A 55,991-nucleotide genomic window follows, 5' to 3' on the forward strand; every position below is an offset into this window, starting at 1 on the left:
CTGGGCCTCGATGATCTGAAGCTACTCGCTGTCGAAACCTACATAACTCGTTGTTTACCAAGGAGTTTTCCGTTTCGACTGCGCCGGAAGTGGGGCGAATTATAGACTTCCAGAATCTGCCGTCAACACCTTTTTTCACAATACTGTCATATCGGTCAAAAAAGCCCTGAAAAGCAAAGGCCGGCCCCAAGGGGCCGGCCTTCTACTTACCGAACCTACAAGCTAGGAAAGGCAAACTGCGACGCCTCATGACTGGCCCGTTGCGGCCAGCGCTGGGTAATCGCCTTGCGACGCGTATAGAACCGCACCCCATCCGGCCCATAGGCATGCAAGTCGCCAAACAGCGAGCGCTTCCAGCCACCAAAGCTGTGATAAGCCACCGGCACCGGCAACGGCACGTTGACGCCAACCATACCCACTTCAATCTCGTCACAGAACAACCGCGCCGCCTCACCGTCACGGGTGAAGATACAGGTGCCGTTGCCGTACTCGTGATCGTTGATCAACTGCATGGCCGCTTCCAGGCTGTTCACCCGAACCACACACAGCACCGGCCCGAAGATCTCTTCCTTATAGATGCGCATCTGCGGGGTCACGCGGTCGAACAAACTGCCCCCCAGGAAGAAGCCATCTTCATTACCGGCAATACTCAGGCCACGACCATCGACGACCAACTCAGCACCCGAAGAAACGCCGTCCTCTATATAGCCACTGACTTTATCGCGCGCCTGGCCAGTGACCAGCGGCCCCATGTCCAATCCACACGTGGTGCCCGCACCAATCTTCAGCGCCTTGATCTGCGGCACCAGCTTGGCGACCAATGCGTCAGCCACCTGGTCGCCGACACACACGGCAACAGAGATCGCCATGCAACGCTCACCGCAAGAACCATACGCCGCGCCCATCAAGGCACTGACAGCGTTATCGAGATCCGCATCCGGCATCAGCACCGCATGGTTCTTCGCCCCGCCCAACGCCTGTACACGCTTGCCGCGCTTGGTGGCTTCGGAATAGATGTACTCGGCGATCGGCGTCGAGCCGACAAAGCTCAACGCCTTGACTTCCGGCGCTTCGATCAGCGCATCCACCGCGCCTTTATCGCCATGCACCACACTCAGCACGCCTTTAGGCAAGCCAGCTTCCTGCAACAACTGTGCAATCAGCAGCGTCGAGCTTGGATCACGCTCCGACGGCTTGAGGATGAAGCAGTTACCGCAGACGATCGCCAGCGGATACATCCACAAAGGCACCATCGCCGGGAAGTTGAATGGCGTAATACCGGCCACCACACCCAACGGCTGGAAGTCAGACCAGGCATCGATATTCGGGCCAACGTTACGGCTGTACTCGCCCTTGAGGATTTCCGGCGCCGAGCACGCGTACTCCACGTTCTCGATCCCGCGCTTGAGCTCACCGGCCGCATCTTCCAGGGTCTTGCCATGTTCTTCGCTGATCAGCTGGGAGATACGCGCTTCGTTCTGCTCAAGCAATTGCTTGAAACGAAACATCACCTGGGCACGCTTGGCCGGTGGCGTGTTACGCCAGGCCGGGAAAGCTGCCTTGGCCGAATCGATGGCGCTTTGAATGGTTTCACGGCTGGCCAACGGCACCTGGTGAATCACCTGGCCAGTCGACGGGTTGTACACGTCGGCAGTGCGACCGTTTTCGGTGACCAATTGGCCGTTGATCAAATGCTGGATGAGGCTCATGCAGGGCTCCTGAAAAGTTGCTCTATATAGAAGGAGAAATCAGTCGATCTTGTTCAGCACTTCGCCGACCGCATCGAACAAGCGATCCAGGTCCTGCGGCTTGCTGTTGAAGGTTGGGCCGAACTGCAGGGTGTCGCCGCCAAAGCGCACGTAGAAGCCGGCTTTCCACAAGGCCATGCCCGCTTCGAACGGACGCACGATGGCATCACCATCACGCGGGGCAATCTGGATCGCACCGGCCAGGCCATAGTTACGAATGTCGATCACGTTCTTGCTGCCCTTCAGGCCGTGCAGCGCATTCTCGAAATGCGGTGCGACTTCGGCCACGCTCTGCACCAGGTTTTCCTTCTGCAGCAGGTCGAGTGCCGCCAAGCCAGCCGCGCAGGCAACCGGGTGGGCCGAGTAGGTGTAGCCGTGCGGGAACTCCACCGCGTACTCAGGCGTCGCCTGATTCATGAACGTCTGATAAATCTCGGTGCTGGCAATCACCGCGCCCATCGGGATCGCGCCGTTGGTGACTTGCTTGGCAATGCACATCAGGTCCGGGGTCACACCGAAGCTGTCAGCACCAAACATCGAACCGGTACGACCGAAGCCGGTGATCACTTCGTCGAACACCAACAGGATGTTGTGCTGATCGCAGATCTCACGCAGACGCTTCAGGTAACCCTGCGGCGGAACCAGCACGCCGGCAGAGCCCGCCATCGGCTCAACAAACACCGCGGCGATGTTCGACGCATCGTGCAACTCGATCAGCTTGAGCAGCTCGTCCGCCAAGGCAATCCCGCCCAGCTCCGGCATGCCACGGGAGAACGCGTTGCTCGCCAGCAGGGTGTGAGGCAGATGGTCAACATCCATCAGCCCCTGACCAAAAATCTTACGGTTACCGTTCACGCCGCCCAGGCTGGTACCGGCGATGTTCACACCGTGATAACCACGGGCACGGCCGATCATCTTGGTCTTGGTCGCCTGGCCTTTCAGGCGCCAGTACGCACGCACCATCTTCACCGCGGTATCGGCGCACTCGGAGCCGGAGTCGGTGAAGAACACATGGTTCAGGTTGCCCGGCGTCAGGTCGGTAATCTTTTCTGCCAGCTGGAACGACAAAGGATGACCGTATTGGAAGCCCGGCGAGTAGTCCAACGTACCCAGTTGCTTGGAGACCGCTTCCTGGATTTCCTTGCGAGTGTGCCCGGCGCCGCAGGTCCATAGACCCGACAGCGAGTCATACACCTTGCGCCCCTTGTCATCGGTCAACCAGCTGCCTTCAGCTGCCACGATCAGGCGCGGGTCACGATGAAAGTTGCGGTTGGCGGTGTACGGCATCCAGTGCGCGTCCAGCTTCAATTGGCTGGCCAGGGTGGACGGAGCGTTTTCGGGCATGTTCATGAGCAAAACCTCGCAAGGCAAAAGGCAGCGTCGGGATTGAAAAGCGTTGTTGCAGCTAAATTGCCACGGGGATAAAGTCGGTGAAATCCAACTCTTCTAACCTTCAGTCAGGCCTTCACTAAACTATGAGCAGCCGTCGACCCGACCCTCTGGCCCAAGTCAGCGACTTCGATATCCGCCTGTTGCGCATCTTTCGCAGCGTGGTGGAGTGCGGTGGCTTCTCGGCGGCGGAAACCGTTCTGGGGATTGGCCGCTCGGCCATCAGCCAGCAAATGAGTGATCTTGAACAGCGCCTTGGCCTGCGCCTGTGCCAACGCGGGCGGGCGGGGTTTTCCCTGACCGAGGAGGGACGCGAGGTGTACCAGTCGGCGTTGCAGCTGCTCAGCGCCCTGGAAAGTTTTCGCACCGAGGTCAACGGCCTGCACCAACACTTGCGCGGCGAGCTGATCATCGGCCTGACCGACAATCTGGTCACCCTGCCCCACATGCGCATCACCCACGCCCTGGCACAGTTGAAGGAACGCGGCCCGGATGTACAGATCCAGATCCGCATGATCGCCCCCAATGAAGTCGAACAAGGGGTGCTCGACGGCCGCCTGCATGTCGGCGTAGTCCCCCAGGCCAGCGCCTTGTCGGGACTTGAATACCAGCCGCTGTACAGCGAACGCTCGCTGCTCTATTGCGCAGTGGGCCACCCGCTGTTTTACGCCGACGACAAGCAACTGGACGACGACCGCGTCAACAGCCAGGACGCCATCGCCCCGACCTTCCGCCTGCCCGCGGATATCCAGGCGCACTACCAGGCACTCAATTGCACCGCCAGTGCCTCGGACCGCGAGGGCATGGCCTTCCTGATCCTGACCGGCCGCTACATCGGCTACCTGCCCGACCACTACGCCAGCCTGTGGGTACAACAAGGCCGACTGCGCGCGCTGAAACCGGCTACACGTTTTTACGATTTGAGCCTCGCTTCGGTCACGCGCAAGGGCCGTCGCCCTCATTTGGTGCTGGAAAGCTTCCTCGAAAGTCTGGCCGCAACGCGCTAACACGGGCCTTACATAAAAACCTGAGCAACTGGACAGCTTTTTGCAAGACAAGGGGATCTCGAACCGTCAGCCATGAGTTCCCCGCCATGCCGCCAGAATCCAACACCCCCAGCGACCTGATCTACGGCCTCAACGATCGGCCCAAACCTTTGCCTGCATTGCTTGCCGCGTTGCAGCATGTGTTGGCTGCCTTCGTCGGCATCATCACCCCGCCGCTGATCATTGGCTCTACCCTGGGCCTGACCGCCCACCTGCCCTACCTGATCAGCATGGCATTGATGGTTTCCGGTGTGGGCACCTTCATCCAGGCGCGCAGGCCGTTTGGCATTGGCGCCGGGATGATCTGCCTGCAAGGCACCAGCTTCGCGTTTCTCGGCGCCGTATTGTCGGCCGGGTTTCTGGTCAAGCAACGCGGCGGCAGCCCGGAAGACATCCTGGCGATGATTTTCGGTATCTGCTTCTTCGGCGCCGCAGTGCAGGTCGTGTTGAGCCGTTTCATCGGTCAGCTCAAAAGGGTAATCACGCCGCTGGTGACCGGCATCGTCATCACACTGATCGGCATCAGCCTGATCAAGGTCGGCATCACTGACCTTGGAGGCGGCTTCAATGCCCCGGACTTCGGCGCGCCAACCAACCTGGCACTCGGCCTGTTCGTGGTACTGACCATCATCCTGCTGAACCGCTCGAACACGCCATGGGTACGGCTCTCCGCCATCATCATCGGCCTCGCACTGGGCAGCCTCGCCGCCTGGTTCAGCGGCAAGTTGGTGCCCCAAGCCTTGCCTGATTTGCCATTGATCAGCCTGCCTACACCGTTCCACTTCGGTTTCAACTTCGATTGGAGCGCTTTCCTGCCGGTAGCACTGATTTATCTGATCAGCACCATCGAAACCGTCGGCGACCTCACTGCCAATTGCATGATCGCCCGCCAGCCCATCAGCGGCCCTTCCTATATAAGCCGACTCAAGGGTGGCGTACTGGGAGATGGCATCAGTTGCATGATCGCAGCCACCTTCAGTGCCTTTCCCAACACCACATTCGCCCAGAACAACGGCGTGATCCAGCTGACCGGCGTGGCCAGCCGTTACGTCGGCTTGTACATCGGCGCGGTACTGTTTTGCCTCGGGCTGTTTCCGTTGATTGGTGCGGTGCTGCAGCAAATCCCCAAGCCGGTGCTGGGCGGCGCAACCCTGGTGATGTTCGGCAGCGTAGCGGCGGCCGGCGTGCGCATTCTCGCCCAGGCCCCGCTGGATCGGCGCAGCATGCTGATCATCGCCACCTCGTTCGGCGTCGGCCTGGGGATCGCGGCGCAACCGAACCTGCTGCACCTGATGCCAACCCTGGTGCAGAACCTGTTCGACTCGGCCATCACCAGCGGCGGCCTGACCGCCATCGTATTGTGCCTGCTGCTACCTGAAGCCAAGGCTCCCGTGGATGCCGCAAACCGGACCCTGGAAAGCGACACTCTGGAGCCGCTTTAAGGGTTTTATCGTATCGGGACTTGTCTGGGGCTTGAGGGTGGGTTATCTGTGCACACGTCGCCTTCATCGATCTGCACGGAAACCTCCATGAGCCTCGAAGTTCCTGCCCACAGCAACCACGCCGGAAAACCTGCAAGCCGCATTCGCCAAAAGAACGAACAAGCGATTTTGCAGGCCGCCGAAGACGAGTTCGCCCGTCATGGCTACAAAGGCACCAGCATGAACACCATCGCGGCGAGTGCCGGGTTGCCGAAAGCCAACTTGCACTACTACTTCACCAACAAGCTGGGCCTGTACATCGCGGTGCTCAGCAACATCCTCGAATTGTGGGACAGCACCTTCAACACCCTGACCGCCGAGGATGACCCGGCGGCCGCCCTGACCCGCTATATCCGCACCAAGATGGAATTCTCCCGGCGCCAGCCACAAGCCTCGCGGATCTTCGCGATGGAGATCATCAGCGGCGGTGAGTGCCTGACCGAATATTTCAGCCAGGACTACCGCGCCTGGTTCAGCGGCCGTGCGGCGGTATTCCAGGCCTGGATCGACGCCGGCAAGATGGACCCTATCGACCCGGTGCACCTGATCTTCCTGCTGTGGGGCAGCACCCAGCATTACGCCGACTTTGCCACCCAGATCTGCCGCGTGACCGGGCGCACCAAGCTGACCAAGCAGGACATGGAAGACGCCGGCACCAACCTTATCCACATCATTCTCAAAGGCTGTGGCATCAAGCCGGCCCTCTAAACGAAGTTACCCATGCCTTTCACGCTTACCGGCCTTTGCGAGTTTCGCGAAGAAATTCGCAAAAGCCGCTTCATTACCCTCGCCGCCCCGATCAGCAGCCCCCAGGACGCCCAGGCCTTCATCGACCAGCACAGCGACCTGAACGCCACGCACAACTGCTGGGCCTGGAAACTCGGCGATCAATACCGCAGCAACGACGACGGCGAACCCGGCGGCACGGCCGGGCGGCCGATCCTGGCCGCGATCGAAGCGCAGGATTGCGACCAGGTCGTGGTGCTGGTGATCCGCTGGTACGGCGGCATCCAACTGGGCACCGGCGGCCTGGCCCGCGCCTATGGCGGCGGCGCGAACAAATGCCTGCAAGCCGCCGAACGCGTCGAGCTGATCAAACGGGTGCCGCTGAGCTGCTCCTGTGGTTTTGCCGAGCTGCAGTTGGTGAAGCTGCGAGTGGCCGAACTGGGTGGGCTGGTGATGGAAGAAACCTTCACCGCCAATGGCGTCGACCTGCAGTTGGCCCTCGGCGAGGCACATATCGACACCCTGCAAGCGCAGCTCGCCGACCTGAGTCGCGGGCGCATTCTGCTGGAGCGCTGAAACTGCCCACATCTACTGTGCACCTGCCTGTGGATAACCTGAGCACACTCGCCTGTAACCCTTCTGTCACAAGGGTTTCAGACGGTTGTACAGTTTTTGTTCAAGGCACTGCACGAAAGTATTAATCCAGCTCAAAAACAGTCAGTTAGGCGGGTTATGTCCTTTAGAACAAAGGGCCACAGCGCTTATATCCACCGGTCACGCTTGCGCACAATTACTGTGGAGCAACCTGTGGATAACCCGTGCAAGAGTGACCCCGCAGCAGAGCCTGCAACGTTCCGGCACAACTGAGCATTTTTTGATCAACTTGCTGCTCGGCGCACCGGTATCAACTGAGCCACCGCCCACAGCACTTCAAACACCACGACAATCACCAATACAGTACTGGCATCATGGGCCAGCGCGTAGATCTGCCAGGTGGCAAACAGCACTCGGCCGGCGGCGTCGTAGCGGCCAAAGATCGCTTGTGGGTCGCGGATTCGCAGCACCGACCACACGCAGACAATCGAGCCCATCAGGTTCGCCATCAACATATGCACAGGCGCGAACGGCGGCAGCTCGCCGGGCAGGTTCAACGCCACCAGGGCGTTATGCAGCAGGACAAACGTCCAGGGTGTGACCAGTGCGGCGGTGACGATCAGGTCGTACCAACCGCTGGCCCGAACCAGTCGACGGTATTGGTGTGCGGTCCACATAGCCGTAAGCTCCTTAAATTCAAGAAGCCAGCAGGCTAAAGCCTGGAGTATGCTCCAGGGTCAAGCCCCCTTGAGCCCTCTACATGCGTATCGGCGAATTAGCCCAGGCCAGCCAGGTCAGTCGCGACACCCTGCGTTTCTACGAGCAACGCGGGCTGATTGCCGCGCAACGCAGTGCCAACGGTTACCGTGACTACCCCGCCGACATGGTGCAACTGGTGCTGTACATCAAGACCGCCCAGCGCCTGGGCTTCAGCCTGGGTGAAATCGGCAACAGCGTCGGCGCATTATGGCAAGCTCCAGACCCCGACAGCGCCGTGACCCAGCTCCTGCAAGACAAGCTCAACCTGATCGAAACCCGCATCGCCGAACTCGACCAACTGCGCCAAGAGTTGCAGCAAAGGCTCGGCCAGCGTTGTCCACTGAACCCGTGAACCTCCACCGTCAAAGGAAGCCATTCATGTCCACTTCAAAAACCGCACTGATTATCGGCGCCTCCCGGGGCCTGGGCCTTGGCCTGGCCAAGCAACTGCTGGCGGACGGCTGGGAGGTGACCGCCACCGTGCGCGACCCGCAAAAGGCCGATGCCTTGAAGGCCTTGGGCGAGGTGCAAATCGAAAAGCTCGACATGGATGACCAGCAGGCGGTAATCGCCCTCAGCCAGCGCCTCAAGGAAAAAACCTTCGACCTGCTGTTCGTCAACGCCGGTGTCAAAGGCCCGGCCAACCAGGAACCGGGCCACGCCACCCTGGCTGAAGTCGGCCAACTGTTTTTCACCAATGCCGTGGCGCCGATCAACCTGGCCCAGCGTTTTGTCGGGCAGATCCGCCCAGGCACCGGCGTGCTGGCCTTCATGAGTTCGATTCTGGGCAGTGTCACCATTCCCGACGGCTCGGATCTGGCGCTGTACAAGGCCAGCAAGGCCGCCCTCAACTCCATGACCAACAGCTTCGTCACCCAATTGGGCGATCAGAAACTGACCGTGCTGTCGTTGCACCCGGGCTGGGTGAAAACCGACATGGGTGGCGAAAACGCCCACATCGACGTGCCCACCAGCGTGCGCGGCCTGGTTGACCAGGTGAATGCCTACACCGGCAAGGGCGGCCATCACTTTGTGGACTACAAGGGCGACACCATCGCCTGGTAAAAAAACCGGGATCGTTATCGGCCGATTGCCGTCGATAACGATCCACACGTAAACTGCGCACCTCGCCCTCCCCGGCGACCCTGGATCAGCAGACAGGGCAACACTGAGCTGGCAAACCTGAACCCATCATTCAGAGGAGCCGGCCAATGCCTGCGACCCGTATCTGGTTAAAAAAACCCCTCGCGATTTTCACTGCCAATGGCCTCGACGCCCGTGGCGGCCTGGTGCTGCAAGACGGTGTGATCACCGAAGTGCTGGGCTGGGGCCGAGAACCCTCAATACCCTGTGGGCAAGTATTCGATGCCCGCGAGCATGTGGTGCTTCCGGGGCTGATCAACACCCACCATCACTTCTATCAAACCCTGACCCGCGCCTGGGCGCCGGTGGTCAACCAGCCGCTGTTTCCCTGGTTGAAAACCCTGTATCCAGTCTGGGCCCGACTCACCCCGGAAAAACTCGCCCTGGCGAGCAAAGTGGCCCTGGCCGAACTGCTGCTCTCGGGCTGCACCACGGCGGCAGACCACCACTACCTGTTCCCGGACGGCCTGGAACAGGCGATCGACGTGCAGGTCGACAGCGTGCGCGAACTGGGCATGCGCGCCATGCTCACCCGCGGCTCCATGAGCCTGGGCGAGGCCGACGGCGGGCTGCCACCGCAACAAACCGTGCAGCAAGGCGAAGTGATTCTGGAAGACAGCCGCCGCCTGATCCGCCAGTACCACGAGCGCGGCGACGGCGCACAAATCCAGATCGCCCTGGCGCCCTGCTCGCCATTTTCCGTCACCCCGGAAATCATGGAAGCCAGCGCCGAGCTGGCCAACAACCTCGACGTGCGCCTGCATACCCACCTGGCGGAAACCCTCGACGAAGAAGACTTCTGCCTGCAGCGTTTCGGCCTGCGCACCGTGGATTACCTCGACAGCGTCGGCTGGCTAGGCCCGCGCACGTGGCTGGCCCACGGGATTCACTTCAACCCTGAAGAAATCGCACGCCTCGGAGCTGCCGGTACCGGTATCTGCCATTGCCCGAGCTCGAACATGCGCCTGGCTTCCGGGATATGCCCAACGCTGGACCTGCTGGCCGCCGGTGCACCGATTGGCCTGGGGGTGGACGGTTCGGCGTCCAATGATGCGTCGAACATGATCCTCGAAACGCGCCAGGCCCTGTACATCCAGCGCCTGCGTTACGGGGCAGAGAAGATCACCCCGGAACGGGTGTTGGGTTGGGCGACAAAAGGTTCGGCGCAGTTACTCGGTCGCGCCGACATCGGCGAACTGGCCGTAGGCAAACAGGCCGACCTGGCGTTGTTCAAGCTCGATGAACTGCGCTTCTCCGGCAGCCATGACCCGATCTCGGCGCTGCTGCTGTGTGGCGCCGACCGAGCGGACCGGGTGATGGTCGGCGGCAAATGGCGGGTGATCGACGGGCAGGTCGAGGGCCTGGACCTGAAAGGCTTGATTGCCGATCACAGCCAGGCGGCGCGGGAACTGATCAACCGGACTTAACTGAAGAAACACTTTTCAAATGTGGGAGCGGGCTTGCTCGCGAATGCGTTGGGTCAGTCAACATATCTGGCGACTGACACTCCGTATTCGCGAGCAAGCCCGCTCCCACACAAGCCCGGTTTCCACAATTATTTCTGCGGTGTTTTCAGGATTGGTTACAGTCCAAGCAGCGACAGCATGATAAACGTCGCAAACAACACAAAATGGGTCATCCCTTCGATGGCGTTGGTTTCGCCATCGTTGAGGTTGATCGCACTGACAATCAGCGTGATAAACACCATCACGGTCTGCACCGGCGTCATCGCCATCTGAAACGGCTGGCCGGTGTACAAGGCCATGGCTTCCATCACCGGCACGGTCAAAATCACCGTCGACAGTGAAGCCCCCAGCGCGATGTTCACCACCGACTGCATGCGGTTGGCCAGCGCTGCGCGCAACGCGGTCAAAATCTCCGGGGCGGCGGAAATCGCAGCCACGATGATCGCCGTGATTACCGGTGGAGCGCCCGTGCCTTCCAGGCCCAGGTCGAGGGTCTTGGACATCACCTCGGCCAACGCACCAATCACGATCACGCCAAACACCAACGTCCCGATGGAAAACGCCAGGTTGATCGGCGGCGACTCTTCTTCCGGCTGTTTCTTGCGGCGTTTTTCCGGGTAGCTGTAGCTGAAGAAATAACTGTGGGGCCCCACCTGCATCCGCAGGAACAACGTGTAGAGCACTACCATCGCGCCGATGGTGAAGGCCGAGTAAATTTTCCAGTCGGCCTCGGGGATAAATTCCGGCACCACCATCGACACACCCATGGCGGTAAGGATCATCACGCTGTAGGTGCGCGCCGAATCGTCGTTGTAGGACTGTTCACCATGCTTGATGCCGCCCATCAGCGCGGCCAGGCCGAGGATGCCGTTGATGTCGAGCATCACCGCCGAATAAATGGTGTCGCGCACCAGGGTCGGCGAGGGCTCGTTGCTCATCATGATCGCCAGGATCACCACTTCCACCAGCACGGCGGCGAGGGTCAGGATCATGGTGCCGTAGGGGTCGCCGACCTTTTCCGCCAGTTGCTCGGCGTGATGGGCCACGCGCATCGAGGCCACGACGATAAAGCCGATCAGCGCTATGCCAGCCAACAGCGCCACCATCTGCCCGCTGTGCAGCATCCAGTGCTCCAGCGGGTAGGCAGCGATGGCGGCAATCAGCGCCAGCAGCATGAATTTTTCTTGCTTGATAGATGTGAGCATTGCAGGCCTTTTGAACGCGGCGAATCCGTCATTGATGGGGTACAGACTGCACCGCGCCGCTAACGTTTCGTTACACCTTAGTTCACTCATCGCTTGCACGACGATCGCGGATGCTCACCGCTTGGTCAGGTTTTGCCGATTATTTCGGCGTGCGCCTGTAGAATGCCGCCATTGCACCTGATGAGAATTTATAAATGTACGATTGGCTCAACGCCCTGCCCAAGGCTGAATTGCACCTGCACCTGGAAGGCTCGCTGGAGCCTGAGCTGCTGTTCGCCCTGGCTGAACGCAACAAGATCGCGCTGCCGTGGAACGACGTCGAAACCCTGCGCAAGGCCTACGCCTTCAACAACCTGCAAGAGTTTCTCGACCTCTACTACAAGGGCGCCGATGTACTGCGCACCTCCCAGGATTTCTACGACCTGACCTGGGCCTACCTGCTGCGCTGCAAGGCGCAGAACGTGATCCACACCGAACCGTTCTTCGACCCACAGACCCACACCGACCGTGGCGTACCGTTCGAAGTCGTGCTCAACGGCATCGCCGCCGCCTTGAAAGACGGCGAGCAACAACTGGGCATCACCAGCGGTTTGATCTTGAGCTTCCTGCGCCACTTGAGCGAAGAAGAGGCCGAAAAAACCCTCGACCAGGCACTGCCATTCCGTGACGCGTTTGTTGCCGTGGGCCTGGACAGCTCGGAAATGGGCCACCCACCGAGCAAGTTCCAGCGCGTGTTTGATCGTGCCCGTCACGAAGGTTTCCTGACCGTCGCCCACGCCGGTGAAGAAGGCCCGCCGGAGTACATCTGGGAAGCCATCGACCTGCTGAAGATCCAGCGTATCGACCATGGCGTACGCGCCATTGAAGACGAGCGCCTGATGCAGCGGATCATCGACGAACAGATCCCGCTGACGGTGTGCCCGTTGTCCAACACCAAGCTCTGCGTGTTCGACGACATGTCCCAGCACAACGTCCTCGACATGCTTGAGCGTGGGGTGAAAGTGACGGTGAACTCGGACGATCCGGCGTACTTCGGCGGTTATGTCACCGAGAACTTCCATGCGCTGTACACCTCGCTGGGCATGACCCAGGACCAGGCCAAACGCCTGGCGCAAAACAGCCTGGATGCACGGTTGGTCAAGCCTTAATCACCGACCGGTCTGGCGAGCCGGGCAATTTCCAGTTGCCCGGCTTCACTGACCTGCAACGCCTGGGACTCATTGATCACGCTGACCCAGTTCGACTGCAGGCACAACTGCAACAACGCGGCCCCCAACGCACCGCCCAGGTGTGGCTGCTGTTCGCTCCAATCAAAACAATCGCACACGATCGGCTGAGCCAGTGCCTGGGTAAAAATCCCCAGCGCTGCGAGTTTGCGCGCACCTGACGGCGTCACGTCCGTACGCTGTTCCGCGCGCTCGATCCACCCGGCCGCCATCATCCGTTGATACAAACCCGCTGCCAGCTCGCCCCCCAGGTGACCATGGCACAGCCGCGCTCGCCGTAAAGCCGCAGGCGCAGTCAATGACCGCGAATGAATGGGCGTGCTGCGGGCGACGCTGGCCATCGTGGTGCAGGCCAATGCATCCACGGCGGCCGCCACATCGGCGGCGGCCACCCGGAAAAAGCGTTTGCCGCTGCGGGCTTCGACACGCAACAGGCCACCGGCCGTCAATCGCGTCAGATGCGCATTCGCCGAGGCCGATGACAGCCCGGCAAGTGCCGCCAACTCATCGGAGGGTTTGGCCGAGCCGTCCATCAATGCCCACACCATCGCGGTGCGTTTCGGGTCGGCCAGCAAGGTGGCGATCTGACTGATGCAAGGTGCCTGTTCCATGTGCTCATTCACTCCCTGTTGAATCATTTGTCTGCTGCGTCTGGCGGAAAAGTATAAGCGTGAAAACGCCGGGTTCCGTGCCGTCTTACAGCGCAACCAAGGACAGAAGCTGAAGGAAATTTCCCGATATCCCCGGGGTTATGGTGTAGAGGCTGATCGCTCCGGCAATTGCGCAGTCAATGTCGCACAACGGGCAACGAGCATTTCCCGCAGAAGATTGATCGGCTTGCTCAGTTGCGCGCGATGGGCACACAACAGATTGAGCGGCGTACGTTCGCCCCGCAGCTCCGGCAGGATCAGCCGCAGGCGCCCCGCCAGCACATCCGAGCTGACATCCAGCCAGGACTTGTAGGCGATACCTACCCCCGCCACCGCCCAGCGTCGCACCACATCGGCATCATCACTGAAGCGGTCACCGGTCACCGTCAGGCCGACATCACGCTTGCCATCGTTAAACCCCCAATGGTCATGCACCCGGCTGCCGAGCATGTACAGCAGGCAATTGTGCTGGGTCAGTTGCTCCAGGTGGCGCGGCTCGCCGTGCCGCGCCAGATAGCTGGGAGCAGCGCAGAGCACGCGGCAGTTGTCCGGGGCGATGGGCAACGCGATCAGGCTGGAGTCTTCGGGTTCGCCGTAGCGCAGGGCGATATCCACCGGCTGGCGGAACAGGTCGGCAATCCGGTCGCCCAACAACAGGCGTACGCTCAGGTCGGGGTATTCGCGCTGGAACTCATCGAGCCAGGGCAGCAGCTGGTTGCGGCCAAAGTCCGACGGCGCCGAGAGTTGCAGCACCCCGCTGACCTGATCCTGGCCGCTGGCCAACAACCGCCGGCCTTCATCCAGGCTGCTCAAGGCGGCCCGGGCGTATTCCAGGAAGCCTTCGCCCTCGGCCGTCAGGCGCAGGCTGCGGGTGGAACGCGCCAACAACCGTGCGCCCAACTGCTGCTCGATGCGCTTCAACGCCGCGCTGGCCACCGCCGCCGACATGTCCATCACCCGTGCTGCCGCCGAAAGGCTGCCCAGGTCTGCCGCACGCACAAACAACTGCAAGTCATCAAAACGCAGCACGCCGACCGCCCATTATCAAAAAAGCATTGAAAGAGACTGCTCTTTTAGCGGGTTTTATCTTCCAGAGAAATAGCCAATCATCTGTCCATCCCGTTCATCACGTGTCTGGAGTCGAATATGTCTGCTGCCTTTAACGTCATCGCCACGCTGATCGCCAAACCCGGCCAACAGGCCACCCTGGAAACCCTACTGCGCGAGCTGCTGGAACCGACCCGCATCGAAGCCGGCTGCCAGCAGTACGACCTGCACCAGGACCTGCAACACCCCGAGACCTTCTACATGCTCGAACGCTGGAGTGACGACGCCGCGCTGGCCGACCACGACCAGAGCGCGCATATCCAGAATTTCCGCACCAAGGCTGCCGACGTGCTTGAGCATTTCGAACTCAAGCGCCTGAAGTTTATTGCCTGATCAACCGCCCCCTTTTTTGGAAACCATCATGAAAGCCATCGCCTACTACGCCGCACTGCCGATCAACGATCCAAAATCCCTGCAAGACATCAAACTGCCCGAACCGGTCGCCGGCCCCCGCGACCTGCTGGTGGAAGTCAAAGCCATCTCGGTGAACCCGGTGGACACCAAGGTGCGCCAGAACGTCGCCCCGGAAAACGGCGCGGCCAAAGTGCTGGGCTGGGACGTGGCCGGTGTGGTCAAGGCCGTGGGCAGCGAAGTCAGCCTGTTCAAGGTCGGCGACAAGGTGTTCTACGCCGGCTCCCTGGTACGCCCCGGCGGCAACAGCGAACTGCACACTGTCGATGAGCGCATCGTCGGCCATATGCCGAAAACCCTGGGTTTTGCCGACGCTGCTGCACTGCCGCTGACCGCCATCACCGCCTGGGAATTGCTCTTCGAACGCTTGCAAGTGCGTGAAGGCAAGGCCGATGAAGGCCAGAGCCTGCTGATTGTCGGTGCTTCGGGTGGTGTGGGATCGATCCTGACCCAACTGGCGAAACAGCTTACCGGCCTGAAAGTCATCGGCACCGCCTCCCGTCCTGAAACCCAGGCATGGGCCAAGGACCTGGGCGCCGACCTGGTGATCGACCACAGCAAACCGTTGAGCGAAGAGCTGAAAAACGCCGGCCATCCGCAGGTGAACTACGTCGCCAGCCTGACCCAGACCGACCAGCACCTGGACCAACTGGTGGAAGCGCTGATTCCCCAAGGCAAACTGGCGCTGATCGACGATCCAAAGGCATTGGACGTAAGCAAGCTCAAGCGCAAGAGCCTGTCGCTGCATTGGGAGTTCATGTACACCCGTTCGATGTTCGAGACCAGCGACATGATCGAGCAGCACAACCTGCTCAATCGCGTCGCCGAACTGATCGACGCCGGTACTCTGAAAACCACCGTGGGCGAGCACTTTGGCGTGATCAACGCGGCTAACCTGCGCCGCGCCCACGAACTGCTGGAAAGCGGCAAGGCCAAGGGCAAGATCGTGCTGGAAGGGTTCTAACGAAAGGTTCTGTCAGTGTCGTCTGTTATTCATGTGAGTAATGGACGACACCGCTAGTCAGAGACTTGATCCTTGTCATATTTGTGAGCGTATTCGGGTTTATATTGGCCGCCTTTGCCACGCAATTTACGTGAGGAAGTCAGCAATGAAGATCCTGATAAAAGCGCTAGCAAGATCCGAAGGCAACAAATGGCAGGTCCGTCTCGACCAGAACGCCTTTACCTTCCGCAGTGAGGCCGAGGCCCGCGCGTTTGCCGACACCCTGCAAACCCGTATCCAGGCGCCTCACCGATTCCCCGAAAGCCAGCAGCGCTCTGCTGGCTGATCCTGATCAGTCCGCCGCTTGCAGTGCCCGTTGGCGCTGCAGGCGCCGGGTCAGCATCGCGAACGTTACGGCCAATACGCCACACAAGCTGATGACCATTGCCATCGGCATCGCCGTGCCGTCGTGCAGCACGCCGACCAACGACGCTGCGCCTGCGGCCACACCAAACTGAATGCAACCGAGCAACGCCGACGCGCTGCCCGCCCGAGCGCCCTGCCCGCTCATGGCGCAAGCCGAGGTATTGGGCAAAATGCAGCCCAGGCTGGCGATGCAGATAAACAGCGGTACCAGCAGTGGCCACAAAGCGTCCGTACGCAGCGCAGTAATTGCCAGCAACGACAGACCCGCCGCCAGGTAAACCCACACCGTGCGCGACAGCAAAAATGCCGGGCCACGCGACGCGAGCAAACGCGCATTGACCTGTGCCACCAGGATAAAGCCCGCGGCATTCGAGCCGAATACCCAGCCGTAGTGTTCGGCGGGCACGCCATAGAGCTTGATAAAGACGAAGGGCGAGCCCGCGATGTAGGCAAACATACCGGCAATCGAGATGCCGCCGGTCAAGGCATAGCCCAGGTACACCCGGTCCGACAGCAACCGGCCGTACTGGCGCAGTGCGCCTGACAGCGGCTGGCGCGGTTGATGGGCCGGGAAGCTTTCCGGCAGCCCGACTGCTACCGCAATGGCCGCCATCACACTGAACGCCGTCAGCGCCAGGAAGATCGACTGCCAGCCCCACACGCCAACCATCACCCCGCCCGCCAGCGGCGCGAGGATCGGCGCCAGCCCGGTGACCAGCATCAGTTGGGAAAACACCTTGGCCGAGCCCACCGCGTCGCATTTATCGCTGACCACCGCCCGCGAGATCACCATGCCCGCGCAGCCGCCCAGGGCCTGGACGAAACGCGCGCCGATCAGCCATTCCAGGGACGGCGCGTACGCACAGGCGAAGGACGCCAGGGTAAACAGGGTGACGCCGCTGAGCAGCGGCCCGCGCCGGCCAAAACGGTCTGCCAGCGGTCCATAGATCAACTGGCCGATCGCCAGGCCCGTGAAGTACACGGCCAAGGTCAGCTGAATATGTTTTTCGTCGGTGCCGAATGCCACGGCCATGGCCGGGAAACCCGGCAGGTAGAAGTCGATGGCCAGCGGCGCGAACGCGCTCAAGGCCCCCAAGATCAGGATTATACGAAGGTTCATCAGGCACCCAGGTGAGTCGGCAGCCCAACAGTCTAGCCGGGCTCGGGTGCCTTGAACATTAAGTTAGCTCGCTAACTATCAGAAAATCAGGCGAGCTTGACGCTGTAGCCTTCCTCGCTGATCAGGTTGATCACCTCTGCCGGGGACAGCAGGCTGCCTTCCACCCTGACTTCCTTTGCCGCGAGGTCAACGAGCACGCTGGCCGCCGGGTCCTTATCCTGCACCGCCTGGGTTACCGAGCGGACACAGTGGCCGCAGGTCATTCCTTCAACGCTGAATACTTGCATGACATGACTCCTTTAATGAGGTTGCTCGCAGTGTTGACCTTGCCATGATGGCAAGGTCAAGTTCTGAAAACATCGGCCGGGCTGGCATTCATTCGCGCCCTCGGCCAAGCTGCACTTATCCACGATGTGAACCTCGGAGAATTCGCCATGCGCTGGTCATTTTTTGGCCTTGTCAGCCTGATGGGCTTGTTTGCTGCTGTGCCACCGGCCAGCGCAGATGAAGATTATGCGGTGCTGATCATTTCCCGGGAGCGCCTGGAAGTGCCGACCAACTGCGAGATTGGCTTGTACATCCAGGACCAGTTGGCCGGGCGGCTGTTCCAGGAGCAGGCCACGTCATTCAACTTGCCGGCCGGGAATGTGTCGTTGCGCCTGAAGTTGTTGCCGGGGCAATCCCAGGGTTGCTTGCCGGGCATGCTCGCACCACCGGCGCAAAACATTACGTTGAAGGCGGGTGACGTGCGCAAGTTGCGTATCGCGCAAGGGCCGGACGGCATGTACCTGAAACCGGCCGCACTGGAATACTAAGCCCCGAAAACCTGTAGGAGCGAGCTTGCTCGCGAAAAACGTTAACGATGACGCGTTCATCCTGGATAAACGCGGCGCCCTCAAGCTTTTCGCGAGCAAGCTCGCTCCTACAGTAAAAAGCGCCTTGACCTTCCCCACAGGTCAAGGTTGATCCTAGGGGCAATCTCTCCTGGAGTACTGCCCATGAACGGATCCACCACCTTCGACCTGCCGATCAGCGGCATGACCTGCGCCAGCTGCGCCGGGCGGGTTGAACGGGCACTGGGCAAAGTGCCCGGGGTGCAAAGTGTCAGCGTCAACCTGGCCAACGAACGCGCCCACATTGAAGTGCTCGGCCAGATGGACCCCGGCGTCCTGATCGCCGCCGTCGACAAGGCCGGCTACACCGCCACCCTGCCCCAAAGCGAAACCGCCACCCAGGCCAGCCAGGAACAACGCCTGAGCCATGAACGCTGGTCGCTGCTGCTGGCAATTCTGCTCGCCGCGCCGTTGGTGCTGCCGATGCTGGTGCAACCGTTCGGGCTGCACTGGATGCTCCCGGCCTGGGTACAATTTGCCCTGGCCACCCCGGTGCAATTCATCTTCGGTGCGCGCTTCTATATCGCGGCCTGGAAAGCCGTGCGCGCCGGAGCGGGCAATATGGACCTGTTGGTCGCCATCGGCACCAGCGCCGGTTACGGCCTGAGTATCTATGAATGGCTCACGGCGTCCGCCGGCACAATGCCCCACCTGTATTTCGAAGCCTCGGCGGTGGTGATCGCCCTGGTGCTGCTGGGCAAATATTTGGAAAGCCGCGCCAAGCGCCAGACCGCCAGTGCCATCCGCGCTCTGGAAGCCTTGCGCCCCGAGCGGGCGATTCAAGTAATCGACGGCCGCGAGCAGGACGTCGCCATCACCGCCCTCAAGCTGAATGACCTGGTGCTGGTCAAACCCGGCGAACGCTTCCCGGTGGACGGCGAAGTGGTCGAAGGCCAAAGCCACGCCGACGAAGCCTTGATCAGCGGTGAAAGCCTGCCGGTGCCGAAGCAGCCTGGCGACGCAGTCACCGGCGGCGCCATCAATGGCGAAGGCCGGCTGCTGGTGCGTACCCTGGCCCTCGGCGCGGAAAGCGTGCTGGCGCGGATCATCCGCCTGGTGGAAGACGCCCAGGCCGCCAAGGCACCGATCCAGAAACTGGTGGATAAAGTCAGCCAGGTGTTCGTGCCGGTGGTGCTGGTGCTGGCCTTGGCCACGCTGGTCGGCTGGTGGCTGTATGGCGCACCGCTGGAAGTCGCGCTGATCAATGCCGTGACCGTATTGGTGATCGCCTGCCCTTGCGCCCTTGGCCTGGCCACACCTACCGCCATCATGGCCGGTACCGGCGTTGCCGCCCGCCACGGCATCCTGATCAAGGACGCCGAAGCCCTGGAGCGCGCCCATGAAGTCAGCGCCGTGGTGTTCGACAAGACCGGCACCCTGACCTCCGGCGCACCAAAGATTGCGCACCTGGCCGCCATTGACGGCAATCAAGGGGCGCTGCTGCAACAGGCCGGCGCGCTGCAGCGCGGCAGTGAACACCCATTGGCCAAGGCGGTGCTGGATGCCTGTGCCGAACAAGGTTTGAACGTCGCGGATGTCAGCGCCAGCCAATCCCTTACCGGGCGTGGCATTGCAGGCACCCTAGATGGCCGGCAACTGGCGCTGGGCAACCGTCGCCTGCTGGAAGAAACCGGCTTGAGCACCGGTGATCTCGCCGACTCGGCCAGTGCGTGGGAGGCCGAAGGCCGCACCTTGTCCTGGCTGATCGAGCAAGGCCCGCAGCCCCGCGTGCTGGGTTTGTTTGCCTTCGGTGACACGCTTAAACCGGGCGCCCTGCAGGCGATACAAGCACTCAAGGCTCGGCATATCAGCAGCCACCTGCTGACCGGCGATAACCGTGGCAGCGCCCGCGTGGTGGCCGAAGCCCTGGGCATCGATGACGTGCACGCCGAGGTGTTGCCTGCGGACAAGGCGGCTACCGTCGCCGAGCTGAAAAAGACCGGCGTGGTGGCAATGGTCGGCGACGGCATCAACGACGCACCGGCCCTGGCCGCGGCCGACATCGGCATCGCCATGGGCGGCGGTACCGACGTGGCGATGCACGCGGCAGGTATTACCCTGATGCGCGGCGACCCACGGCTGGTGCCGGCAGCCCTGGAAATAAGCCGCAAGACCTATGCGAAAATTCGACAGAATCTGTTCTGGGCCTTTGTGTATAACTTGATCGGCATTCCGCTGGCGGCGTTCGGCCTGCTCAACCCGGTGATGGCTGGCGCGGCCATGGCCCTGTCCAGTGTCAGCGTGGTGAGCAACGCACTGCTGTTGAAAACCTGGAAACCCAAGGACCTGGAGGACGAGCGTCCATGAACATCGGCCAAGCAGCACGCCAAAGCGGCCTGAGCGCGAAGATGATTCGTTACTACGAGTCCATCGGCTTGCTGAAAGCCGCCCATCGCACCGACAGCGGCTACCGCATTTATGGCGCCGATGACTTGCACACCCTCGCGTTTATCAAGCGTTCGCGGGACCTGGGGTTTTCCCTGGAAGAGGTCGGCAAGTTGCTGACGCTGTGGCAGGACCGGGGACGCGCGAGTGCCGACGTCAAGGCGCTGGCCCGCCAGCATATCGATGAGCTGAACCAGAAGATCCTCGAGTTGGGGCAGTTGCGCGATACGTTGCAGGACCTGGTGGAACACTGCCAGGGCGATCACCGGCCGGATTGCCCGATTCTCAAGGAGTTGGCGTCGGGCAGTTGTTGCACCTGAGCAAGTTTAACCAGGCATGCACGGAACCTAATGTGTGTGGGCTTGCTCGCGAATGCGGAGTGTCAGTCAATACATCAGTTGACTGAACCAGCGCTTTCGCGAGCAAGCCCGCTCCCACATTTGGATATCCACTCGCCGTTGGATCACTGCATCCAGGGCGGCGGTGGCGGCTCTTCCGACGCTTTGCTCGGTGGCGCATCGTCTGCCGCGCGAATCGCCTGGCGACGCTCTTCATCGAGCCGCGCCGCTTCGATCTCGCGGATAACACCGCCCACGTCAGCCAGCTCTTCCGGTTCGTCGAACTCGCCGGTCAACACACTGGCCGGGTGCAGAGTGCCGGCTTCATACAGCGCCCACATCTCCTTGGCGTACTTGGTCTTCTTCAATTCCGGGGCAAAGCGCCCGAAGTAGGAAGCCATGTTGCCCACATCCCGTTCCAGCATGCTGAACGCGTGGTTGTTGCCCGCGGCATCCACCGCCTGAGGCAGGTCGATGATCACCGGGCCCGTCGGCGTCAGCAGCACGTTGAACTCGGAAAGGTCACCGTGCACCAGGCCGGTACACAACATCAGCACGATCTGGGTAATCAGGAAGGCGTGGTATTCACGGGCCTGGTCCGGCTCCAGCGTCACGTCGTTCAAACGTGGCGCCGCGTCGCCGTATTCATCGGCCACCAGCTCCATCAGCAGCACGCCTTCGAGGAAGTCGTACGGCTTGGGCACGCGCACACCCGCACCGGCCAGGCGAAACAGCGCCGCTACCTCAGCGTTCTGCCAGGCATCTTCGGTTTCTTTCTTGCCGAACTTGGAGCCCTTGGCCATGGCCCGGGCCTGACGGCTGTTGCGGACCTTGCGGCCTTCCTGGTATTCGGACGCCTGACGAAAACTTCGTTTATTCGCCTCCTTGTAGACCTTGGCGCAACGTAACTCGTTGCCGCAGCGCACCACGTAAACAGCTGCTTCTTTACCACTCATGAGTGGGCGCAGCACCTCGTCGACCAGACCGTCCTCGATCAGGGGTTCAATGCGTTTAGGAGTCTTCATCAGCTTTTATTGTGGGTCCTTTATTACCAAACACGCGTATGGCACTCGTTATACGGCAATCCTCTCGCCGCGGGGAGAGGGTACCGACCTTTGACCGCTTAAGAATGCATCCAATATGCCAAATTGACCGGCGGCCCGATCATAGCCGAGATCAGCGCTCAATAATCGCGGTGACGCCCTGGCCCCCGGCGGCGCAGATCGAGATCAGGCCCCGGCCCTTACCGGCTGCGTCCAGCAGCTTGGCCAGGTTGGCGACGATACGCCCGCCCGTGGCAGCAAACGGATGGCCGGCGGCCAATGAGCTGCCCTTGACGTTCAAGCGGCTGCGGTCGATAGAGCCCAGCGGTGCATCCAGCCCCAGGCGGGTCTTGCAGTATTCCGGATCTTCCCAGGCTTTCAGCGTGCACAACACTTGGGCAGCAAAGGCTTCGTGAATCTCGTAGTAATCGAAGTCCTGCAGGGTCAGGCCATTCCTCGCCAGCAGGCGAGGCACGGCGTACACCGGCGCCATCAGCAGGCCTTCGGCGCCGTTGACGAAATCCACCGCCGCCGCTTCGCCATCGCGCAGGTAGGCGAGAATCGGCAAGCCGCGCTCCTTGGCCCAGGCTTCACTGCCCAGCAGCACCAACGAGGCGCCATCGGTCAGCGGCGTCGAGTTACCGGCGGTGAGGGTGCCCTTTTCACTGCGCTCGAAGGCGGGCTTGAGGCTGGCGAGTTTTTCCAGGGTCAGGTCGGGGCGCAGGTTGTTGTCGCGGGTCAGGCCAAGAAAGGGCGTGAGCAAATCGTTTTGCCAGCCTTCGGCGTAAGACGCGGCCATTTTCTGGTGGCTTTCCAGCGCCAACTGATCCTGCTCGGCGCGGGGGATCTGCCAGGTCTGCGCCATCAACTCGCAATGCTGGCCCATGGACAACCCGGTGCGCGGCTCGCCGTTGCGCGGCAGCTCCGGCTTGAGGTGATGGGGACGAAGTTGTAACAAGACTTTAAGTTTATCCGCCATGGATTTGCTGCGATTGGCTTGCAGCAGGATTTTGCGCAGGCCCTCATTCACCCCGATAGGCGCGTCGGACGTAGTGTCGACGCCGCCGGCAATCCCGCTTTCGATCTGCCCCAGCGCAATCTTGTTCGCCACCAGCAACGCGGCTTCCAGCCCCGTGCCACAGGCCTGCTGAATATCGTAGGCCGGGGTTTGCGGCGACAGGCGCGAGCCCAGCACGCACTCGCGGGTCAGGTTGAAGTCGCGGGAATGCTTGAGCACCGCCCCGGCGGCCACCTCGCCAATACGCAGGCCGTGCAGGTTGTAGCGTTCGATTAGGCCTTCGAGGGCAGCGGTCAACATCGCCTGGTTGCTCGCCGTGGCGTAAGGGCCGTTGGAGCGGGCGAAGGGGATGCGGTTACCGCCAATGATCGCTACACGGCGCAATTGAGTCATGGAAAGCTCCCTTGAGGTTATGGGGTGAATCTCTGAGCCTAGCCTAGGCTCAATCGAACGACTTTCACCTATTGATGGTCCACCGTTTGAACCCCAGCACTCGGAGAGCGTTCCATGTCTGACCGTTATATCGACTTCGCCAACTCCAGCCTCGGCCATCGCCTGGTCGCCGCCATTGGCCTGCCGTCACCGGTACGCCTGGAACGCTGGCAGGCCGGACGCCTGCGCCCGGTGGAGGGTGCGCTGCTGATCGGCGGCGGCCCGCTGGCAACAAAAATCCTGCCATTCGCCAACAAGCTGACCGACGCTATCTATAGCTACGGCGCCGAACCGTCGACGGCAACCACCTGGATTCCCGGCCACGGGCCCAAGCTCAAGGCCGTGGTATTTGACGCCAGCCAGTTGCAGCACACCGATCAACTCAAGCAGTTGCGGGAATTCTTTCAGCCGTTGATGAAGAACCTCGACCACAGCGCGCACCTGGTGATCCTTGGCCGCGCCCCGGAAAGCCTCGGCGACCCGTTTGCCGCCAGTGCCCAACGGGCCCTTGAGGGCTTCAGCCGGTCGCTGGCCAAAGAGCTGCGCAGCGGCGGCGTCCTGCAATTGCTGTACGTGGGCGACGGGGCCGAGGATCAATTGGAGGGTGCGTTGCGGTTCTTCCTCTCGCCGAAAAGTGCCTATATCTCCGGCCAGGTCATTCGCCTGAACCCTTGCGCGACTCAGGTCGCGGACTGGACGCGCCCGCTCGCCGGGCACAAGGCCCTGGTGACCGGCGCCGCCCGCGGCATCGGTGCCTCGATCGCCGAAACCCTGGCCCGCGACGGTGCCGAGGTGATCCTGCTGGACGTGCCACAAGCCAAGGCCGACCTCGATGCCCTGGCCGCGCGCCTGGGCGCCCGCAGCATCGCCCTGGATATCTGCGCCGAAGACGCCGCCACCCAACTGATCGAACACCTGCCGGACGGCATCGACATCGTGGTGCACAACGCCGGCATCACCCGCGATAAAACCCTGGCCAACATGACGCCGGAATATTGGGACGCAGTCTTGGCGGTCAATCTCAACGCGCCGCAACTGCTGACCAAGGCGCTGCTGGACAGCGGCACCCTGCACGACAACGGTCGCGTGGTGCTGCTGGCATCCATCAGCGGCATCGCCGGCAACCGCGGGCAAACCAACTACGCCGCGAGCAAGGCCGGGCTGATTGGCCTGGCCCAGGCCTGGGCGCCGTTGCTCGGTGAGCGCGGGATCAGCATCAATGCCGTGGCCCCAGGCTTTATCGAAACCCAGATGACCGCACACATTCCCTTCGCCCTGCGTGAGGCCGGGCGCCGCATGAGTTCGCTGGGCCAGGGCGGCTTGCCCCAGGACGTCGCCGAGGCGGTGGCCTGGCTCGGCCAGCCGGGCTCGGGCGCGGTGAGCGGGCAAGCGTTGCGGGTGTGTGGGCAAAGTCTATTGGGAGCGTAAGCATGGAGTGGCACACATTAGGCAGCACCCCGTTCCTGCCGCCGCTGTATTGGCGCGCGGCACTCAAGCGCAAGATCACCGGCACCAGGCTGCCCGAGCAAGGGTTGCGCTGCCGGGTCAGTGTGAACCCCAGGGAAGTCGCGGCCTATCGCAAGGTCTGCGGGTTTGCCGACAGCCCGGTCTTGCCGGCCACCTATCCGCATATCCTGGCATTCGGCCTGCAGATGCAATTGCTCACCGACAAGGCGTTTCCTTTCCCGCTGCTGGGATTGATCCACCTGAGCAACCGGATCCGCATCCTGCGCCCATTGGGCGGTGTGAGTGACTTGACGGTCGGCGTTTACGCGCAGAATTTGCAGCCCCATGCCAAGGGAGCGACATTCGATATTGTGACCACGGTCGAAGATTCACTGGGGCTACTGTGGGAAGCGCAAAGCCGGATGCTCTGTCGCGGTGTGAAACTCGATGGCGCAGCAACGGAAAACCCGCTGCAACCCCCTGCCGCTGTCGCCGAACTGACCCGCTGGAAAGCCCCCGCCGATGTTGGCCGCCGCTACGCCCGGGTGTCCGGCGACTACAACCCGATTCACTTGAGCGCCCTCACTGCCAGGTTATTCGGCTTTCCCCAGGCCATCGCCCATGGGCTGTGGAACAAGGCCCGCACACTGGCGGCACTGAGTGAGCATTTGCCAGCCGCCAATCTCGAGATAGATGTCGAGTTTAAAAAGCCGGTGCGTTTGCCCAGTGAGGTAACGTTGTTCACGAGCGCCCCCGGCTCCAGCGGTGAGCTGCAACTTAAAGGCGCCGGGGACATTGAACACATGGTCGGCCGCTGGCGGCCCATCGCCTGATAAATTGTATATATACATCCTAAGTTATAGCGAGCTATCGATAGCTCGCTACTCTTATCAACTCATTGATTTTAATAAACTTATAACTTAAACACCGCTGCCTTCTATACCCTTGGTATTAGTCGTTAAGCAAACTAACTCTTCGTGTATATAAATCGTTAATACCAAGTTGAGCGTTGCGAGAGCGCGCACCCGGGACTGTTATAGCCATAACGGACGAATGTATCGCTGCCCCTAGAAACAGCGAACTTCGAAAACAACAAAGGCTGTACCAGGTGCAAGGAACTCAATCATGAAAACTCAAGTCGTGTTGTGGAAAGCAAGTACCGCGCTGGCCCTGATTCTGGCAGTAAGCCTCGGAGGCTGCAGCAGCGGTGGTGGTGGTCATCACAGTAGCGTCGCAGCCTCCTCTCCGGATGCTGGCGGCGGTACTGGCGGTGGAACAGGTGGAGGCACCGGCGGCGGTACCGGTGGTGGCACTGGCGGCGGCACTGATGGAGGTACCGGTGGTGGCACCGGCGGCGGCACTGGTGGAGGTACCGGCGGTGGCACCGGCGGTGGCACCGGCGGTGGCACTGGTGGAGGTACTGGTGGAGGTACTGGTGGAGGTACCGGTGGAGGTACCGGTGGTGGCACTGGTGGAGGTACCGGCGGTGGCGGCACTGGCGGTGGTACTGGCGGCGGCACCGGCTCGACCACTCCCCTGGTCACCGGCCAGGTAGTAGGCGCTGTGGGCGGTGTCGTCGGTAATGTCGGCACCACGGTAGGTAACCTGGGCACGACCCTGACCACGGTTCCCATTGTCGGCACCACTGCCGGCGGGCTGGTCACCGCGACAGGCACCGCCGTCAACAGTATCGGCGGCGGCTTGAGCAACGGCCTGGGCACGCTGGGTACCAATAGCAACTCCGTGGGCACAACCGTTGCCGGTGTGGCCGATGGCGTTGCCGACCTGGGCACCGGCGTTTCCAACACCGGCAAATCCCTGGGCACCACCCTCGGCGGCATTCCCGTCGTCGGCGGCTTGACCGGTGGCGTGGGCGGTGCGGCAGGTGGCGTGGTTGATCAGGTCGGCCAGGCCGTCACCATGCTCGGCGATACCTTGAGCACTGCCAGCACCACCGGGCCATTGGGCAGCGTGACCAATACGGTGGGTAAAAGCGTATTGGTACCGGTGGTCTCCCTGGTGGAAAACACCACCGGCAACCTGGGCAATAAAACAGGCCTGGGCAACCCGGTCGGCGGCGTACTGGATAAAGTCGGCTCCACTGTCACCGGCCTTGGCGGCCAGGTGGCCAGCGCCGGCGGCGCAGGCAACCCTGTCGGGACACTCGTCGGTGGCGTGTTGACTGGCGTTGGCACCACCCTTGATAAGTCGAGCGGTTACGTCAACCCGGCCACCACGACCCCTCAATCGGGCCTGCCTGAACTCGTCGGCGGTCTTGTCGCCAACGTCGGCAACGGCCTGAATGCCGGCAACACCAACGGCACTGTCAGTGCAGCCGGTGTGACCGGCGGCCAAGTGGGTAACACCGTCGCGTCGCTCGGCACCCTGATCGGTGGCAATGGCGTGGCCAACACTGCAGCCACGGCTCCCGTTGCAGGCCTGGCGACCAATGTCGGCACCGCACTCAACCCAGTGACCTCGGGTGTTGCCAACCTGACGCAAAACATCGGCACCAGCACCGGGATCGGCGCACCGGTGAATGGTCTGGTTACCCAGGTCGGCGGCGCAGTCAGCAGCCTGGGCACCAACCTGACGGCGGCGAATGCCAATCCGGTGACTAACGCTGTGGGCGGTACCCTGAATGCCGTCGGCAATACCGTCGGCTCGGTGGGTGGCCTGGTAACCGGCGGCACCAGCAGTAACGGTGGCGGTCTGCTCGGTGGCTTGAACGTGGGTGCCGGTGCCACCGCTACGGGCACTGCCAATGCAAATGCAAACACAGGCGGCGGCCTGGGAGGTCTGCTCGGTGGGCTGACCGGCAAAAAATAGAATTGCACCTGGCCATTAGACGGCCTCCCCTACAGCGCCTACGCTTGGTTGAGACGAGAGATTCCAACGAGTCTCTCGTCTTTTTTATTGGCCAATGAATGGCTTTGCGAACCGTGTCCCAGAACCCGGCGGGCCTAGCGAAAACGCTGCAGCAGTTTTGACCATGGAGTGTCCTATGCGCGCCTTGACGCCTTTGTTTCTGCTCACCCTCATTGCTGCCAGCGTCCATGCCGAGACCCTGCCCAGCTACCTCAACAGCAACGACACCATTCGCAACCTGCCGGTACCCAACCTCCCCGCCGATGCCTATCGCCCGGTCACCCCACAGACCCAACTGCCCGAGCCGGCGGCAACACAGGGCCAGCCATTGTTGATGGACACCAAAGTGACCATCCGCAAGCTGCAAATCGACGGTGGGACGATCTACCCGCTCCAGGATGTGGCCAAGGTTTTCGAACCGCTGATTGGCCATGAAACCAACCTGGCACAACTGATCGAAGCCACCCGCGGCATCACCCGCCGCTACCAGCAGGACGGCTACCTGTTGTCCTACGCGTACCTGCCCGACCAGCGCTTCGAAAACGGCCTGGTGCGCGTGGTGCTGGTGGAGGGCTACATCAAGGATTACAACGTGCAGGGCGACATTGGCTCGGTCTCGGCCTACGTCGACAAACTGGCGGCCAAGCTGCTGGCCGAGCGCCCGCTGACCCGCAAGACCTTCGAACGCTACACCACCTTGATGGGCCGCATTCCAGGTGTAACGCTGCAGGCGCAAGTACCGCCGCCGGGCACCACCGATGGCGGCACGCGCATGCAGATCCAGGCCTCGCGCAAACCCTTCACCAGCAGTATGAGCATGACGGACGACAGCCGTGGCGGCCTGCAAGCCCTGATCACCGGCACCAGCAATTCCCAGACATCCCTGGGCGAACAACTGAGCGTCAGCGGCCTGTTCCCGCCCGGCGAGGACAAGGAGCACTACTACCGCCTGGGCTACAGCCAGTTCGTGAATGCCGAGGGCACTCAACTGGTGGTCAACGCCGAGCGCTACCGCGCCGACCCGCGCAGCAATGTGCAGCTGGACGGCGGTTTTGAACTCAAGCCACACCAGGAGGTTGACCGCTACTCCGTCGGCCTCAGCCATCCGCTGATTGCCTCCCCTACCGAGTCATTGACCCTGGGCACGCGACTCTATGCCGTGGACCAGACCACCCGTTATCAACTGGTGGGTTTCCCGCAACGTTTCGACCTGGAAACCAACCTGCGCGCCCTGGCGTTCGAAGGTGACTGGCGCAAATCCGACACGCGCCAACTGCGCATTCTCAGCACCGGCCTGTACCAGGGCATCGACGGCCTGGGCGCCAGCACCCGGAGTGACTTCGAGGGTATAAAACCCGACATCGACTTCTTCCGCCTGCGCGTCTCGGGCGTACAGAGCGACAAGTTCTTCGACAACTGGCAAGGCGTGGCATCGGGTGCCTTCTACTGGAGCAACGACACCCTGCCCGACAGCGAACGCGCGACGTTCGGCGGGCAGAATTTCGGGCGTGGCTACCCGGATGACCAGGGCTCGGGCGACAAGGGCTGGGGCGTGGCGTATGAGGTCAACTACAGCTTCAACCGCAGCGGTGAATGGGTAAAAATCCTGCAGCCGTACGTGGTGCTCGACAAGGCCAAGACTTGGTTCAACGAACTGCCGGCCATGGGCAACAACATGTCATCGGCAGCGGTGGGCCTGCGCTTCGGGGATAACAAGTACTACAACATCGCGCTGGAAGCGGCCAAGCCAATGTCGGACATCGCCCTGGACAGCTTCAATCGGCGGCCACGGTATACCCTGAGTTTCAGCTACCAACTCTGAACCCTGGAGGAGGGAGCGTGTTCGCTCCTACATCAATCTGATCTTGGGGATGGGGAAAAGGTTGTTGAGGGTGTCGATCAAGCGCACCAGGTAGATCGGCTTGCGGAACAGGTCCAGCACCTGCAGGCGCAGCATGTCACTGACATCATCCATCTCGGCGTGGCCGGACATGACGATCACCGGCAAGTGCTGGCGAGCGGTGTGTTCGCGCAGACGCTTGATCAAGGAAATACCACTTTCCTCGGGCATGCGCAGGTCGGTAATCACCAGTGCGATATCGGGGTGCAGGGTCAGCTCCTGCAAGGCAAAGGTGACCGAGGTCGCGGTAAAACAGACAAAGCCTTCATTCTCCAGCGACTCGGCCAGTTCAATAAGGGCGTCCTCTTCGTCATCCACCAAAAGGATTTGTTGCCGGGGAGCCGAAGAGGAGTTCATGTGGAAATGCCTGATACGCAATAGATCATTCAGCGGAACCTGCACGTTTTAGGCGAGTACCGGGGTCAGGTATGAATGCCGGCCTGTATCGAGTTGAAGACGCCGGTTATGGCCGTCCGGATAGGTGTAATAAAAGCAGCCAGCGCCACAGCGACCATCGCCGCAACCAGTGCGTATTCGATACCCGATGCGCCCTCTTTGGAATAGAAAAAAATCTGGACTTTGATGAAACCCATGCGAATAAGATCAAGGAACATAATGACTTCTCCTTTGCGCCCACGGCGCTGGTATCGCGGCATCACAAAAATGATTTCGGTGTGCCACTAGAGCATTGTCAACAAACCCCAGACCAACAACTGTAAGAACTGATTAATCACAAAGTATTAGTCGGCCGGCTGACGCCAAAAATCCCACTTTCGCAGAGGTTTCTGGAGATATTTTTCGCCCGGTAATGGCGTTTTGTCTTAGCTGAACTACCTTCAAATAGCGAAATAGTTAGAAGCTTGAAGCGATCCGGATACGCAAGCATTAGTGGGAACAGCAGTGGATGCAGCAGGAAAGGGAGAGCCTTCATGAACAGTCGGATTAGCTTGATCCTCGCCGGGCTGCTGTTGGTAGGTGCACTGATTGCAGGCTACTGGGGCCTGGTACTCAGCCGCCCTGCCACTGTCGCACCGCCCGTGCCCCAAACACCTGAAGTCGTGCAACCCGTCGCCGAAGACCAGACCCGCCAACCGGTGGTGGTGCTGGCCCATGACGTTGCACCTTTTGTTGCGCTCACCGCCGCCGACCTGACCCTGGAAAAACTGCGCACGGTTCCCGCCGGCAGCCTCACCAGCCTCGACCAGGCCGTGGGCAAGATCCCGTGGCGGCCGCTGTCGGCCGGGACCTGGCTGACCGAGGAGAGCTTCAACTCCGGCGGCACCCTGGCGCGAATGATCCGCCCTAACGAACGCGCGCTTGCCGTCGCCGTGGATGAAGTGATCGGCGCCAGCGGGCAACTCTCCCCGGGGGACTATGTGGACGTCCTGCTCTTCCTGCGCCAGGAAGCCAGCAACCCGCAGCAGTCCGCACAAATCGTGGTGCCCGCCTTGCGCCTGCTGGGCGTCGGCGATCAACTGGGGCTGACCAACGACGGCACGCCCGGCTCCGTGCCACCGACCACCCCGGACGAAAAACTCAAGGCGCAGCAGAGTCGCGCCAGCGCGCGCACGGTACTCCTCGCGGTACCGGAGGAGCTCCTGAGCCGGCTGATGCTCGCAGCCCAGTCCGGCGTATTGCGCCTGGCTGTGCGCAGTGCCGACGAACAACTGCTGAGCCAATACTGGGCCGGTGAAACGGAGTCCGCGACCCACCTGGAAAACACCCGGCGCGAGCTCTACCAGTTTAACCAGCTGGCCTTCAGCACAGCGCCCGTCAACGGCCTGAGTCCCGCCGGCAATGGTGCGCCAAGGCGTTCAGGCGTCGAAGTAATACGTGGCAATCAGGTTACCCAACAAACGCCCTGAAAGAGCTAAGGATGCCTTGAATGAGCAGTCGTTTCGTGTGGTCTTTTTCGCGAATTTTCTGGGCACTTCTCACCCTGAGCCTGCCTGTCGGCGTTGCACTGGCAGCACCCGGCAACTGCACGGGCCTGGGCCAGCTGCCGGCAGTGCTGGAGGTGGGTGAAGGCGCTCAACAGGCTATCCAGTCGCCGGTGCCGATTACGCGGCTGGCCATTGGCGATCCGAAAGTGGCCGATGTGCAGGTCAACGGCAACCAGGCGTTCCTGCTCACCGGCATCGCCTCGGGCACCACCAGCCTGATGGTCTGGACGGCCTGCTCCAGCAGCCCGCGCCAAAGCATGGTGTTCGTCAAGGGCAAGGCCACGTCGGCCCTGACCAGCCTGGCCCTGTCGCCGTCCGATGACCCGACCCTGCCCAGCCAGGTGCAAACCGACATCCGCTTTGTGGAAGTGAGCCGCACCAAACTCAAGGAGGCCAGTACCTCGATCTTTGGCCGGGGCGGCAACTTTCTGTTCGGCGCCCCGAACAATGTTGCCAATGCGGCGGCCACAGGATTCCGTGGGCTCCCGGTGAACAACGACACCTTCAACATCGGCTTTGGCGGCGGCCGTGTCTCGGCCATGATCAACGCCCTGGAAAGCAGCGGCTTTGCCTACACCCTGGCCCGGCCGAGCCTGGTGGCGCTCAGTGGCCAAAGTGCGACCTTCCTCGCCGGTGGTGAAGTACCGATCCCGGTGCCCAGCAGCGGCAGCAACACCATCTCCATCGAATACAAAGAGTTCGGTATTCGCCTGACCCTGACCCCGACCGTCATCGACCATGGGCGGATTTCCCTGAAGGTCGCGCCAGAGGTCAGTGAGCTGGACTACACCAACGCGGTCAACATCCAGGGCATCTCCGTGCCGGCGCTGACCATCCGGCGCACCGACACCAGCATCTCCCTGGCCGACGGCGAAAGCTTCGTGATCAGCGGCCTGATCAGCACCAACAACACCTCCAGCGTCAGCAAATTCCCGGGCCTGGGTGACATCCCGATCCTCGGTGCATTCTTTCGCGACTCCAGCATCAATCGCCAGGAAAAAGAGCTGCTGATGATCGTCACCCCGCACCTCGTGCAGCCCTTGGCGGCCAACGCCCAACTGCCTTCGTTGCCAGGGGAAAAGCTGCGCAATTACGACCCTAACTGGTACCGCCTGTATTTCCTCGAAAACGGCAATTTCGACCGCCGCAGTGGACTGTCCGAATGAGTGAGAGCCTGAGCCAGACCTTTTTGGCAATTACCCGCAACACCACGGATCTGGAATGGCTTCAGGGCGCACTCGCGCCCCTGGGGCAAGTGGTCAGCGCCGGTGCCGGCAGCCTCGACGAACTGTTGGCACTGGTAGACGTGACGTTCGCCAACCTGGTGTTCATCGGCCTGGACCGGGAACACGTCACCACCCAGTGCGCCCTGATCGAAGGTGCCCTGGAAGCCAAGCCGATGCTTGCCATCGTGGCCTTGGGCGATGGCATGGACAACCAGCTTGTACTGAACGCGATGCGCGCCGGCGCACGGGATTTCGTGGCCTACGGCTCGCGCTCCAGTGAGGTTGCCGGCCTGGTTCGGCGCCTGAGCAAACGCTTGCCGGCGGTCACCCCGAATACCCATCTAGGCGGGCTGACCGTGCTCTACGGCACCCAAGGCAATGCCGACGGCGCGCTGATCGCCAGCCACCTGGCGCTGGTGGTGCAAAAAAGCGGGCAACAAACGCTGTTGCTCGACCTGGGCCTGCCACTCGCTGACAGCCTCGCACTGCTGGGGCTGGAGAGTTCTTTTCATTTCGGCGACGCGCTGCGTCACTTGCGGCGCCTGGACTCAACCCTGATCAACAGTGCCTTCACCACGGCCGAAGCAGGTCTGCGCATCCTCGCCTACCACAACAACGACGAGCCCCTGGAGCGTACCAGCGCGGCCGAGCTGTACATGTTGCTCAGCGCCCTGCGCCAGCACTTCCAGCACATCGTGGTGAACCTGACCGGCCAACCCGACAGCGAAGCCTTGCGCACCTTTGTCAGCCATTGCGACAAACTGCTGTGGTGCACCGACCAAAGCGTGCCGGACTGCCGCCGCAACCTGGCCGTACTCAACCTGTGGCGGGAAAAAGGCATGAAACTCGACCATGCCCGCCTGCTGGTAGACCGCTACCTAAAGGGGGCCGCCCCGGACTCGGAGGCACTGGGCAATAGCTTCGGGCTGGAGGTAATCGCCGTCCTGCCCTGGAGCCCGGAAGTGCGCCTGAGTGCCAAGAACCAGGCCCAGACCCTGTTCTCCCTGGCCCCACGGGAAGCCCTGACACAGACGTTGCGCGGCTTGGGTGAGCGCCTGGCAAAACGCTCCGAGGGCCTGGAAAAACCCTCCACCAATTGGCTCAACCGCCTTCTGAGGACCAAATGAACGGCGAGAAGCTGTTTGGCGTCGCCCCGCGCGGCAACGTCGGCAACACCGATCACGACGGCCTGAAGCTGGTGCTGCATCGCTACATCATTGATGCCATCGAGGATTCGGGAAAAAATCTGCTGGAAGGCACACGCCAGTCCCTGGCGCAGTTTGTGATCGACAAGGTGGCCGAATACATCACACGTATGCACCTGGCGATTTCCCGCTATGAGATGGAGCGCCTGGCCGAAGAGATCGTCGATGAGCTGACCGGTTTCGGCCCGCTGGAAGTGCTGCTGCGCGACCCGACCGTCACCGAGATCCTGGTCAACGGCCCGCACCGGGTATTCGTCGAACGCGATGGCCTGCTGCAACAAAGTGACTTGCGCTTCATTGACGACCACCATGTCGAGCGGGTCATGCAGCGCATCCTCGCACCCCTGGGACGCCGGCTGGATGAGTCGTCGCCGATGGTCGATGCGCGCCTGCCCGATGGCAGCCGGGTCAATGCGATCATTCCGCCGATTGCCCTGGACGGGCCGTGCCTGTCGATTCGAAAGTTTCGCAAGGACATGCTTAAAAGCAGCGACCTGGTGGCCATGCAAACCATCGACCAGGCCATTTTCGACTTTTTCAAGGAAGCCGTCGGCAAGCGCTGCAACATCCTGATCAGCGGCGGTACCGGCACCGGTAAAACCACACTGCTGAACATTCTCAGCCAGTTGATCAACCCCCGCGAGCGCCTGGTCACCATCGAAGACGTGGCCGAGTTGCAACTGGGCCATCCCCACGTTGTGCGCCTGGAAACCCGCCCGCCCAATGCCGAGGGGCATGGGGAAGTGAAGGCCAGTGACTTGATCCGCAACGCCCTGCGGATGCGCCCCGACCGGATCATCCTCGGCGAGATCCGGGGCGTGGAGGTCATCGATGTGTTGACCGCCATGAACACCGGCCACGACGGTTCGATGAGTACCGTGCACGCCAACAACGCCCAGGACGCCTTGCTGCGCCTGGAAACCCTGGTGGGCCTGACCGGCCGGGTCGTCGCGGAAAAAACCCTGCGGCAAATGATCTGCGCGGCGCTGGATGTGGTGATCCAGCTGACGCGCCTGCCCGATGGCCGCCGCTGTGTCAGCGAAGTGGTGGAAGTGGTGGGCATCCGCGAAGACGTGTACGTCACCAACACCCTGTTTCGCCACGACAAGCGCACCGGCTTTGGCTTCCTGCGCGAAGCGGTCAACCCGGCCGGTGACAAGTTGCGTCACGAAGGTCACCTGCCGGTGTAGGAGGCAACCCGATGATCGGTCCGATTCTGCTCGCCCTGCTCGCCGTGGCCCTTCTGGTGCTGGGAATAGGCCTGATGCGCAACGGTTTGCGCAAGGCCCAGACCGACCGGGTATTGGAACGCCTGGCCGAAGGGCAACCCCAGGCCATGAAAGACAACGCGGTGACCACCAGCCTGGAACGCACGTTTATCCGTGCAGGCCTCGGCCGGCCAACCGAGCGCCTCGGCCTGTGGCTGACCCTGTGGGCCTTTGGCGCCCTGCTGGGGGGGCTCGTGGGCCAGTGGATAGGCTTGTTTGTGATGGTGGCGGCACCGCCCTTGGCACTGCGCCTGTACATCGCCGTACGCTACCAGCGGCGGCTGCGCCGGATGATCGAACAACTCCCGCAATTGCTCGATCACGCCGTACGCAGCCTGAAATCCGGACGCACCCTGGCGGACGCCATCCTGAGCGGAATCGATGCCAGTGACGACCCGTTGAAAAAGTCCATGGGTCGTATCAAGCGCAATGTGCAATTGGGTGTCAGCCTGCCGGAGGCCGCTCATGACTATGCCGAGTTTTATGAACAGGATGAATTGCGCCTGTTTGCCCTGGGCCTCAAGGTCAACCACCGCTACGGCGGCAACGCCAGTGAGCTGCTGGAAAACCTGATCAAGATGATCCGCGAGCGCGACCAGGGCGCACGGCAATTACGCGCCATGACCGGTGAAACCCGGGTGACCGCGCTGGTGCTGGCGGTACTGCCGGTGAGTGTCGCGGGCTACTTCCTGCTCGTTAATCCGACGTACCTGATGGCCATGTGGGATGACCACAGCGGCCAACGCCTGATGCTCGGTGCGTTCGCCTTGCAAGTCATCGGATGCGTGGCGCTGTGGCGCATGTTGCGGAGTATCTGAGATGGCGATACTGATCAGTGCCGTATTGTTTCTTGCCGCGTTATCACTGCTGCTGGCGAATATCCTGAGCAGTCGTCGTCAACAACGCGTGGTCGCCCAGCGGCTGCAGGGCGAGCCAAGCCGCAATGACAAAATGAGTGAGTGGTTGCACCAGTTGGGCAGCACCCGGATCGGCCAGCGCACCATCAGCCTCGATAACGAAACCCAAATCCTGCTCAACCGCATGGGCTGGAGAAAAACCAGCCAACGCTCGATGTTCGCCGCTTGCCAGATCGGTTCACCGATAGTTTTGCTGGGGCTGACCGCGATGACACTGGAGCTGTTCTTTCCCGGCACCGAGCATGAGTTTGTGATCTCCCTGCTGGGACTGATCATCGGCTACCTGCTGCCCAAGCGAATACTGGTGGCACTCGCCAAAAGGCGCCAGGGGAAAATCTCCCGGGAAGTAGCGACCTTCATCCCCCTGGTGCGCATTCTGTTTGAGTCAGGCATGGCCGTGGAGCAGGCGCTGCGGGTCATGGCCTACGACGCGCAAAAGTTGCTGCCGGTACTGACCGCCGAACTGCGCCTGGTGCTGGCACGCGTCGATTCCGGGCTGGAACTGGGGGAGGAATTGAACAAGGCCAGCCAGATGCTGGACGTCGATGAACTCAGCGACACGTGCCTGATCCTCCAGCAGCTTCTGCATCAGGGCGGCGGGGCGATGAAGTCGCTGCAATCGCTCAAGCAGTTGCTGGATGACCGGCGCCTGACCCGCCTGCAGGAATACATTTCCAAGATGTCCGCCAAAATGTCCGTGGTGATGATGCTGTTCCTGTTTCCCGCATTACTGATCGTATTGGCCGGCCCTGGCTTTATCGCCATCGCCAAAGCCTTCGTGCCTTGAGAGGACATGCAATGAAGACATTGATGGTCGCCTGCAGCCTGTTGCTGTTAAGTGGTTGCGCCAGTAACGGGCAACTGCCGTGGGCGGGTTTCAGCGCGCAGGGCAGTTGTGCCAAGCCCAACTCCAATCAGGAGTTATCGCTGAACCTGGCCGACGACATGGCCAACGAGGGCAAGCTGCACGCCAGCCTGGCCAACCTGCAAAACCTGCCGGACAACCTGCCCCAGGTGCGCCAGCGCCAGGCCAAGGTGTACCGCCTGCTGGGCCGCAGCGAAGCCGAACCGTTGTACCGCAGCCTGCTCGGTACCTGCATGGCTGCCGAAGGCGAGCACGGGCTCGGCCAGCTGGCAGCGGCCAGGGGAGACAACGGCCAGGCCATGGCGCACTTGCAACGCGCGGCCAGGATGTCGCCCACCGATGAGAAAATCCGCAACGACCTGGGCGTGGTGTACCTCAATCAACGGCGCCTGGAAGACGCGCGCTTCGAATTCCTCACGGCGATGGAACTCAAGCAGAGCGACCAACTGGCCGCGCTCAACCTCGTGACGCTGATGATTTACCAGGACAACTGGGAACAAGCCGCACAAGTGGCCAGCCGCATGGGCCTGAGCCCGGAACAAGTGACGCAAGCCCAGGCCCGGGCGCAGCAACTCAAGGCGCCCGTCTCACCGACGACAGCGCCAAAAGATCAGGTCGCAACCGTAGGCGACGTGCTGCAAGCGCCGGTCAAATAGGTCTCTAAAGGGAGTACACACGATGAAATTCACACTGCTCGCCACGCTGCTGTTCGCCAGCCTGCCGCTGACGGTGCTGGCTATTGAGCCGGGGCCTTCTTCGCCACAGCAAAAACAGACCGAAGGCTGGCTGCAACTGCAGGTCAGTGGCGAACGCGCATCTCCCATCCGGCAGAAGGCCACGCCCGCTGAACGCGACCAGGCCATGCAACGCCTGCTGGACAGTTACAAATACCCTATTCCTGAGTACTACGACCAGAAACTGGGCGGCAACACCCCAGGCAGCAACAACTAATGCGCAGTGACGCGCTGGCGCGCCGCAGAATTGTTCGGCGATAACGCCAGCGCCAACTGGGTTCGGTTGTGCATATGGGTCAGGCGCAGCACTTGGGACACGTAGAGTTTCACGGTGTTTTCAGTGATGCCCAGCTCACAGGCAATCTGGTAGTTGGTCTGGCCCTTGCCTACCAGCCTTGCGACATCCAGTTGGCGGGGCGACAACTGATTGAAGATCGCCGGTATTTCAACCCGGTCAGTGTCGCTGACTTCACCCTCGGCTTCAGTCGACAGGCCGGATTGCGGACTGCTGCGCACCTTGTCGAGGTCATGATAAAGGTCATCGATGGACGCCGAGAGAAACTGCAGCTTCTGGTTCAGGTGCCCCAGGTCGAGATCTTTCTGCCGGTCCTGCAGCGCGACCACCTGGCGTTGCAACCCTTCGAGCAGCTCGCCCAAATTGATCGGCTTCTGGTAGTAATCGGCAATCCCGGCGCGCAAGGCCTTGATCACGTCCTGCTTGTCTGCACGCCCGGTCAGCATGATGGCCTCAAAGACCCGTTGCTTGCCGGCCAGGTGTTGCAGGGCCTGGACCAGTTCGATGCCATCCATCTCGGGCATATGCAGATCGCACAGCACCAGGCCGATCTCGGCATCGTCGCGAAAACGCTCGATGGCTTCCTGGCTGGATGCGCAAGGGACGCAACGGTAACCGTTGCTTTCAAGAAATTCGCAAAGCTCTTCCACGATCAAAGGCTGATCGTCCACCACGAGCACTTTCACTTGAGAGGTAAGCTTGTTCACGCGCTACTCCATGCCTGGCAAGCAAAAGGACCGATGTATCCATTCCGACCATTTTTCCCATACAACTTACCCATAAACGTAGACGTACTTTCCTACTATGTACATAGCGTTACCCTACGTGGCGACTAATGGGATCCAAAACCAGGACAGGCAAAAACCGATCAGTAAAAACGGCACGAACGGCTGCCTGGCCGAATGTGCCGGATCAAGGTACTGCAAGGTGTTCCTAAGCCCTTGATTCATCAGCGGCCACACCCTGGGCGCCAGCAACAGCCAGGCTGCGCTCGCGAGGCCGGCGCCGATAAAAGTGCCCAGTACGTAGAGGTAGTCGGTTGCCAGCCCCAATGCCGCGATCAGCTTCACGTCACCGGCGCCCAGGCGGCCCAGCGCGTACCCCGGCAGGGTGAACAACAACGCCAGGACAAAGGCCACACCGCCCTCGACAGCCGGTGCACCGAGCCAGGTCGTACCGCTCCAGAACAGGTAACCCAACGCCAGCAAGGCTGCGCCGAGGGTCAAACGGTTGGAGACCTGACGTAGACGGATATCTTGCACAGCGCACAGCGCGAGCCAAACGACCAGGACGAGGCTTTGAATCACGTAAAAAAAATCCCTTTTTGCTGAATGATTCTATGCTGATATCAGGTAGTTGTAGTCAGGGTAGACGAGTCATGAAAAAAGGCCTCGCTAAAAAGCAAAAAGGTGCCGCCGCGCTGGAGTTCGCGATGGTCTTCATGATTTTTTTTGCCATTTTTTATGGCCTGGTCAGCTACAGCTTGCCGTTATTGCTGATGCAGTCCTTTACCCAGGCCGCCGCCGAAGGCGTAAGACGTAGCGTCGCGCTGGACCCCGCCACGCCTGGCTACGTCACGGCACTGCCGCTGCAGGCCGTCAGTGCGGCGCAGGCACAACTGGCGTGGATCCCCTCCCAGTTCAAATTCCTTCCCGGGTACGTGACGGCCGTCTACAACTCGTCAGGCGTGTTGACGGTGTACATCAACTACCCGACGTCCAGCCTCCAAAGTGTGCTGCCGTTCCTGGTACTGCCAGGCATCGGTACCGTCCCCGCCCTGCCTCCCATGCTGTCCGCCCAGTCGAGCATGCAGTTTTGACCTCAGGCGATAAACTCTTCGGCCGCCTGCTCGGACGCGGCAACCAGCTGCCTGCTGACGCACCGGCAGCGATCCCGGCAACCGCCGCGTTGTTGTTCTACCTGGACGCCCAGGGCCGCGTAATGGATGTCCATGGCCCGCTTCGCCATCGACTCGAACACCCCGCTGCGCAACAGCAACAGGCACCCTCGCTGCTCGACTACCTCACTGCGGCGAGCCGCCTGGTGATCGAGGGCACGCCCAGCGACTGGCAGGGGCAAAGCCTGGACCTGGAGCTCAAGGGGCTCGCCGGGCAAACCCTGCATACCCGTGGCTGGGTCCAACCCGAAGGCAAGTGCTGGCTCCTGCAATTGCTGGACATTGGCGACCTGATTGCCCATCGCCAACTCACCCAGGTGCGCGAACACAATCAACGGGTGAGCGACCAGATCAGCGAGCAACTGCGGGTCTGCAGCCTGGTGCGCCTGCCCGAAGTACTGCAAGACACTCTGCAGGCTATTTCCCAGCACTGGCACATCCCCTGCGTCGCCATCGCCTTGCTGGATGAGCAGGGCCAGGCGTGGTGCATCGAGGGCTGTTACACCGCCCACGATGCGCCGGTACTCTGGAGCAACGGCCAAGCCCTGGGCTCCAGCCTCGACAGCCTGGGCGGCACGGCGCCAGTGAGCCTGGAGGTAAACCGTGGCCACAGCGAACACCCACGCCTGCAAGGCCTGTTTGGCAATACCGATGGTTTTCTGGTGCCCTACCGCGACGGCCTGGGCGTGGGCGCATGGCTGCTGTGCGGGGTGTATCACCGCCAGGAACACACCAGCGACCGTGACTGGTTGCAACTGACCGCCGCCCTCGCGGCACCGCTGCTCGGCCGCCTGCGCGAACTGCGCCATCAACAGCAGCTGGAACGCCTTGACGCGCTGCAAGGATTGCTCGGCACCGGCTGGTGGGAGCTGTCCCCACACACTGAAGACCTCGAGCTCGCCCCACCGCTGCTGCACACCCTGAGCCAAGGCGAGGCCATCACACAGCTGTCGCTGCCGATGTGGCTCAAGCTGATTCACCCTGCCGACCGGGAAGAACTCGCCAGCCGCCTGCAAGACCTGAAGACCCTGGGCAAACCGCTGTCCACCAGCGTGCGCCTGCAACGTGCCGACGCGGCGCTTAACCCCATCTGGTATCGCGTGCAGGGGCAAGCGTTGGGCTCGGGTGAGCAGCGCCGCCTGGTGGGTTTCATGCTCGACATCAGCGACATAAAAAACCAGGAGCAACAGGCCGCCGCCGCCCACGCACGCCTGGATAACCTGATCGCCAGCTCCCCGGCTGTGATCTATGTGCAGCGCTACGTCGAGGGCACGCTGCAACCGGTGTTCTTCAGCGACAGTTTGCTGCCGCTGCTTGGCCGCACCCTGGCCGATTTCACCCCGGCGACGCTGAACCAGTGGATCCACCCCGAAGACCGCGACCTCTACTTCGACCGTACCCGCCAACTGCTGCGCGAAGGCAGCGTGCGCAGTCGCTACCGGGTGCTCGACACACAGGGCAATTACCACTGGCTGCTGGATGAAGCCCGGCTGCTGCGCGACGACCTCGGGTTGCCCGTGGAAGCCGTGGGCCTGTGGCTGGATGTGACCGAGACGACCCTGGCGGCGCAACGGGTCAAGGAAAGCGAGGAGCGCTATCGAATCCTCGTGGAAGACTCCCCGGCCATGATCTGCCGCTACCTTCCGGACCTGACCCTGACCTTCGGCAACACGCCTCTGGCCAACTACATGGAATGCCTGCCTGGACAGCTGCCGGGCATGAACCTCAGCCAGTGGTTGTCCGAAGAACAACGCGAGGCATTTGTGCAGCGCATCCGGCAGTTGACCCCGGAGTTCCCCGTGAGCACCGCCGAAATCAGCCTGCAACTGCCGGGGCGCACACATGCCTGGTGGGTGTGGTCGGACCGGGGCGTGTTCGACGAACAGGGCCAGTTGCAGGAAGTGCAGGCCGTGGGCCGCGACAACACCGAAGTGCGCCGCTCCCAGCAGCAGCTGACCCAAAGCGCCAAAATGGCCACCCTCGGCGAAATGGCCACCGGCCTGGCCCACGAGATCAACCAGCCGTTGAATGTGATGCGCATGGCCATCGTCAACGTGCTCAAGCGCTTGAGCAACGGCGATGCACAAATCGACTACCTGACGGAAAAACTCCAGCGTATCGACTCCCAGGTCCAGCGAGCCGCCCGCGTGGTAGACCACATGCGGGTGTTCGGCCGCCGTTCGGAAGTCGAACAGCAGCCCTTCAACCCGGCGCAGGCGGTGGAAGGCACCCTGTCGCTGCTCAGTGAAGGCATGCGCGGCAAAGGCGTGGACCTGCGCGTGGCACAGCTAGACGTGACGGTGCAGGTCAAAGGCTATGTCGACCAGCTGGAGCAGGTGCTGATCAACCTGATGGTCAACGCCCGCGATGCCCTGCTGAGCAAACGCGAACACGACCGCGACCTGCAACCGTGGATCTCGGTGCAGATCGAGCAGGACAGCCGCCACGTACGCATCTGGGTCGAGGACAACGGCGGCGGGATTGACCCACGGCTGCTGGAGCGGATTTTCGAACCGTTCTTCACCACCAAGCCGATTGGCGTGGGCACCGGCCTCGGGTTGTCAGTGAGCTACGGCATTGTCGAGAACATGGGCGGCCGGTTGAGCGTCGCCAACAGCGAGCATGGGGCGAAGTTCTGTGTGGAGTTGCCGGTGGTTGAAGCCTAATTCACCAGAGCCGCTTGCCCATGCGGCCGACAACTGAGGTTGGCGCCCACTTCCACCGCGTTCAGGTTAACCCCAAGGTTCGACAACAGGCTGTTCACCACCGGGTCCAGAATAGGGCTGAGCACTCCGCCAATCACGGTGCCCAAGGTGCTGTTGAGCCCGTTTAGCACTGTGCCCGCCGTCGTCAATAACCCTCCCAGCAGATTGAACCCCGTTGGCTTGTAGACCTGGAACTGGATACCGCTCAACGCGTTACTGATCGCGCTGAGAAGGCTGGCTGTCGATGAGGCGTAGTACTGCGGCGGCAGGTTGATTTCCGGCGGCTGAAGGTATGTGTGGGGGGGCAAGGCACTTGTCGCAGCGCCCACCGGACTGTTGACGCTCAAGCCCAGGCCGCCCCCGTAAAACGCTTTGCGGGTGGACGGATCACAAGTGGTAGGCCCCAGGCCCAGCAAGGGTTTGAAACAGGTAATGGATCCGATATCCACCACCGGCACTGGAGGAATCGGATTAAGGGTGGTGTTGCTGTTGAACGCGTTGATCAGTTGCGGGCTCTGGCCAATTTGCACGGTAACGATCGAGGCATTGGTCTGGGTGGTCAGGGTCTTGGTAGCGTCGCTGACGCAGGTAAACCCGGTGACATAGCTTTCAGCCGTGCCCAGTTGAAGGACCACATCTATCCTGGCGGCCGGCGGGTTTGAGGATGACGACAGCACCTGCAAATTCGTCATCTGGCAATAACCACCCAGTACACACAGCACCGAACTGATGGTTCCTCCCAGGTTCAAGCTCAACAAGTTGTTCAAAACGTCCGAAAGCGGCCCGACCAAGCCGTTCAGGGCGGCCTGCACCGCGGGAGAATCCAGCGGTGGCAACCCTAACGTCAGGCCGACGCTGATCTGAGCCGTTTTTACGTAAATGCGGGTTGCTGAAGTTTTATCCACGGCAAACCGCGGATCGCCAATAGCGGACAACTGCGGTGGCTGAATCACCTTGACCTGAACACCTGCATTCACCAGGCCCGGAATATTCACCGGGATGGTCGCCACCACCCCGTTCTTGGTATTGGCCAATTGCACAAAGGCTTCGGCCAGCTGGAACACATTCAGGCTGGTATTCAGCCCCGCCGACACCGCCCCCGTTTGCAGCTGCAGCAGGCTGCCCAGGGTGACATCAAGGTTGCCGATTATCGCGTTGATACTGGTAAGACCGCTGACCGCCACGCTGGCTGTATTGCCTCCGGCACTGAGCACCGTAATGGCTGCGTCGACCAGTTGACTGATCTTGACCGTCTTGGTCAGCAGTTGATCGTAGGCTCCGGCCGTGACGCCTACGTTCAACGCCAGCTGGTTGAGGTAGCTGAGCAAGTTGATGTTGGTGTCTACCAGGCCCTGCCAGCCTGCCACGCTCAGGTTCAGTGAGCCGCCCAAGAGTTGGCCGAACAACAGGTTCAGTGCTGCTGATTTGCTCGAATCCACAGTGACCAGGGTCGATTTGATCGTCAGTTGCGCCTGAGGCGGCAGGATCTTCGGCGCCGCCACCGCGACGGCAGACAACTGGGTGTTGAAGTTGTAGCCGCTACCGCTGAACAACGCCCAGACCCCCCCGGCAACGCTGGTCATGATCGGGCGCGAGGCAGTCACCTGGATGGCATCGGTCTTGGTCGCGTCTGCGGAGAACACCCGCTGGTTGGTGGCGCCGGTGGTCAGCACGCCGCATTTCACTATCAGGGCGTTTGCTGGCGGGATGACATAACCGTTGCGCACTGCGCTGGCACCGGCATAGGTGGGCGCGGTATTGGTGGCGGGCAGGCAATCCCCCTTACGCTGCACTGCCTCCAGTGCCGCCATATCGGCAATCCCCTGCAACTGGCGTTTTTCCAGGTACAAACGGCTGCTATCAACCACCAGCAACATGAATACCAGCACCATGCCCAGGGTCAAGACCGCCACCAAGCCAACCGCACCGCGCTGCCTTGCAGGCCCGGCGTGGTGACCGGAACGAAGTCGAAGAGACATCGAGCACTCCTTTGCCGGCACACTGCCGAGCGCTTACTCTCCTGTGTTGCTTGGGAGTGTAGTCAAGAGCGGCGGGGGCTGCAGGCCAGTCGCCATAGATCGACGACTGGCGGAGGGCTGATCAGGCGATCAATGCGGCGGGTAGTTGGAAAGCACCTTGGTCACCGTGGCACGAATAGCGGCACTGCGGTCTTGGGGTTCAGGCGAGCTGGCGAGGATCTGCTCATCGCTGCCACGCCACACCAGCTTGCCATCCTTGCCGTCGAGCAAGTCAATCTGGATGGTCGCGACCTTGTAGGTGATGTTGCGGGTTTCGTTATACATCGGCGCGCCCCAGTAACCATTCCACGGGCCGCCCCAGGCGCCGCCGTAATTGGTGGTGACTTGTTGCTGGCGGTCTTCGACGATCAGGTAGGTCTGTACATTCAGGTCAGCCTTGGTGCCCGGCGCGGCAGGACGCAGGCCACGCTGGTCGAGCTGCTCGCCCACGGCCTGGCGGATGCGCTGTTCGGTGAGGTCACTCTTGATCCGCGGGTCATCCGGGCGGTATTGCAGCGCGGGTTCTTTCCAGCTCCAGCTGCGGTAGGCGCCAAAGTCCCGGCTGGCGTCGAAATCATGGTTGACCTGGCTGGTCTGGCAACCGCCCAGCAACACAACAACAGCAAGTGCAGCAATACGACGAAGCATGGTTTTTCTCCAAAAGACAATCCGGGCCTGAGATGAGAATAGCTGCTAACTGGGTGGGTAGGCAGTCATTGCCTTTTGCATCGCCTCACGCAGCGAGTCGGCGCGCTCGCTGAGGCTGCCCTGGCTCGTGGTTTCGGCGCTGGTGCTCCATACCGGCTGGCGGGTGCGCGCGTCGAACAGGCTGATGCGCGCCACGGCCACCGTCACTTCATAAGTGCGTACCACCGGCACCGTGTTGTACATGCCGTAGCCGTTGCCGTAGCGGTTATAGCCGCCGTAACCGTAGCCATAGTCGTCCTGGACCTGGCGCAGGCGTTTTTCCAGGCGCACGTCGGCGCTTACCAGCAGGTCGGGGGCGCGGTTGTCATGCAAGGGGCGCAGGCCGCGCTGGTCGAGGGCGCCGCTGACCGCCTCGGCAATCTGCGCCGAATCCGCCCAGGCCGAGCCTGTCGGCAGCTGGTTGTTGAGCCAGGCCCAACTGCGGTACGCGCCGTAGTCGCGCACCGGCGCCGGGTAGGCGCTGGCATCAAAGGTGTTGGCCGCCTGGGCAGGCGCCGGCGGCATCGGGGCAGACGCCGCCACATACGGGTTGGGGCTTTGGCAACCCGCCAGGCCCAGGCCCAGCAGGATCAGTCCAAGACAGCGCTTCATTTCGACCTCCGCAGACTGGGCCGCTTAAACCGGACGGCAGATCCAGTGCAAATAACGCCCAAGTCCGGCAAAGCTTGGGTGACGACGGTGTGCGAGCTCCATCTCCAACAAATCCTGCAACTCGGCGCGGGCCTGGAATTCCACCGGCATATAGTCGTGGAACACCCGCACGCCACTTTGGGTTTCGACCTGCCACAGGCCCTCTAGTTGCGTCGCCAACTCCCGTGGGTCCAGGGGTTGTTGCGGCGTGAGGCTCTGCTTTTCGCCGGCCATATCGTTCTTGCGCATTTTGCGGAAGTGGCCTTTGAGCAGGTTGCGGTAAATCAAGGCATCGCGGTTATAGAAAGCCAGCGACAGCCAGCCACCGGGCGCGGTCAACTGGTGCAGCACCGGCAGGATCGCATGGGGTTCGGCCAGCCACTCCAGCACGGCGTGGCACAGCACCAGGTCATAGGGTTCGGTGAGCTGGCCCAGCAGGTCTTGCCAGGGGGCTTGAATGAACGTGGCTGTCTGCCCGGCTTCGGCGAAACGCTGGCGGGCGCCTTCGAGCATCGGCTCGGCGGGTTCGGCCAGGGTTACATCGTGGCCGCGCTCGGCCAGCCACAGCGACATATGGCCCAGCCCCGCGCCGATATCCAGTACCCGCAACGGGCGGTCCGGCAGCGCTTCAATCAGGTCGGCCTGCAGCACCGCCAGGCGAATCGCGCCCTTGGCACCGCCGTAGATCTTCTCGGCGAAACGGGTGGCCAACTGGTCGAAATGACGGTCGCTCATTTGGCAAACCGCCGTTCGCTGTCGGCCAGCTTGGCCTGTACCACCTGATCCATGTCCAACCCCAACTCACTGCACAACAGCAGCAGGTACAGCACGATGTCACCGACTTCCTGGCCGGCATGGGCGAGTTTGTCGGCGGGCAACTGGCGCGACTGGTCTTCGCTCAACCACTGGAATATCTCCACCAGCTCGGCCATTTCAACGCTGGCGGCCATGGCCAGGTTCTTGGGGCTGTGGAACTGCTTCCAGTCGTTGGTATCGCGGATGCGGTGCAGGCGTTCGGTGAGGTGATCGAGGTTCATGGGGGGCTCCTGAAGGTGTATAGCTTCGGGCGCAAGCCGCGCGAAGGCAAGTGAATCCCTGCGGCCCGTAAACCTCTATGCTAGAAGGGAACTAGCTTGGGCCAATAACGAACAAAGGCTCAGGTTCGGCAGCTACGCCCACCGTCTTATCAGGACACACACATGCAAACAGACTTTTTCGGATGGCTGGGTCTCAAGATCGGCCAGATCATCCACTTTATCGTCGAGTTGTTCAGCGGGCTGTTCAATACCCTGTCCCACGCGGGCGGCGACTTTGTCGACGGGCTGTCCAGATCCTTGGGGATGGACACCTCGATCATCAGCATCCTCATGCTGATTATCGGCTTGATGCTGTTGTACTCGGCGGTGCGCGCGTTTATGCGGGCTTCGATCATCATGGGGATTATCTGGTTGATGCTCGGGCTCTGGGTGCTCAGTTGGGTGGTGCATTAATAAAGGGCCAGCAGGGTAAATCCCTTTAATTTGAGGGACGTTTCCGAGACAATCTTTCGGCCTTGTGCCTGTTGGGATGGGTGGCTAGTCTTCGGCCCTTCACTGCATATCAGTGATCGGGTTTAGTCGCCCGAGTTCAGACAGGCGCATGTCTCCCATGAGGTTTTATGGTGGCTGTGCGCAGGGCACCTTCGGGTGCGCCGGAGTTTTCCTGTCTGACCGGTCGACTAACCTGCGTATAGCCGCCACCCTTCGTTTAGTCGCGACAGGGCCGGCTCCTTCTGCAGACAGGAGCTACACGATGAATAAGGTTGTCCCCGATCCACCCAGCGACCTCCTCAACGACCGCGCCGCCTTCAATCGCGCCCTCGAACATTACCTGCCATCCCAAGGCTTCCACACCATCAACGAAGACCTGAGCTTCGAAGATTCCCTGCTCTACACCGCCAGCTTGCTGAGCAGCGCCTCGGCGACTGCGCTTGATTGCGGCGAGCTGCTGGAGAGTCCACAGCGGGCGAAGATCCTGGCGGTTTGGCACTTGCTGGAAATTGCCAAGACCACCGTCGACCGCTCCATCGAATGCCTGCACCCGCGCAAAACCTGACACTACGCGGTCAAAAATGTGGGAGCGGGCTTGCTCGCGAAAGCGGTGGATCAGCCAATACATCCGGCGACTGACACACCGCTTTCGCGAGCAAGCCCGCTCCCACATTGGCCCTGCGGCGCAGCTAATGGACAGTTACACTACCGCTCCCCAAAGGAGCCCGCATGACTTCCCTGCTAACCGACTGGCGCGACCGCCCTACCCACCGCCGCGTGTGGGCCCTCGCCGCGCCGATGATTTTGTCGAACATCTCCGTACCACTGGTGGCGCTGGTGGACAGCATGGTCATCGGCCACCTGCCCCACGCCCACCAACTCGGCGCCGTGGCCGTTGGCGCCAGCCTGTACACCTTCCTCGCCTGGGCCATGGGTTTCCTGCGCATGGGCTCCACCGGCTTTGCCGCCCAGGCCGCCGGGCGCGGTGACGGGGCCGCGCTGCGGCAGATTCTGTTGCAGGGGCTGTTGCTGGCGCTGGGCCTGGCCATAGTGCTCGGCAGCATCGGCATTCCGTTAAGCGGCCTGGTGCTGGACTGGATGCAGCCCTCGCCCGAACTTAACCAGCTGACCCGCGAATTCTTCCACACCCGGCTCTTCGGCCTGCCCGCAGCGCTGGCCAGCTACGCGCTGGTCGGCTGGTTCCTCGGCACCCAAAACGCCCGCGCGCCGCTGGCGATTCTGCTGACCACCAACCTCGTGAACATCGCGCTCAACCTGTGGTTCGTGCTGGGTCTGGATTGGGGCGTGGTCGGCTCGGCCCGCGCCTCGGTGATCGCCGAATGGACCGGCGCCCTGCTCGGCCTGGCCCTCACCCAAAAAGCCCTGCGCGCCTACCCCGGCCATATCGCCTGGGCCGCGCTCAAGCTGTGGCAAAGCTGGCGCCCGCTGCTGGCGGTGAACCGCGATATCTTCATCCGCAGCCTGGCCTTGCAATCGGTGTTTTTCATGATCACCGTGCAAGGCGCTCGCTTGGGGGATGCCACGGTGGCGGCGAATGCGCTGCTGCTCAATGGTCTGTTGCTGACGGCCCACGCCCTGGACGGACTGGCCCACGCCGTGGAAGCCTTGTGCGGCCACGCCATTGGCGCCCACGACCGCCAGGCCTTGCGCCGCTCGCTGGTGGTGGCCTGTGGTTGGTCGTTGCTGGCGAGTATCGGCTTCGCGATCCTGTTCGCCGTGTTCGGCCACCTGTTTATCGCCATGCAAACCGATATCCCGAGCGTGCGCGAAACCGCCGACATCTACCTGCCCTACCTCGCCGTACTGCCGTTGATCGCCGTGTGGAGCTACCTGCTGGACGGCCTGTTCATCGGCGCCACCCGCGCCCGGGAAATGCGCAACGGTATGCTGCTGACGGTGGTGATTGTGCTGCCCTTCGCCTGGGCCTTGCAGGGCCTTGGCAACCACGGATTGTGGATAACCTTCCTGCTGTTCATGGCCCTGCGCAGCCTGACGCTGTGGGCAATTGCCTGGCGCCTGAACAAACAGGACCGCTGGCTCACTGGCCCGGCGTGAACGTGATAAACGCCGTGACCCGGTCCAACACGGGCGCCAGCCAGCGCAGCGGCCGGGACATCGACGCCACCAATGTGGCGTGGCTGGTCCTGGTGAAGTAGAACTCCTCCACCGGCACACCCGCCGCTCGCAGCTTTTTCGCCAACCCGCCGGTGTTGCGCTTGGGGTTGACCAGATTGTCGTCCACCGAAGCAATCAACAGGCTGGGGGGTGCGCTTTGGCTCACGTGGTTGATGGGTTGGGAATCGGGCGGCGAGTCCGGGTAGAAGAACACCGGGCGCACATCGCGGTTTTCAATCGGCAGGAAATCATACGGCCCGGCGAGGCCGATCCATCCCTTGAAGACTGACGGCGACAGGCCAACCCCGGCCAGCCACTGCGGGTCCAGTGCCAGCATTGCCGCGTTATAGGCACCGGAACTGTGGCCCATCACATACAGCTTGCGGGGATCGCCGCCGTATTCGGCACTGTGCTGATACGCCCACGCGACTGCTTGGGCGCCGTCCTGCAAAAACAGTGGGTAGCGTACTTGCGGGTAAAGCCGGTAGTCGGCGATCACCACCACGATGCCGCGCGCAGCCAGGGCTTCGCCGACGAAACCGTAGTCATCCCTTGAGCCGCTGTTCCAGCTGCCGCCATAGAAAAACACCACGACGGGTGCGTCGGGCAAGGCGGTGACGGGGCGGTAGATATCGAGTTTCTGGCGGGGGTCATCGCCGTAGGCGAGGGAGGAGGTTTTGGTGAAGGTGCTGGTGGGGGTGAGTGCGTTGAGCACTTTGATCGGGGAGCAGGCTGCGAGCAGCGTCGCGATGGCCAGGGTGAACACTTGCAGGAGTTTTTTCGACATTATTCAGGCCCTATAAAAACTGCAGGACTTGCGGCGATCCAAATGTGGGAGCGGGCTTGCTCGCGAAGGCGGTGTATCAGTCTGCACATGTATTGACTGACACACCGCCTTCGCGAGCAAGCCCGCTCCCACACTGGATCTCTGTCACATTGAGATCTTTGTCAGCCTGGAAGCGGTGTGCTTACGAGGACAGGTACGACGAACGCGTCAAACCAAGACGCAACGCATCCAGGAACTGAGTCCGCTCCGCCGCCGTGATCTTCGCGCTGGCGCACTTGTCACGGTAGTGAGTCATCAACTCCTCCGGCGACAAGTGCACGTAGCGCAGCATGTCTTCGATGGTGTCGTGGGTCTCGATCCCGGCGCTGTACACCGACCCGTCGTCACGCTGGTAGATGTTCACCGAGTCGGTGTCACCGAACAGGTTGTGCATGTCGCCGAGAATTTCCTGGTAGGCACCCACCAGGAAGATCCCCAGCAGGTAGTCCTCGCCTTCTTTCACAGCGTGCACCGGCAAGCTGGTCTCGATGCTTTGCTCATCCACGTATTGCTTGATCTTGCCGTCGGAGTCGCAGGTCAAATCCTGCAGCACCGCACGGCGCAACGGCTCTTCGTCGAGGCGATGCAGCGGCAATATCGGCAGCACCTGGCCGATGGCCCAGGTGTCCGGCAGGCTCTGGAAGACCGAGAAGTTGCAGATGTACTTGTCGGCCAGCTTGTCGTTGAGCTCGTCCAGCACCTGACGGTGGGAACGCTGGCGGGCTTTCAGCGAGTCGTGCAGGCGGCGGCAGACGGCGAAGTAGCACTGTTCAGCCAAGGCCTTCTCGGCCAGGGTGATCTTGCCGTCGGCGTACTGGGTTGCCACGTCGCTCATGTAGTGAGTGGCGCGCCAGTAGGTTTCGGTGACCATTTCAATGTCGGTCGGGCCCAGCAGGTCCACCAGCCATTGCACGGTTTCCGGCAGGCTTTCCTTGTTTTCGATCAACGGCACGTCGTCGTTGTGTTTCTCGACGTCGGTGACTTGCACCACCAGCATGGCGTGGTGGGCGGTCAGGGAACGGCCGCTCTCGGAGAAGATGTTCGGGTGCGGCAGGCTCTGCGCGTCGCAGAATTCCTTGAGCATGCCCACAACCACGCCGGCGTAGTCGTCCATGTCGTAGTTGATCGAGCTGGCGTTACGCGAGTGGGTACCGTCGTAGTCCACGCCCAGGCCGCCGCCCACGTCGATGTGGTCTACCGGCAGGCCGAGGTTGCGCAGTTCGCCGTAGTAACGAATGGCTTCCTTGAACCCGTGCTGGTAGTCGGCCAGGTTGGCGATCTGCGAACCCATGTGGAAGTGCAGCAGGCGGATGCCCTGGTCCAGGCCCGCCGCGCGGAAGCGTTCGACCACCGACAACAATTGCGCCGCCGACAGACCGAATTTGGATTTCTCGCCGCCGGTGTCCGCCCACTTGCTCGACGCCAGGGACGACAGGCGCACCCGCAGGCCCACCTGAGGCTTGACCTTGAGGTTGGCGGCTTCTTCGATCACCAGGCCGACTTCGGATTCTTTCTCGATCACGATGAACACGTTGTGGCCGAGCTTCTGGCCCATCAGCGCAAGGCGGATGAACTCACGGTCCTTGTAACCGTTGCAGACGATGGTGCCGCCTTTCGGGGCCAGGGCCAGCACGGCCAGCAGCTCGGGCTTGGAGCCGGCTTCCAGGCCAATGGACACGTCCTGGGTGGCGATGATGTTCTCGATCACCGCTTCCTGCTGGTTCACCTTGATCGGGTACAGCGCGGTGTATTTGCTCTGGTATTCCAGGCGCTCGATATTGGAGTCGAACGCGCCGGTCAGCTGGCGCACGCGGTCTTGCAGGATGTCGGGGAAGCGCACCAGCAACGGCAGGGACAGGCCGCTTTTGCGCAGCTCGTCGACTTGCTCGTACAGGTCCACAGGCGTGCTGTTCGGGCCGTTCGGACGGACTTCAACGCGACCGGCATCATTGATCGCGAAATACCCGGCCCCCCAATGGCGAATCCCGTAAACACTGCGGCTGTCCGCAACTGTCCATTGGCTGCCATCGTCTTTGCGTGTGCGTCGTACGGACATCGAAGTCCCCTATAAATGAAGTCGAAGTGCACCGGCCTGATCAGAGGCTGGCGCAGTCTAAAGAATGAAAATGACGATTTGCCTGTGAGAGGGGTAGACCCCACTTGCAGGACAGAGTTTAGACACCGGTCAGGAACAGGCTCTGTGAAAACCATGGAGACGACAGTTCGCGTTCAGCCAGCGGGCTATCGGGGTGGTTTTCACAGAGGCTGCTAGCCGCCGGATTTCTTCGCCTTGTAACCCAGCTTGATCAGCTCGGCCAACAGCAACTCGACGTGGTCGCCCTGGATCTCGATCACGCCGTCTTTCAGGGCGCCACCGGTGCCACAGCGCTTTTTCAGCGTGGTGGCCAGTTCCTTCAAGGCTTCTTCGGCCAGGGGCACGCCAGTGATGGTGGTCACTGTCTTGCCGCCACGGCCCTTGCTCTCGCGACGAACGCGGGCAATACCATCGCCTTCGGGAATCAGGGTTGTTTTGCAGGTACAAGCGTCCACGGGCTGGCGACAGTCCGGGCAGTGTCGACCTGCGTCGGTGGAAAATACCAGGCCACCAAGGGCGGCGAAGGATGCGGCTTTTTTGGCCACCGGCAATCCTCTTGGGAGGACAAAGACTGATCGATGGGGTCATCGACCGCGAAGCCCCACTCAGGCAGGGGCAGCGCTACTGAGCCGCCGATGTTCAAACCACTGTAGGAGCGAGCTTGCTCGCGAAGGTCGTCAACGATAACGCGGGCCTTCAGACAGCACGCGTCGTGCTTACGTTTTTCGCGAGCAAGCTCGCTCCTACAGGGTGGAACAACAGCGGTTCAGCCTGAAAAGTCGCGCAGTGTAACGGCAAAAAGGCCCCTTGCTAAGAGCCAAATCGCGCCAATTTATGCAACTTTAGCGACGCAGGGCCAAATAACGACGCAACCCTTCCTGGGCATCCGGGCAATAGGGCTTTTGCTCGGCCTCCTGAAGCACCGTCGCCAGGGGCAGAAAGCGCGCTTCCATGACTTCTTCCGGCTGGATTCGCAGCGGCCCGTCCCACACGGCCGAGAACGAGGTGCACCAGAGCCGGCTGTCGCCGTCTTCGAAGTAGAAGTGATCGTGGGCGGTCAGTTCGACGCCGCTGACGCCCAGCTCTTCTTCCAGCTCACGGGCCGCCGACTCGGCATAGGACTCGTGGGCCGCCACCATTCCGCCCGCCGCCGTGTCCCAGAAACCCGGGTACATGGCTTTGCTCAGGGTGCGCCGGTGCACACACAGCTCACCGGCCGAGTTGAACAGGAAAATAAAGGTGCAGCGCCCGATCAGCCCGCGCCGGCGCAGATCGGAACGTACGAGGCTGCCGAGCAGGTTGTCCTGCTCGTCGACCCAGGCAATCAGTTCGGCGTCGGAGGCGGCGCGGTGCGCTGCCTCCCTGGTGGAAGCGTCCATCATCAACCCTGGTTCAGGAGCTGACGCAGGTCGATCACTGCAGCGTTGGCCCGGGAAATATAGTTGGCCATGACCAGCGAATGGTTGGCCAGGATGCCAAAGCCACTGCCGTTGAGAATCATCGGGCTCCATACCGGCTCTTGCGAAGCTTCCAGCTCACGAATGATCTGGCGCACGCTGACGGTGGCGTTCTTCTTGGCCAGCACATCGGCGAAGTCGACTTCAATGGCGCGCAGCAGGTGCGACAGGGCCCAGGCCTGGCCGCGGGCTTCGTAAAACACGTTGTCGATCTGCATCCATGGGGTTTCCACCACTTCTTCGTCGACCTGCGGCACTTCACCCGGCGCCAGCGCTTCGGTTTTCAGCGCGGTGTTGAGCTTGACCCGCCCCACACTGGCCGACAGCCGTTGCGACAGCGAACCCAGGCGGGTCGCCACATCACCCAGCCAGTTGTTGAGGTTGTCGGCACGTGCATAGAACAGCGCGCCTTTTTGATTCGGGTCGGACAAGCGCGCTTCGTAGCGGCTCAGGGAATTGATGCCTTCCTGGTATTCCGACTCGCTGGACGGCAGCACCCAGCTCTTGTTGTCGAAGTTGAAGCGTGGTTCGGCCTTGGCCAGGTCTGCGTCTTCCGCCGACTGCGACTGGGAGCGGGCGAAGTCCTTGCGCAGGGCACGGGTCAGGTCACGCACCTGCACCAGTACGCCGTACTCCCAGCTTGGCATGTTGTCCATCCACAGGCCCGGCGGGAAACGGTCGTTGGAAATGTAGCCACCCGGCTTGTTCAGCAGGGTGCCCACCACCGTCTTGAGGGTTTCGACGGTGGTAAAGCCCACCACCATCTGCTTGCCATCCTTCTCGGCGGCAATTTGCGCATTCTGCTGGACCGGGAACAACGCAGGCTCTTCGCTCCAGTACCAACCCAGGGCACCGGTGACCAACAGGTACAACGCAACCAGCGAGAGCAACGCACGGCTCATCAGCAGGTTACGGAAATAGCTGCGGGGGGCCGACTTGGTTTCAGGGGCCGGGCCCTTTGCACTGCCTGCGCGGTTTTTCCAGTCCAGCATGGCGATATCCTTTCAATCACTTGAGTTCAATAGCTACGACCACAACCCTGCCCCATCGTGCCGAGCAGTGCGGCGCTTTTAGCCAGGGTGGCGCGAGTACGCGGTTCGACTATAAAGGATGCACGCTGTTTACGCCCGCGCGACTGCATGGTCGATAAATGAATCTCTGCGACCTTGCAGTTAATTGACGTATGACACTCGTGCAACGGAAAAGAGGTGCTAGCATAGAGCCATCAGTTCGACCTCAGCATGCAGCCTAACTAGTAGTCAGGATATGACCGAGCCAGAAGACCCCAGCCGTGAGCGTCTCAAGCACCATTTTGCCCAGCGGGTAATTCATCAGGCACGTCAAATTCTTGAGATCTGGCAGCGCCTGCAACGCAGCGAATGGTCGACCACTGACCTGTCAGAGCTCAGTGAGGCCAACCTGCGCCTGCTGCGCTTTGCCGAGCGCTTCGAGCAGCCGGAACACGGCCAGTTGGCGCACCAGATCGGCGCATCACTCAAGGCGGTGGACGACAACCGCGGCCGCCTGAGCAGCCACCTGATCACCGAACTCAACCGTTTGATGCAGCGCCTGTCGCGCACCGGGCTGCGCCAGGGCGACCAGCTGGAACAAACCCTGCTGCCGCCGATGCGCAAGCCGATCTACGTTATGTTGGCCGATCACGACCGCGCCGACCGCCTGGCCAAGCAGCTGGAATTTTTCGGCTTGAGCGCCCAGTCCCTCGACAGCGTGGCGGCGTTTCGCTCATCCATGGCCGAGCGCTTGCCGGCGGCCA

Annotated in this window: 56 protein-coding genes (1 of these 56 running past the window's edge); 32 read left to right on the top strand and 24 right to left on the bottom strand. The window is 61.6% G+C overall.

Features of this window, described 5'->3' with window-relative positions; all coding sequences use genetic code 11:
• Positions 1-215 precede the first annotated feature (215 nt).
• Positions 216-1,709, bottom strand: coding sequence for a CoA-acylating methylmalonate-semialdehyde dehydrogenase (locus HX839_RS01840; RefSeq protein ID WP_003211182.1), 1,494 nt, complete (start codon positions 1,707-1,709; stop codon positions 216-218).
• A gap of 39 nt (positions 1,710-1,748) precedes the next feature.
• Complete coding sequence (locus HX839_RS01845; RefSeq protein ID WP_008430786.1) at positions 1,749-3,098, bottom strand: aspartate aminotransferase family protein; 1,350 nt, start codon at positions 3,096-3,098, stop codon at positions 1,749-1,751.
• Positions 3,099-3,223: 125 nt separating this feature from the next.
• On the opposite strand from HX839_RS01845, the gene HX839_RS01850 reads away from it, so the two are divergent.
• The 4 genes from HX839_RS01850 to HX839_RS01865 all read left to right on the top strand — a co-directional run bounded on the left by HX839_RS01850 (position 3,224) and on the right by HX839_RS01865 (position 6,966).
• Positions 3,224-4,144, top strand: coding sequence for a LysR family transcriptional regulator (locus tag HX839_RS01850; protein ID WP_087693467.1), 921 nt, complete (start codon positions 3,224-3,226; stop codon positions 4,142-4,144).
• 86 nt (positions 4,145-4,230) lie between these two features.
• On the top strand, positions 4,231-5,625 hold the full coding sequence (locus HX839_RS01855; RefSeq protein ID WP_003211176.1) for a uracil-xanthine permease family protein: 1,395 nt from the start codon (positions 4,231-4,233) through the stop codon (positions 5,623-5,625).
• A gap of 87 nt (positions 5,626-5,712) precedes the next feature.
• The gene (locus HX839_RS01860; protein ID WP_003211175.1) at positions 5,713-6,372 is read left to right on the top strand and encodes a TetR/AcrR family transcriptional regulator; all 660 of its coding nucleotides are present in this window, start codon (positions 5,713-5,715) and stop codon (positions 6,370-6,372) included.
• Positions 6,373-6,384: 12 nt separating this feature from the next.
• Positions 6,385-6,966 carry a YigZ family protein gene (locus HX839_RS01865; RefSeq protein ID WP_102368022.1) on the top strand — a complete coding sequence of 194 codons (582 nt, stop codon included), beginning with the start codon at positions 6,385-6,387 and terminating at the stop codon, positions 6,964-6,966.
• A gap of 302 nt (positions 6,967-7,268) precedes the next feature.
• Here the strand turns inward: HX839_RS01865 and HX839_RS01870 are convergent, their stop codons facing one another.
• The gene (locus HX839_RS01870; RefSeq protein WP_177066668.1) at positions 7,269-7,661 is read right to left on the bottom strand and encodes a hypothetical protein; all 393 of its coding nucleotides are present in this window, start codon (positions 7,659-7,661) and stop codon (positions 7,269-7,271) included.
• A gap of 83 nt (positions 7,662-7,744) precedes the next feature.
• On the opposite strand from HX839_RS01870, the gene HX839_RS01875 reads away from it, so the two are divergent.
• The 3 genes from HX839_RS01875 (at position 7,745) to HX839_RS01885 (ending at position 10,313) form a co-directional block, all read left to right on the top strand.
• The gene (locus HX839_RS01875) at positions 7,745-8,095 is read left to right on the top strand and encodes a MerR family transcriptional regulator (protein ID WP_003211171.1); all 351 of its coding nucleotides are present in this window, start codon (positions 7,745-7,747) and stop codon (positions 8,093-8,095) included.
• A gap of 26 nt (positions 8,096-8,121) precedes the next feature.
• Positions 8,122-8,808, top strand: a complete 687-nt coding sequence (locus tag HX839_RS01880; protein ID WP_003211169.1) for an SDR family oxidoreductase — start codon at positions 8,122-8,124, stop codon at positions 8,806-8,808.
• A gap of 146 nt (positions 8,809-8,954) precedes the next feature.
• Positions 8,955-10,313, top strand: coding sequence for an 8-oxoguanine deaminase (locus HX839_RS01885; RefSeq protein ID WP_177066669.1), 1,359 nt, complete (start codon positions 8,955-8,957; stop codon positions 10,311-10,313).
• Between the two features lie 155 nt (positions 10,314-10,468).
• Here HX839_RS01885 and HX839_RS01890 read toward each other — a convergent pair whose 3' ends face one another.
• The gene (locus HX839_RS01890; protein ID WP_003211166.1) at positions 10,469-11,557 is read right to left on the bottom strand and encodes a calcium:proton antiporter; all 1,089 of its coding nucleotides are present in this window, start codon (positions 11,555-11,557) and stop codon (positions 10,469-10,471) included.
• Between the two features lie 194 nt (positions 11,558-11,751).
• On the opposite strand from HX839_RS01890, the gene HX839_RS01895 reads away from it, so the two are divergent.
• Positions 11,752-12,705: an adenosine deaminase gene (locus HX839_RS01895; protein ID WP_177066670.1), complete on the top strand. Its 954-nt coding sequence runs from the start codon at positions 11,752-11,754 to the stop codon at positions 12,703-12,705.
• Here the strand turns inward: HX839_RS01895 and HX839_RS01900 are convergent.
• Positions 12,702-13,394: a helix-turn-helix transcriptional regulator gene (locus tag HX839_RS01900; protein ID WP_087693474.1), complete on the bottom strand. Its 693-nt coding sequence runs from the start codon at positions 13,392-13,394 to the stop codon at positions 12,702-12,704. The genes HX839_RS01895 and HX839_RS01900 overlap by 4 nt on opposite strands.
• A 138-nt stretch (positions 13,395-13,532) precedes the next feature.
• Positions 13,533-14,462 carry a LysR family transcriptional regulator gene (locus HX839_RS01905; RefSeq protein ID WP_087693475.1) on the bottom strand — a complete coding sequence of 310 codons (930 nt, stop codon included), beginning with the start codon at positions 14,460-14,462 and terminating at the stop codon, positions 13,533-13,535.
• 117 nt (positions 14,463-14,579) lie between these two features.
• On the opposite strand from HX839_RS01905, the gene HX839_RS01910 reads away from it, so the two are divergent.
• The 3 genes from HX839_RS01910 to HX839_RS01920 all read left to right on the top strand — a co-directional run bounded on the left by HX839_RS01910 (position 14,580) and on the right by HX839_RS01920 (position 16,240).
• Complete coding sequence (locus HX839_RS01910) at positions 14,580-14,873, top strand: putative quinol monooxygenase (protein WP_003211158.1); 294 nt, start codon at positions 14,580-14,582, stop codon at positions 14,871-14,873.
• Positions 14,874-14,901: 28 nt separating this feature from the next.
• A complete protein-coding gene (locus HX839_RS01915; protein WP_177066671.1) occupies positions 14,902-15,915 on the top strand; it encodes a zinc-binding alcohol dehydrogenase family protein in 1,014 nt (337 codons plus the stop codon).
• A gap of 145 nt (positions 15,916-16,060) precedes the next feature.
• A complete protein-coding gene (locus HX839_RS01920) occupies positions 16,061-16,240 on the top strand; it encodes a hypothetical protein (RefSeq protein WP_003211153.1) in 180 nt (59 codons plus the stop codon).
• Positions 16,241-16,246: 6 nt separating this feature from the next.
• On the opposite strand, the gene HX839_RS01925 is transcribed toward HX839_RS01920, so the two are convergent.
• The gene (locus tag HX839_RS01925; protein ID WP_003211152.1) at positions 16,247-17,440 is read right to left on the bottom strand and encodes a multidrug effflux MFS transporter; all 1,194 of its coding nucleotides are present in this window, start codon (positions 17,438-17,440) and stop codon (positions 16,247-16,249) included.
• Positions 17,441-17,526: 86 nt separating this feature from the next.
• Positions 17,527-17,727 (bottom strand): heavy-metal-associated domain-containing protein, encoded by a 201-nt coding sequence (locus tag HX839_RS01930; RefSeq protein WP_177020798.1) that lies wholly within the window; start codon positions 17,725-17,727, stop codon positions 17,527-17,529.
• 147 nt (positions 17,728-17,874) lie between these two features.
• Between HX839_RS01930 and HX839_RS01935 the strand changes: the two genes are divergently transcribed.
• From HX839_RS01935 to cueR, 3 genes are all read left to right on the top strand, one after another.
• Positions 17,875-18,255 (top strand): hypothetical protein, encoded by a 381-nt coding sequence (locus HX839_RS01935; protein ID WP_003211148.1) that lies wholly within the window; start codon positions 17,875-17,877, stop codon positions 18,253-18,255.
• A 183-nt stretch (positions 18,256-18,438) separates the two neighbouring features.
• On the top strand, positions 18,439-20,640 hold the full coding sequence (locus HX839_RS01940; RefSeq protein WP_102368020.1) for a cation-translocating P-type ATPase: 2,202 nt from the start codon (positions 18,439-18,441) through the stop codon (positions 20,638-20,640).
• Positions 20,637-21,038: a Cu(I)-responsive transcriptional regulator gene (gene cueR, locus HX839_RS01945; RefSeq protein WP_008430758.1), complete on the top strand. Its 402-nt coding sequence runs from the start codon at positions 20,637-20,639 to the stop codon at positions 21,036-21,038. The genes HX839_RS01940 and cueR overlap by 4 nt, the downstream gene beginning before the upstream one ends.
• Positions 21,039-21,181: 143 nt before the next feature.
• Here the strand turns inward: cueR and HX839_RS01950 are convergent, their stop codons facing one another.
• Together HX839_RS01950 and HX839_RS01955 are read right to left on the bottom strand one after the other, a co-directional pair.
• A complete protein-coding gene (locus HX839_RS01950; RefSeq protein ID WP_008438985.1) occupies positions 21,182-22,081 on the bottom strand; it encodes a PA4780 family RIO1-like protein kinase in 900 nt (299 codons plus the stop codon).
• A gap of 151 nt (positions 22,082-22,232) precedes the next feature.
• Complete coding sequence (locus HX839_RS01955) at positions 22,233-23,510, bottom strand: acetyl-CoA C-acetyltransferase (RefSeq protein WP_087693751.1); 1,278 nt, start codon at positions 23,508-23,510, stop codon at positions 22,233-22,235.
• A 114-nt stretch (positions 23,511-23,624) separates the two neighbouring features.
• Between HX839_RS01955 and HX839_RS01960 the strand changes: the two genes are divergently transcribed.
• From HX839_RS01960 to HX839_RS01980, 4 genes are all read left to right on the top strand, one after another.
• Positions 23,625-24,977: a 3-oxoacyl-ACP reductase gene (locus tag HX839_RS01960; protein ID WP_177066672.1), complete on the top strand. Its 1,353-nt coding sequence runs from the start codon at positions 23,625-23,627 to the stop codon at positions 24,975-24,977.
• Between the two features lie 2 nt (positions 24,978-24,979).
• A complete protein-coding gene (locus HX839_RS01965; RefSeq protein ID WP_177066673.1) occupies positions 24,980-25,828 on the top strand; it encodes a MaoC family dehydratase in 849 nt (282 codons plus the stop codon).
• A 292-nt stretch (positions 25,829-26,120) separates the two neighbouring features.
• Positions 26,121-27,824, top strand: a complete 1,704-nt coding sequence (locus HX839_RS01975) for a collagen-like triple helix repeat-containing protein (RefSeq protein ID WP_218173575.1) — start codon at positions 26,121-26,123, stop codon at positions 27,822-27,824.
• A 175-nt stretch (positions 27,825-27,999) separates the two neighbouring features.
• The gene (locus tag HX839_RS01980) at positions 28,000-29,685 is read left to right on the top strand and encodes a ShlB/FhaC/HecB family hemolysin secretion/activation protein (RefSeq protein WP_177066675.1); all 1,686 of its coding nucleotides are present in this window, start codon (positions 28,000-28,002) and stop codon (positions 29,683-29,685) included.
• Positions 29,686-29,712: 27 nt separating this feature from the next.
• On the opposite strand, the gene HX839_RS01985 is transcribed toward HX839_RS01980, so the two are convergent.
• Both HX839_RS01985 and HX839_RS01990 read right to left on the bottom strand, forming a co-directional pair.
• The gene (locus HX839_RS01985; protein WP_003212897.1) at positions 29,713-30,120 is read right to left on the bottom strand and encodes a response regulator; all 408 of its coding nucleotides are present in this window, start codon (positions 30,118-30,120) and stop codon (positions 29,713-29,715) included.
• A gap of 65 nt (positions 30,121-30,185) precedes the next feature.
• Positions 30,186-30,377 (bottom strand): Flp family type IVb pilin, encoded by a 192-nt coding sequence (locus HX839_RS01990; protein WP_008438993.1) that lies wholly within the window; start codon positions 30,375-30,377, stop codon positions 30,186-30,188.
• 315 nt (positions 30,378-30,692) lie between these two features.
• Here HX839_RS01990 and cpaB point away from each other — a divergent pair, with 315 nt between their 5' ends.
• From cpaB to HX839_RS02030, 8 genes are read left to right on the top strand one after another with little or no spacing between them, the layout of a single operon-like run.
• On the top strand, positions 30,693-31,628 hold the full coding sequence (gene cpaB / locus HX839_RS01995; protein WP_177066676.1) for a Flp pilus assembly protein CpaB: 936 nt from the start codon (positions 30,693-30,695) through the stop codon (positions 31,626-31,628).
• 20 nt (positions 31,629-31,648) lie between these two features.
• Positions 31,649-32,872 carry a type II and III secretion system protein family protein gene (locus HX839_RS02000; RefSeq protein WP_008438995.1) on the top strand — a complete coding sequence of 408 codons (1,224 nt, stop codon included), beginning with the start codon at positions 31,649-31,651 and terminating at the stop codon, positions 32,870-32,872.
• Positions 32,869-34,059, top strand: coding sequence for a pilus assembly protein CpaE (locus tag HX839_RS02005; protein WP_008438996.1), 1,191 nt, complete (start codon positions 32,869-32,871; stop codon positions 34,057-34,059). The genes HX839_RS02000 and HX839_RS02005 overlap by 4 nt, the downstream gene beginning before the upstream one ends.
• Positions 34,056-35,327 (top strand): CpaF family protein, encoded by a 1,272-nt coding sequence (locus HX839_RS02010; RefSeq protein ID WP_008438997.1) that lies wholly within the window; start codon positions 34,056-34,058, stop codon positions 35,325-35,327. The genes HX839_RS02005 and HX839_RS02010 overlap by 4 nt, the downstream gene beginning before the upstream one ends.
• Positions 35,328-35,338: 11 nt before the next feature.
• Entirely contained in the window at positions 35,339-36,223 is an 885-nt protein-coding gene (locus tag HX839_RS02015; RefSeq protein ID WP_003212908.1) for a type II secretion system F family protein, read from the top strand.
• A gap of 1 nt (position 36,224) precedes the next feature.
• Positions 36,225-37,109: a type II secretion system F family protein gene (locus HX839_RS02020; RefSeq protein WP_087693099.1), complete on the top strand. Its 885-nt coding sequence runs from the start codon at positions 36,225-36,227 to the stop codon at positions 37,107-37,109.
• Between the two features lie 11 nt (positions 37,110-37,120).
• Positions 37,121-37,843: a tetratricopeptide repeat protein gene (locus HX839_RS02025; protein WP_177066677.1), complete on the top strand. Its 723-nt coding sequence runs from the start codon at positions 37,121-37,123 to the stop codon at positions 37,841-37,843.
• Between the two features lie 22 nt (positions 37,844-37,865).
• Positions 37,866-38,138, top strand: coding sequence for a DUF3613 domain-containing protein (locus HX839_RS02030; protein ID WP_177008343.1), 273 nt, complete (start codon positions 37,866-37,868; stop codon positions 38,136-38,138).
• Here HX839_RS02030 and HX839_RS02035 read toward each other — a convergent pair.
• Together HX839_RS02035 and HX839_RS02040 are read right to left on the bottom strand one after the other, a co-directional pair.
• Complete coding sequence (locus HX839_RS02035; RefSeq protein WP_003212915.1) at positions 38,135-38,923, bottom strand: response regulator transcription factor; 789 nt, start codon at positions 38,921-38,923, stop codon at positions 38,135-38,137. The genes HX839_RS02030 and HX839_RS02035 overlap by 4 nt on opposite strands.
• Before the next feature lie 114 nt (positions 38,924-39,037).
• The gene (locus tag HX839_RS02040; protein ID WP_003212917.1) at positions 39,038-39,523 is read right to left on the bottom strand and encodes a prepilin peptidase; all 486 of its coding nucleotides are present in this window, start codon (positions 39,521-39,523) and stop codon (positions 39,038-39,040) included.
• Positions 39,524-39,594: 71 nt separating this feature from the next.
• On the opposite strand from HX839_RS02040, the gene HX839_RS02045 reads away from it, so the two are divergent.
• Positions 39,595-40,035, top strand: coding sequence for a TadE/TadG family type IV pilus assembly protein (locus tag HX839_RS02045; protein ID WP_003212919.1), 441 nt, complete (start codon positions 39,595-39,597; stop codon positions 40,033-40,035).
• Positions 40,032-42,779 carry a PAS domain-containing sensor histidine kinase gene (locus tag HX839_RS02050; RefSeq protein ID WP_177066678.1) on the top strand — a complete coding sequence of 916 codons (2,748 nt, stop codon included), beginning with the start codon at positions 40,032-40,034 and terminating at the stop codon, positions 42,777-42,779. The genes HX839_RS02045 and HX839_RS02050 overlap by 4 nt, the downstream gene beginning before the upstream one ends.
• Here HX839_RS02050 and HX839_RS02055 read toward each other — a convergent pair.
• From HX839_RS02055 to HX839_RS02075, 5 genes are all read right to left on the bottom strand, one after another.
• Entirely contained in the window at positions 42,776-44,797 is a 2,022-nt protein-coding gene (locus HX839_RS02055) for a pilus assembly protein TadG-related protein (RefSeq protein ID WP_032899854.1), read from the bottom strand. The two genes, HX839_RS02050 and HX839_RS02055, sit on opposite strands and share 4 nt — an antisense overlap.
• Before the next feature lie 129 nt (positions 44,798-44,926).
• Complete coding sequence (locus tag HX839_RS02060; protein WP_003212927.1) at positions 44,927-45,484, bottom strand: DUF4136 domain-containing protein; 558 nt, start codon at positions 45,482-45,484, stop codon at positions 44,927-44,929.
• Between the two features lie 45 nt (positions 45,485-45,529).
• On the bottom strand, positions 45,530-46,135 hold the full coding sequence (locus tag HX839_RS02065; RefSeq protein ID WP_177066679.1) for a DUF4136 domain-containing protein: 606 nt from the start codon (positions 46,133-46,135) through the stop codon (positions 45,530-45,532).
• A 24-nt stretch (positions 46,136-46,159) separates the two neighbouring features.
• Positions 46,160-46,909 carry a methyltransferase domain-containing protein gene (locus HX839_RS02070; RefSeq protein WP_076017967.1) on the bottom strand — a complete coding sequence of 250 codons (750 nt, stop codon included), beginning with the start codon at positions 46,907-46,909 and terminating at the stop codon, positions 46,160-46,162.
• The gene (locus HX839_RS02075) at positions 46,906-47,211 is read right to left on the bottom strand and encodes a MazG-like family protein (RefSeq protein WP_017478435.1); all 306 of its coding nucleotides are present in this window, start codon (positions 47,209-47,211) and stop codon (positions 46,906-46,908) included. Before HX839_RS02075 ends, HX839_RS02070 begins: the two co-directional genes overlap by 4 nt.
• A 162-nt stretch (positions 47,212-47,373) precedes the next feature.
• On the opposite strand from HX839_RS02075, the gene HX839_RS02080 reads away from it, so the two are divergent.
• The 3 genes from HX839_RS02080 (at position 47,374) to HX839_RS02090 (ending at position 49,779) form a co-directional block, all read left to right on the top strand.
• Positions 47,374-47,664 (top strand): hypothetical protein, encoded by a 291-nt coding sequence (locus HX839_RS02080; protein ID WP_003212934.1) that lies wholly within the window; start codon positions 47,374-47,376, stop codon positions 47,662-47,664.
• Positions 47,665-47,965: 301 nt separating this feature from the next.
• Positions 47,966-48,268: a DUF6124 family protein gene (locus HX839_RS02085; RefSeq protein ID WP_087693105.1), complete on the top strand. Its 303-nt coding sequence runs from the start codon at positions 47,966-47,968 to the stop codon at positions 48,266-48,268.
• 164 nt (positions 48,269-48,432) lie between these two features.
• Positions 48,433-49,779: an MATE family efflux transporter gene (locus HX839_RS02090; protein WP_003217292.1), complete on the top strand. Its 1,347-nt coding sequence runs from the start codon at positions 48,433-48,435 to the stop codon at positions 49,777-49,779.
• On the opposite strand, the gene HX839_RS02095 is transcribed toward HX839_RS02090, so the two are convergent.
• From HX839_RS02095 to HX839_RS02115, 5 genes are all read right to left on the bottom strand, one after another.
• Positions 49,763-50,626: an alpha/beta hydrolase gene (locus tag HX839_RS02095; protein ID WP_177066680.1), complete on the bottom strand. Its 864-nt coding sequence runs from the start codon at positions 50,624-50,626 to the stop codon at positions 49,763-49,765. The genes HX839_RS02090 and HX839_RS02095 overlap by 17 nt on opposite strands.
• A 181-nt stretch (positions 50,627-50,807) precedes the next feature.
• Positions 50,808-52,721 carry an arginine decarboxylase gene (gene speA, locus HX839_RS02100; RefSeq protein ID WP_003217295.1) on the bottom strand — a complete coding sequence of 638 codons (1,914 nt, stop codon included), beginning with the start codon at positions 52,719-52,721 and terminating at the stop codon, positions 50,808-50,810.
• Positions 52,722-52,933: 212 nt separating this feature from the next.
• Complete coding sequence (locus HX839_RS02105; RefSeq protein WP_003217297.1) at positions 52,934-53,305, bottom strand: translation initiation factor Sui1; 372 nt, start codon at positions 53,303-53,305, stop codon at positions 52,934-52,936.
• A 297-nt stretch (positions 53,306-53,602) separates the two neighbouring features.
• Positions 53,603-54,139 (bottom strand): NUDIX hydrolase, encoded by a 537-nt coding sequence (locus HX839_RS02110; protein WP_008439015.1) that lies wholly within the window; start codon positions 54,137-54,139, stop codon positions 53,603-53,605.
• Positions 54,140-54,141: 2 nt separating this feature from the next.
• The gene (locus HX839_RS02115; RefSeq protein WP_003217301.1) at positions 54,142-55,209 is read right to left on the bottom strand and encodes a DUF2333 family protein; all 1,068 of its coding nucleotides are present in this window, start codon (positions 55,207-55,209) and stop codon (positions 54,142-54,144) included.
• A gap of 274 nt (positions 55,210-55,483) precedes the next feature.
• Between HX839_RS02115 and HX839_RS02120 the strand changes: the two genes are divergently transcribed.
• On the top strand, positions 55,484-55,991 hold the start of the coding sequence (locus tag HX839_RS02120; RefSeq protein ID WP_177066681.1) for a PleD family two-component system response regulator. The gene runs 1,163 nt beyond the window's last position; 508 of the gene's 1,671 nt are visible here — the first part of the coding sequence; its start codon is at positions 55,484-55,486; the stop codon falls past the right edge of the window.

The organism is Pseudomonas sp. I8001, from assembly GCF_013385345.1.
Classification (GTDB): Bacteria; Pseudomonadota; Gammaproteobacteria; order Pseudomonadales; family Pseudomonadaceae; genus Aquipseudomonas.

Excerpts from the sequence above, each read along its gene's own strand:
- HX839_RS01840 (WP_003211182.1), bottom strand. The coding sequence starts at position 1,709 with ATGAGCCTCATCCAGCATTTGATCAACGGCCAATTGGTCACCGAAAAC.
- HX839_RS01845 (WP_008430786.1), bottom strand. The coding sequence starts at position 3,098 with ATGAACATGCCCGAAAACGCTCCGTCCACCCTGGCCAGCCAATTGAAG.
- HX839_RS01850 (WP_087693467.1), top strand. The coding sequence starts at position 3,224 with ATGAGCAGCCGTCGACCCGACCCTCTGGCCCAAGTCAGCGACTTCGAT.
- HX839_RS01855 (WP_003211176.1), top strand. The coding sequence starts at position 4,231 with ATGCCGCCAGAATCCAACACCCCCAGCGACCTGATCTACGGCCTCAAC.
- HX839_RS01860 (WP_003211175.1), top strand. The coding sequence starts at position 5,713 with ATGAGCCTCGAAGTTCCTGCCCACAGCAACCACGCCGGAAAACCTGCA.
- HX839_RS01865 (WP_102368022.1), top strand. The coding sequence starts at position 6,385 with ATGCCTTTCACGCTTACCGGCCTTTGCGAGTTTCGCGAAGAAATTCGC.
- HX839_RS01870 (WP_177066668.1), bottom strand. The coding sequence starts at position 7,661 with ATGTGGACCGCACACCAATACCGTCGACTGGTTCGGGCCAGCGGTTGG.
- HX839_RS01875 (WP_003211171.1), top strand. The coding sequence starts at position 7,745 with ATGCGTATCGGCGAATTAGCCCAGGCCAGCCAGGTCAGTCGCGACACC.
- HX839_RS01880 (WP_003211169.1), top strand. The coding sequence starts at position 8,122 with ATGTCCACTTCAAAAACCGCACTGATTATCGGCGCCTCCCGGGGCCTG.
- HX839_RS01885 (WP_177066669.1), top strand. The coding sequence starts at position 8,955 with ATGCCTGCGACCCGTATCTGGTTAAAAAAACCCCTCGCGATTTTCACT.
- HX839_RS01890 (WP_003211166.1), bottom strand. The coding sequence starts at position 11,557 with ATGCTCACATCTATCAAGCAAGAAAAATTCATGCTGCTGGCGCTGATT.
- HX839_RS01895 (WP_177066670.1), top strand. The coding sequence starts at position 11,752 with ATGTACGATTGGCTCAACGCCCTGCCCAAGGCTGAATTGCACCTGCAC.
- HX839_RS01900 (WP_087693474.1), bottom strand. The coding sequence starts at position 13,394 with ATGGAACAGGCACCTTGCATCAGTCAGATCGCCACCTTGCTGGCCGAC.
- HX839_RS01910 (WP_003211158.1), top strand. The coding sequence starts at position 14,580 with ATGTCTGCTGCCTTTAACGTCATCGCCACGCTGATCGCCAAACCCGGC.
- HX839_RS01915 (WP_177066671.1), top strand. The coding sequence starts at position 14,902 with ATGAAAGCCATCGCCTACTACGCCGCACTGCCGATCAACGATCCAAAA.
- HX839_RS01920 (WP_003211153.1), top strand. The coding sequence starts at position 16,061 with ATGAAGATCCTGATAAAAGCGCTAGCAAGATCCGAAGGCAACAAATGG.
- HX839_RS01925 (WP_003211152.1), bottom strand. The coding sequence starts at position 17,440 with ATGAACCTTCGTATAATCCTGATCTTGGGGGCCTTGAGCGCGTTCGCG.
- HX839_RS01930 (WP_177020798.1), bottom strand. The coding sequence starts at position 17,727 with ATGCAAGTATTCAGCGTTGAAGGAATGACCTGCGGCCACTGTGTCCGC.
- HX839_RS01935 (WP_003211148.1), top strand. The coding sequence starts at position 17,875 with ATGCGCTGGTCATTTTTTGGCCTTGTCAGCCTGATGGGCTTGTTTGCT.
- HX839_RS01940 (WP_102368020.1), top strand. The coding sequence starts at position 18,439 with ATGAACGGATCCACCACCTTCGACCTGCCGATCAGCGGCATGACCTGC.
- cueR (WP_008430758.1), top strand. The coding sequence starts at position 20,637 with ATGAACATCGGCCAAGCAGCACGCCAAAGCGGCCTGAGCGCGAAGATG.
- HX839_RS01950 (WP_008438985.1), bottom strand. The coding sequence starts at position 22,081 with ATGAAGACTCCTAAACGCATTGAACCCCTGATCGAGGACGGTCTGGTC.
- HX839_RS01955 (WP_087693751.1), bottom strand. The coding sequence starts at position 23,510 with ATGACTCAATTGCGCCGTGTAGCGATCATTGGCGGTAACCGCATCCCC.
- HX839_RS01960 (WP_177066672.1), top strand. The coding sequence starts at position 23,625 with ATGTCTGACCGTTATATCGACTTCGCCAACTCCAGCCTCGGCCATCGC.
- HX839_RS01965 (WP_177066673.1), top strand. The coding sequence starts at position 24,980 with ATGGAGTGGCACACATTAGGCAGCACCCCGTTCCTGCCGCCGCTGTAT.
- HX839_RS01975 (WP_218173575.1), top strand. The coding sequence starts at position 26,121 with ATGAAAACTCAAGTCGTGTTGTGGAAAGCAAGTACCGCGCTGGCCCTG.
- HX839_RS01980 (WP_177066675.1), top strand. The coding sequence starts at position 28,000 with ATGCGCGCCTTGACGCCTTTGTTTCTGCTCACCCTCATTGCTGCCAGC.
- HX839_RS01985 (WP_003212897.1), bottom strand. The coding sequence starts at position 30,120 with ATGAACTCCTCTTCGGCTCCCCGGCAACAAATCCTTTTGGTGGATGAC.
- HX839_RS01990 (WP_008438993.1), bottom strand. The coding sequence starts at position 30,377 with ATGTTCCTTGATCTTATTCGCATGGGTTTCATCAAAGTCCAGATTTTT.
- cpaB (WP_177066676.1), top strand. The coding sequence starts at position 30,693 with ATGAACAGTCGGATTAGCTTGATCCTCGCCGGGCTGCTGTTGGTAGGT.
- HX839_RS02000 (WP_008438995.1), top strand. The coding sequence starts at position 31,649 with ATGAGCAGTCGTTTCGTGTGGTCTTTTTCGCGAATTTTCTGGGCACTT.
- HX839_RS02005 (WP_008438996.1), top strand. The coding sequence starts at position 32,869 with ATGAGTGAGAGCCTGAGCCAGACCTTTTTGGCAATTACCCGCAACACC.
- HX839_RS02010 (WP_008438997.1), top strand. The coding sequence starts at position 34,056 with ATGAACGGCGAGAAGCTGTTTGGCGTCGCCCCGCGCGGCAACGTCGGC.
- HX839_RS02015 (WP_003212908.1), top strand. The coding sequence starts at position 35,339 with ATGATCGGTCCGATTCTGCTCGCCCTGCTCGCCGTGGCCCTTCTGGTG.
- HX839_RS02020 (WP_087693099.1), top strand. The coding sequence starts at position 36,225 with ATGGCGATACTGATCAGTGCCGTATTGTTTCTTGCCGCGTTATCACTG.
- HX839_RS02025 (WP_177066677.1), top strand. The coding sequence starts at position 37,121 with ATGAAGACATTGATGGTCGCCTGCAGCCTGTTGCTGTTAAGTGGTTGC.
- HX839_RS02030 (WP_177008343.1), top strand. The coding sequence starts at position 37,866 with ATGAAATTCACACTGCTCGCCACGCTGCTGTTCGCCAGCCTGCCGCTG.
- HX839_RS02045 (WP_003212919.1), top strand. The coding sequence starts at position 39,595 with ATGAAAAAAGGCCTCGCTAAAAAGCAAAAAGGTGCCGCCGCGCTGGAG.
- HX839_RS02055 (WP_032899854.1), bottom strand. The coding sequence starts at position 44,797 with ATGTCTCTTCGACTTCGTTCCGGTCACCACGCCGGGCCTGCAAGGCAG.
- HX839_RS02060 (WP_003212927.1), bottom strand. The coding sequence starts at position 45,484 with ATGCTTCGTCGTATTGCTGCACTTGCTGTTGTTGTGTTGCTGGGCGGT.
- HX839_RS02065 (WP_177066679.1), bottom strand. The coding sequence starts at position 46,135 with ATGAAGCGCTGTCTTGGACTGATCCTGCTGGGCCTGGGCCTGGCGGGT.
- HX839_RS02070 (WP_076017967.1), bottom strand. The coding sequence starts at position 46,909 with ATGAGCGACCGTCATTTCGACCAGTTGGCCACCCGTTTCGCCGAGAAG.
- HX839_RS02075 (WP_017478435.1), bottom strand. The coding sequence starts at position 47,211 with ATGAACCTCGATCACCTCACCGAACGCCTGCACCGCATCCGCGATACC.
- HX839_RS02080 (WP_003212934.1), top strand. The coding sequence starts at position 47,374 with ATGCAAACAGACTTTTTCGGATGGCTGGGTCTCAAGATCGGCCAGATC.
- HX839_RS02085 (WP_087693105.1), top strand. The coding sequence starts at position 47,966 with ATGAATAAGGTTGTCCCCGATCCACCCAGCGACCTCCTCAACGACCGC.
- HX839_RS02090 (WP_003217292.1), top strand. The coding sequence starts at position 48,433 with ATGACTTCCCTGCTAACCGACTGGCGCGACCGCCCTACCCACCGCCGC.
- HX839_RS02095 (WP_177066680.1), bottom strand. The coding sequence starts at position 50,626 with ATGTCGAAAAAACTCCTGCAAGTGTTCACCCTGGCCATCGCGACGCTG.
- speA (WP_003217295.1), bottom strand. The coding sequence starts at position 52,721 with ATGTCCGTACGACGCACACGCAAAGACGATGGCAGCCAATGGACAGTT.
- HX839_RS02110 (WP_008439015.1), bottom strand. The coding sequence starts at position 54,139 with ATGGACGCTTCCACCAGGGAGGCAGCGCACCGCGCCGCCTCCGACGCC.
- HX839_RS02115 (WP_003217301.1), bottom strand. The coding sequence starts at position 55,209 with ATGCTGGACTGGAAAAACCGCGCAGGCAGTGCAAAGGGCCCGGCCCCT.